The sequence below is a fragment of the Streptomyces olivaceus genome (assembly GCF_000721235.1).
In the GTDB taxonomy this organism is placed as follows: Bacteria; Actinomycetota; Actinomycetes; order Streptomycetales; family Streptomycetaceae; genus Streptomyces; species Streptomyces olivaceus.
In genome coordinates this window covers 1-57,671 of sequence record NZ_JOFH01000036.1, presented here as the reverse complement: position 1 = coordinate 57,671, position 57,671 = coordinate 1, and the positions used below count along the sequence as shown (strand labels likewise).

At 72.2% G+C, this 57,671-nt stretch carries 51 protein-coding genes and 2 pseudogenes (1 of these 53 running past the window's edge); 35 read left to right on the top strand and 18 right to left on the bottom strand.

All coding sequences use genetic code 11. The features are described from left to right. The 10 genes in view from IG94_RS0131635 to IG94_RS0131590 are tightly spaced (at most 7 nt apart) and all read left to right on the top strand, a layout consistent with a single transcriptional unit that may run on beyond the window. Positions 1-878, top strand: the 3' portion of a protein-coding gene (locus IG94_RS0131635; protein ID WP_031045160.1) for a class I SAM-dependent methyltransferase. Its footprint begins 358 nt before the window's first position; 878 of the gene's 1,236 nt are visible here — the last part of the coding sequence; its start codon lies beyond the left edge, outside the window; the stop codon is at positions 876-878. After that, positions 875-1,684: a sugar phosphate nucleotidyltransferase gene (locus tag IG94_RS0131630; protein ID WP_031045157.1), complete on the top strand. Its 810-nt coding sequence runs from the start codon at positions 875-877 to the stop codon at positions 1,682-1,684. Before IG94_RS0131635 ends, IG94_RS0131630 begins: the two co-directional genes overlap by 4 nt. Next, a complete protein-coding gene (locus tag IG94_RS0131625) occupies positions 1,681-2,328 on the top strand; it encodes a PIG-L deacetylase family protein (RefSeq protein ID WP_031045155.1) in 648 nt (215 codons plus the stop codon). Before IG94_RS0131630 ends, IG94_RS0131625 begins: the two co-directional genes overlap by 4 nt. A gap of 3 nt (positions 2,329-2,331) precedes the next feature. Next, complete coding sequence (locus tag IG94_RS0131620; RefSeq protein WP_031045150.1) at positions 2,332-3,357, top strand: NAD-dependent epimerase/dehydratase family protein; 1,026 nt, start codon at positions 2,332-2,334, stop codon at positions 3,355-3,357. Then, positions 3,345-4,628 (top strand): DUF4910 domain-containing protein, encoded by a 1,284-nt coding sequence (locus IG94_RS0131615; RefSeq protein ID WP_031045146.1) that lies wholly within the window; start codon positions 3,345-3,347, stop codon positions 4,626-4,628. The genes IG94_RS0131620 and IG94_RS0131615 overlap by 13 nt, the downstream gene beginning before the upstream one ends. Positions 4,629-4,633: 5 nt before the next feature. Beyond that, a complete protein-coding gene (locus IG94_RS0131610) occupies positions 4,634-5,971 on the top strand; it encodes an MATE family efflux transporter (protein ID WP_372459474.1) in 1,338 nt (445 codons plus the stop codon). Next, positions 5,968-6,915, top strand: a complete 948-nt coding sequence (locus tag IG94_RS0131605; protein ID WP_031045139.1) for a glycosyltransferase family 2 protein — start codon at positions 5,968-5,970, stop codon at positions 6,913-6,915. Before IG94_RS0131610 ends, IG94_RS0131605 begins: the two co-directional genes overlap by 4 nt. Further along, positions 6,912-8,156, top strand: coding sequence for a polysaccharide pyruvyl transferase family protein (locus tag IG94_RS0131600; protein ID WP_031045136.1), 1,245 nt, complete (start codon positions 6,912-6,914; stop codon positions 8,154-8,156). Before IG94_RS0131605 ends, IG94_RS0131600 begins: the two co-directional genes overlap by 4 nt. Beyond that, entirely contained in the window at positions 8,153-8,704 is a 552-nt protein-coding gene (locus tag IG94_RS0131595; protein WP_031045133.1) for a dTDP-4-dehydrorhamnose 3,5-epimerase family protein, read from the top strand. Before IG94_RS0131600 ends, IG94_RS0131595 begins: the two co-directional genes overlap by 4 nt. A 7-nt stretch (positions 8,705-8,711) precedes the next feature. After that, entirely contained in the window at positions 8,712-10,037 is a 1,326-nt protein-coding gene (locus IG94_RS0131590; protein ID WP_031045131.1) for a glutamate-1-semialdehyde 2,1-aminomutase, read from the top strand. Positions 10,038-10,083: 46 nt separating this feature from the next. Here IG94_RS0131590 and IG94_RS0131585 read toward each other — a convergent pair whose 3' ends face one another. Both IG94_RS0131585 and IG94_RS0131580 read right to left on the bottom strand, forming a co-directional pair. Then, complete coding sequence (locus IG94_RS0131585) at positions 10,084-10,764, bottom strand: phosphatase PAP2 family protein (RefSeq protein ID WP_031045125.1); 681 nt, start codon at positions 10,762-10,764, stop codon at positions 10,084-10,086. 175 nt (positions 10,765-10,939) lie between these two features. Further along, complete coding sequence (locus tag IG94_RS0131580; RefSeq protein WP_031045123.1) at positions 10,940-11,521, bottom strand: TetR/AcrR family transcriptional regulator; 582 nt, start codon at positions 11,519-11,521, stop codon at positions 10,940-10,942. Positions 11,522-11,608: 87 nt separating this feature from the next. Between IG94_RS0131580 and IG94_RS0131575 the strand changes: the two genes are divergently transcribed. The 3 genes from IG94_RS0131575 (at position 11,609) to IG94_RS0131560 (ending at position 15,255) form a co-directional block, all read left to right on the top strand. Next, on the top strand, positions 11,609-12,841 hold the full coding sequence (locus tag IG94_RS0131575) for an MFS transporter (protein ID WP_031045121.1): 1,233 nt from the start codon (positions 11,609-11,611) through the stop codon (positions 12,839-12,841). A gap of 251 nt (positions 12,842-13,092) precedes the next feature. After that, positions 13,093-14,529 carry a methyltransferase domain-containing protein gene (locus IG94_RS43735; protein WP_224326431.1) on the top strand — a complete coding sequence of 479 codons (1,437 nt, stop codon included), beginning with the start codon at positions 13,093-13,095 and terminating at the stop codon, positions 14,527-14,529. Positions 14,530-14,559: 30 nt separating this feature from the next. Further along, complete coding sequence (locus IG94_RS0131560; protein WP_031045116.1) at positions 14,560-15,255, top strand: class I SAM-dependent methyltransferase; 696 nt, start codon at positions 14,560-14,562, stop codon at positions 15,253-15,255. Positions 15,256-15,434: 179 nt separating this feature from the next. Here the strand turns inward: IG94_RS0131560 and IG94_RS0131555 are convergent, their stop codons facing one another. Then, positions 15,435-17,363, bottom strand: coding sequence for an ABC transporter ATP-binding protein (locus tag IG94_RS0131555; protein ID WP_031045113.1), 1,929 nt, complete (start codon positions 17,361-17,363; stop codon positions 15,435-15,437). A gap of 278 nt (positions 17,364-17,641) precedes the next feature. On the opposite strand from IG94_RS0131555, the gene IG94_RS0131550 reads away from it, so the two are divergent. The 4 genes from IG94_RS0131550 (at position 17,642) to IG94_RS0131535 (ending at position 21,019) form a co-directional block, all read left to right on the top strand. Beyond that, positions 17,642-18,499: a TetR/AcrR family transcriptional regulator gene (locus IG94_RS0131550; protein ID WP_031045110.1), complete on the top strand. Its 858-nt coding sequence runs from the start codon at positions 17,642-17,644 to the stop codon at positions 18,497-18,499. Positions 18,500-18,665: 166 nt separating this feature from the next. Next, positions 18,666-19,559 carry a beta-keto acid cleavage family enzyme gene (locus tag IG94_RS0131545; protein WP_031045105.1) on the top strand — a complete coding sequence of 298 codons (894 nt, stop codon included), beginning with the start codon at positions 18,666-18,668 and terminating at the stop codon, positions 19,557-19,559. 27 nt (positions 19,560-19,586) lie between these two features. Beyond that, a complete protein-coding gene (locus IG94_RS0131540; protein WP_031045103.1) occupies positions 19,587-20,543 on the top strand; it encodes a 3-hydroxyacyl-CoA dehydrogenase NAD-binding domain-containing protein in 957 nt (318 codons plus the stop codon). Beyond that, positions 20,540-21,019: a thioesterase family protein gene (locus IG94_RS0131535; RefSeq protein WP_031045101.1), complete on the top strand. Its 480-nt coding sequence runs from the start codon at positions 20,540-20,542 to the stop codon at positions 21,017-21,019. Before IG94_RS0131540 ends, IG94_RS0131535 begins: the two co-directional genes overlap by 4 nt. A 105-nt stretch (positions 21,020-21,124) precedes the next feature. Here IG94_RS0131535 and IG94_RS0131530 read toward each other — a convergent pair whose 3' ends face one another. The 4 genes from IG94_RS0131530 to IG94_RS0131515 form a co-directional block, all read right to left on the bottom strand. Next, entirely contained in the window at positions 21,125-21,508 is a 384-nt protein-coding gene (locus tag IG94_RS0131530) for a YwqG family protein (RefSeq protein WP_031045099.1), read from the bottom strand. 91 nt (positions 21,509-21,599) lie between these two features. Beyond that, positions 21,600-22,175 (bottom strand): HAAS signaling domain-containing protein, encoded by a 576-nt coding sequence (locus IG94_RS39775; RefSeq protein WP_052410950.1) that lies wholly within the window; start codon positions 22,173-22,175, stop codon positions 21,600-21,602. Further along, a complete protein-coding gene (locus IG94_RS0131520; RefSeq protein WP_031045092.1) occupies positions 22,172-22,537 on the bottom strand; it encodes a PadR family transcriptional regulator in 366 nt (121 codons plus the stop codon). Before IG94_RS0131520 ends, IG94_RS39775 begins: the two co-directional genes overlap by 4 nt. A 129-nt stretch (positions 22,538-22,666) precedes the next feature. Then, positions 22,667-23,278, bottom strand: coding sequence for a TetR/AcrR family transcriptional regulator (locus IG94_RS0131515; protein WP_031045089.1), 612 nt, complete (start codon positions 23,276-23,278; stop codon positions 22,667-22,669). A gap of 140 nt (positions 23,279-23,418) precedes the next feature. Here IG94_RS0131515 and IG94_RS0131510 point away from each other — a divergent pair, with 140 nt between their 5' ends. Further along, entirely contained in the window at positions 23,419-24,354 is a 936-nt protein-coding gene (locus tag IG94_RS0131510) for an alpha/beta fold hydrolase (protein ID WP_031045086.1), read from the top strand. Between the two features lie 50 nt (positions 24,355-24,404). Here IG94_RS0131510 and IG94_RS0131505 read toward each other — a convergent pair whose 3' ends face one another. From IG94_RS0131505 to IG94_RS0131495, 3 genes are read right to left on the bottom strand one after another with little or no spacing between them, the layout of a single operon-like run. Next, on the bottom strand, positions 24,405-25,433 hold the full coding sequence (locus IG94_RS0131505) for an alpha/beta hydrolase family protein (RefSeq protein ID WP_031045084.1): 1,029 nt from the start codon (positions 25,431-25,433) through the stop codon (positions 24,405-24,407). Between the two features lie 14 nt (positions 25,434-25,447). Beyond that, positions 25,448-25,798: a hypothetical protein gene (locus IG94_RS0131500; protein WP_031045082.1), complete on the bottom strand. Its 351-nt coding sequence runs from the start codon at positions 25,796-25,798 to the stop codon at positions 25,448-25,450. Positions 25,799-25,811: 13 nt separating this feature from the next. Then, positions 25,812-26,312, bottom strand: coding sequence for a TetR/AcrR family transcriptional regulator (locus IG94_RS0131495; protein ID WP_031045077.1), 501 nt, complete (start codon positions 26,310-26,312; stop codon positions 25,812-25,814). A 306-nt stretch (positions 26,313-26,618) separates the two neighbouring features. Here IG94_RS0131495 and IG94_RS0131490 point away from each other — a divergent pair, with 306 nt between their 5' ends. Further along, positions 26,619-27,422, top strand: coding sequence for an SDR family oxidoreductase (locus tag IG94_RS0131490; RefSeq protein WP_031045073.1), 804 nt, complete (start codon positions 26,619-26,621; stop codon positions 27,420-27,422). 83 nt (positions 27,423-27,505) lie between these two features. Continuing rightward, positions 27,506-28,387, top strand: coding sequence for a helix-turn-helix transcriptional regulator (locus tag IG94_RS0131485; protein WP_211269704.1), 882 nt, complete (start codon positions 27,506-27,508; stop codon positions 28,385-28,387). 106 nt (positions 28,388-28,493) lie between these two features. On the opposite strand, the gene IG94_RS0131480 is transcribed toward IG94_RS0131485, so the two are convergent. After that, entirely contained in the window at positions 28,494-29,408 is a 915-nt protein-coding gene (locus IG94_RS0131480) for an alpha/beta hydrolase (RefSeq protein WP_031045067.1), read from the bottom strand. A gap of 106 nt (positions 29,409-29,514) precedes the next feature. Here IG94_RS0131480 and IG94_RS0131475 point away from each other — a divergent pair, with 106 nt between their 5' ends. Continuing rightward, positions 29,515-29,931, top strand: a complete 417-nt coding sequence (locus IG94_RS0131475; RefSeq protein ID WP_031045065.1) for a MarR family winged helix-turn-helix transcriptional regulator — start codon at positions 29,515-29,517, stop codon at positions 29,929-29,931. A gap of 22 nt (positions 29,932-29,953) precedes the next feature. Here the strand turns inward: IG94_RS0131475 and IG94_RS0131470 are convergent, their stop codons facing one another. From IG94_RS0131470 to IG94_RS0131460, 3 genes are read right to left on the bottom strand one after another with little or no spacing between them, the layout of a single operon-like run. Then, a complete protein-coding gene (locus IG94_RS0131470) occupies positions 29,954-30,907 on the bottom strand; it encodes an ABC transporter (RefSeq protein ID WP_031045063.1) in 954 nt (317 codons plus the stop codon). Then, on the bottom strand, positions 30,904-31,839 hold the full coding sequence (locus IG94_RS0131465) for an ABC transporter ATP-binding protein (RefSeq protein WP_031045060.1): 936 nt from the start codon (positions 31,837-31,839) through the stop codon (positions 30,904-30,906). Before IG94_RS0131465 ends, IG94_RS0131470 begins: the two co-directional genes overlap by 4 nt. Further along, complete coding sequence (locus IG94_RS0131460; protein ID WP_031045058.1) at positions 31,832-32,269, bottom strand: GntR family transcriptional regulator; 438 nt, start codon at positions 32,267-32,269, stop codon at positions 31,832-31,834. Before IG94_RS0131460 ends, IG94_RS0131465 begins: the two co-directional genes overlap by 8 nt. A gap of 215 nt (positions 32,270-32,484) precedes the next feature. Here IG94_RS0131460 and IG94_RS0131455 point away from each other — a divergent pair, with 215 nt between their 5' ends. Further along, the gene (locus IG94_RS0131455; protein ID WP_043485111.1) at positions 32,485-35,658 is read left to right on the top strand and encodes a discoidin domain-containing protein; all 3,174 of its coding nucleotides are present in this window, start codon (positions 32,485-32,487) and stop codon (positions 35,656-35,658) included. Next, positions 35,655-36,113 carry a GntT/GntP/DsdX family permease gene (locus IG94_RS44405; protein ID WP_397936398.1) on the top strand — a complete coding sequence of 153 codons (459 nt, stop codon included), beginning with the start codon at positions 35,655-35,657 and terminating at the stop codon, positions 36,111-36,113. The genes IG94_RS0131455 and IG94_RS44405 overlap by 4 nt, the downstream gene beginning before the upstream one ends. Here IG94_RS44405 and IG94_RS0131450 read toward each other — a convergent pair. The 3 genes from IG94_RS0131450 to IG94_RS0131440 all read right to left on the bottom strand — a co-directional run bounded on the left by IG94_RS0131450 (position 36,012) and on the right by IG94_RS0131440 (position 38,212). Continuing rightward, positions 36,012-37,379, bottom strand: a complete 1,368-nt coding sequence (locus tag IG94_RS0131450) for a GAF domain-containing SpoIIE family protein phosphatase (RefSeq protein WP_078892496.1) — start codon at positions 37,377-37,379, stop codon at positions 36,012-36,014. The two genes, IG94_RS44405 and IG94_RS0131450, sit on opposite strands and share 102 nt — an antisense overlap. A gap of 243 nt (positions 37,380-37,622) precedes the next feature. Beyond that, positions 37,623-37,823 (bottom strand): DUF6126 family protein, encoded by a 201-nt coding sequence (locus IG94_RS44250; RefSeq protein WP_031045050.1) that lies wholly within the window; start codon positions 37,821-37,823, stop codon positions 37,623-37,625. A gap of 50 nt (positions 37,824-37,873) precedes the next feature. Then, a complete protein-coding gene (locus IG94_RS0131440; RefSeq protein WP_031045047.1) occupies positions 37,874-38,212 on the bottom strand; it encodes an ArsR/SmtB family transcription factor in 339 nt (112 codons plus the stop codon). A 378-nt stretch (positions 38,213-38,590) separates the two neighbouring features. Here IG94_RS0131440 and IG94_RS0131430 point away from each other — a divergent pair, with 378 nt between their 5' ends. The 12 genes and pseudogenes from IG94_RS0131430 to IG94_RS0131370 all read left to right on the top strand — a co-directional run bounded on the left by IG94_RS0131430 (position 38,591) and on the right by IG94_RS0131370 (position 57,122). Then, entirely contained in the window at positions 38,591-40,345 is a 1,755-nt protein-coding gene (locus tag IG94_RS0131430; protein ID WP_052410949.1) for a SulP family inorganic anion transporter, read from the top strand. 87 nt (positions 40,346-40,432) lie between these two features. Next, positions 40,433-40,858: an ATP-binding protein gene (locus IG94_RS0131425; protein WP_031045041.1), complete on the top strand. Its 426-nt coding sequence runs from the start codon at positions 40,433-40,435 to the stop codon at positions 40,856-40,858. Between the two features lie 127 nt (positions 40,859-40,985). Continuing rightward, on the top strand, positions 40,986-41,339 hold the full coding sequence (locus tag IG94_RS0131420; protein WP_031045038.1) for an ArsR/SmtB family transcription factor: 354 nt from the start codon (positions 40,986-40,988) through the stop codon (positions 41,337-41,339). A gap of 278 nt (positions 41,340-41,617) precedes the next feature. Further along, positions 41,618-42,295 (top strand): GntR family transcriptional regulator, encoded by a 678-nt coding sequence (locus tag IG94_RS0131415; RefSeq protein WP_224286143.1) that lies wholly within the window; start codon positions 41,618-41,620, stop codon positions 42,293-42,295. A gap of 97 nt (positions 42,296-42,392) precedes the next feature. Further along, positions 42,393-44,042, top strand: a complete 1,650-nt coding sequence (locus tag IG94_RS0131410; protein WP_031045032.1) for an allantoin permease — start codon at positions 42,393-42,395, stop codon at positions 44,040-44,042. Positions 44,043-44,071: 29 nt separating this feature from the next. Then, positions 44,072-47,653 (top strand): urea carboxylase, encoded by a 3,582-nt coding sequence (gene uca / locus IG94_RS0131405; protein ID WP_031045029.1) that lies wholly within the window; start codon positions 44,072-44,074, stop codon positions 47,651-47,653. Then, the gene (gene atzF / locus IG94_RS0131400) at positions 47,650-49,353 is read left to right on the top strand and encodes an allophanate hydrolase (protein WP_031045027.1); all 1,704 of its coding nucleotides are present in this window, start codon (positions 47,650-47,652) and stop codon (positions 49,351-49,353) included. Before uca ends, atzF begins: the two co-directional genes overlap by 4 nt. Positions 49,354-49,464: 111 nt before the next feature. Continuing rightward, complete coding sequence (locus tag IG94_RS0131395; protein WP_372459475.1) at positions 49,465-51,186, top strand: SpoIIE family protein phosphatase; 1,722 nt, start codon at positions 49,465-49,467, stop codon at positions 51,184-51,186. An 85-nt stretch (positions 51,187-51,271) separates the two neighbouring features. Next, entirely contained in the window at positions 51,272-52,081 is an 810-nt protein-coding gene (locus IG94_RS0131390) for an SAM-dependent methyltransferase (RefSeq protein WP_031045021.1), read from the top strand. A gap of 76 nt (positions 52,082-52,157) precedes the next feature. Continuing rightward, positions 52,158-54,614: a SpoIIE family protein phosphatase gene (locus IG94_RS0131385; RefSeq protein WP_031045018.1), complete on the top strand. Its 2,457-nt coding sequence runs from the start codon at positions 52,158-52,160 to the stop codon at positions 54,612-54,614. Between the two features lie 233 nt (positions 54,615-54,847). Then, a pseudogene (locus IG94_RS40960) lies at positions 54,848-55,144 on the top strand (TerD family protein); the annotation flags it as partial. Positions 55,145-55,556: 412 nt separating this feature from the next. Continuing rightward, complete coding sequence (locus IG94_RS0131370) at positions 55,557-57,122, top strand: alpha/beta hydrolase (protein WP_031045016.1); 1,566 nt, start codon at positions 55,557-55,559, stop codon at positions 57,120-57,122. A gap of 176 nt (positions 57,123-57,298) precedes the next feature. Here IG94_RS0131370 and IG94_RS40955 read toward each other — a convergent pair. Beyond that, positions 57,299-57,469 (bottom strand): annotated as a pseudogene (locus IG94_RS40955) (pirin family protein); the annotation flags it as partial. Positions 57,470-57,671 lie beyond the last annotated feature (202 nt).

Genomic DNA, 57,671 nt, shown 5'->3' with positions numbered 1-57,671 from the left:
TCCGCTGCCTCGGCATCGAGCCGTCGGTGAACGTCGGCGCCGCGGCGCGCGAGGCGGGGGTGCCCACGCTCACCGAGTTCCTGGACCCGGCCACCGGCACCGCCGTCCGCGAGGAGCACGGGCCGGCGGATCTGGTCGTGGCCAACAACGTGTACGCGCACATCCCCGACGTGGTCGGCTTCACCGAGGGCCTGCGCGCCCTGGTCGCCGACGACGGCTGGGTCTCGATCGAGGTGCAGCACCTGCTGACCCTGATCGAGGAGAACCAGTACGACACGATCTACCACGAGCACTTCCAGTACTACACGGTCGCCTCCGCGATCCGGGCGCTGGCGAGCGGCGGACTCACGCTGGTGGACGTCGAGCTGCTGCCCACGCACGGCGGTTCCGTCCGGCTGTGGGCCCGGCCGGCCGAAGTGGCCGGGGAACCGAGCGCGCGGGTGTCCGACGTGCTGGAGAGGGAGAAGGCGGCCGGGCTGCGGGAGTTGACCGGGTACGCCGAGTTCTCCGCCCGGGTGGCCAAGGTCCGCCGGGACCTGCTGCGGTTCCTGATCGAGGCGGCCGAGCGCGGCGAGACGGTGGTCGGCTACGGCGCCCCGGGCAAGGGCAACACGCTGCTCAACCACTGCGGTGTCCGCCCGGACCTGCTCGCCTACACGGTCGACCGCAACCCGTACAAGCACGGCCGGTTCACGCCGGGCGCCCGCATCCCGGTCCTGCCGCCCGAGCAGATCGAGGCGGACCGGCCGGACTGGGTGCTGGTCCTGCCCTGGAACCTGCGGGACGAGCTGGTCGAGCAGCTGTCCTTCGTGCACGAGTGGGGCGGCCGGCTGGTCTTCCCCATCCCGGAACTGAGCATTGTCGAGGTCGAGCGATGAAGGTCGTACTGTTCTGCGGCGGTTACGGGATGCGGATGCGCGAGGGGACGTCCGACGACGTGCCCAAGCCGATGGCGATGGTCGGGCCGCGGCCGCTCATCTGGCACGTCATGCGCTACTACGCGCACTACGGGCACACGGAGTTCGTCCTGTGCCTGGGCTACGGGGCCCATCACATCAAGGAGTTCTTCCTCACCTACGAGGAGACGGCGTCCAACGACTTCGTGCTGCGCGGCGGGCGGACCGAGCTGCTGTCCACCGACATGTCCGACTGGACGATCACGTTCGCGCAGACCGGCATCGAGTCGCCGATCGGCGAGCGGCTGCGCCGGGTGCGGCACCACCTGGACGGCGACGAGATGTTCCTCGCCAACTACGCCGACGTGCTCACCGACGCCCCGCTGCCGGAGATGATCGACCGGTTCGCCCGGCGGGACGCCGGCGCCTCGATGATGGTCGTGCCGCCGCAGTCCTCGTTCCACTGCGTGGACCTGGGCGAGGACGGACTGGTGGGCGGGATCACGCCGGTGAGTGAGCTGCCGCTGTGGGAGAACGGCGGCTACTTCGTGCTCCGCCAGGAGGTCTTCGACCACATCCCCCGGGACGGGGACCTGGTCGCCGACGGTTGCGCGGGACTGGCCAAGCGAGGACGGCTGGTGGCGCACCGGCACCGCGGCTTCTGGAAGCCGACCGACACCGTGAAGGAGCGGGCCGCGCTGGACGCCGCCTACACCCGGGGCGAGCGCCCGTGGGCCGTGTGGGAGCGGGACGGCGCGGCCGCGCACGCCGGTGCGGGGTCCGCGTGATCCGGCTCGGTGCCGGGCGCCTGGGCCGGGTCGTCGCGATGGGCGCGCACTGCGACGACATCGCCATCGGCGCGGGCGGCACACTGCTGACGCTCTGCCGGGCGCGGCCGGGGGTCCGGGTCGACGCGCTGGTCCTTACGGGCGGTGGCGGCGAGCGGGAGCAGGAGGAGAGGGCCGCGCTCGCCGCCTTCTGCCCGGGCGCCGACCTGCGGCTGACCGTCCTCAAGCTGCCGGACGGCCGCATGCCGGCGCACTGGGAGGAGGCCAAGGCCGCGGTCGAGGAACTGCGCGGGCGCAGCGAGCCGGAGCTGGTCCTGGCGCCGCGCACCGACGACGCGCACCAGGACCACCGCGCCCTGGCGAAGCTGACGACCACCGCGTTCCGCGACCATCTCGTCCTCGGCTACGAGATCGTCAAGTGGGACGGCGACCTGGGCCGTCCGGCGGCCTACCAGCCGCTGTCGCCGGAGACGGCCGAACTGAAGGCAGGGCTGCTTCAGGAGCACTACCCCTCGCAGCGGCACCGGCCCTGGTACGACCGGGAGGCCTTCCTCGGTCTGGCCCGGATCCGCGGCATCGAATGCCACGCGCGCTACGCCGAGGCGTTCGCCGTCACCAAACTCACTCTCGACCTGGGGGATTGAACCTTGCGCGTACTGCTGACCGGGCACCAGGGCTATCTGGGCACCGTGATGGCCCCGGTGCTCACCGCGGCCGGGCACGAGGTCGTGGGGCTCGACGCGGGCCTGTTCGCGGACTGCGTCCTCGGCCCGGCGCCCGCCGACCCGCCGGGCCGGCGGGTGGACCTGCGCGACGTCACGGCCGAGCACGTGGCCGGGGTGGACGCCGTGATCCATCTGGCCGCGCTCTCCAACGACCCCCTGGGCTCACTGGCGCCGGAACTCACCTACGACATCAACCACCACGCCTCGGTGCGCCTGGCCCGGCTGGCCCGCGACGCCGGGGTGCAGCGCTTCCTGTACGCCTCGACCTGCTCGGTCTACGGCGCCGCGGGCGGTGACGGCCTGGTGGCCGAGGACGCCCCGCTGCGCCCGGTGACGCCGTACGCGGAGTCCAAGGTGCGGGTGGAGGACGACCTGCACGCGCTGTGCGACGGCGACTTCAGTCCGGTGTACATGCGCAACGCCACCGCCTTCGGCCACTCGCCCCGGCTGCGCGCGGACATCGTGCTGAACAACCTCGTGGGCCACGCTCTGCTGTCCGGCGAGGTCCTGGTGCTCTCCGACGGCACCCCCTGGCGTCCGCTGGTGCACGCAGCGGACATCGCCCGGGCCTTCACGGCCGCGCTGGACGCGCCGCGGGAGGCGGTGCACGACCGGGCGTTCAACATCGGCAGCGAGGCCAACAACGTCACGGTGGCCGAGATCGCCGAGCAGGTCGCGGCGGCGGTGGCCGGCTCGAAGGTCGTGATCACCGGGGAGACCGGGGCCGACCCGCGCTCGTACCGGGTGGACTTCTCCCGCTTCCGCGCCGCGGTCCCCGGCTTCGACTGCGCGTGGACGGTGAAGCAGGGGGCGGTCGAACTCGCCGACGCCTACCGCGACTTCGGCCTCACCCGGGAGGACTTCGAGGGCCGGTTCACCCGGCTGGCGGTGCTGCGGGCGGCGTCGGAGACGGGTGCCGTCGACGACACCCTGCGGTGGCGCCGATGACCGGGTACGGGGAGGAGATGTACGGGCTGGTGGAGCGGCTCTACCCGCTGTGCCGGAGCATCACGGGCGACGGCGTGCGCGCCACCCTGCGGATCGTCGACGAGTACCTCCCCCTGCGCGTGCACGAGGTGCCGACCGGGACGCGGGTGCTGGACTGGACGGTGCCGCAGGAGTGGAACATCCGGGACGCGTACGTCGCCGACGCGGCCGGCCGCCGGGTCGTCGACTTCGCCGAGTCCAGCCTGCACGTGCTCGGCTACAGCGTGCCGGTGTCGGCGACAATGCCGCTGGCCGACCTGCGCCCGCACCTGCACACCCTGCCGGACCACCCGGGCTGGGTGCCGTACCGCACCAGCTACTACGAGCCGGCGTGGGGATTCTGCCTGGCCCAGGAGACCCTGGACGCGCTGCCGGACGGCGAGTACGAGGTCCGGGTCGACTCCACCCTGGCGGACGGCCACCTCACCTACGCCGAGCACGTGGTGCCCGGGCAGGTGTCCGACGAGGTGCTCGTCTCCTGCCACGTCTGCCACCCGTCGCTGGCCAACGACAACCTGGCCGGCATCGCCGTGGCGACGTTCCTGGCCCGCGCGCTGGCGGAGCGGACGCCGTACTACACCTACCGGTTCGTCTTCGCGCCCGGCACCATCGGGGCGATCACCTGGCTGGCCCGCAACCGGGAGCGGGTGGAGCGGGTCAAGCACGGTCTGGTGCTGGCCTGCGCGGGCGACCCGGGGCAACTGACGTACAAGCAGAGCAGGCGGGGCGACGCGGAGATCGACCGGGTGCTGCGGCACGTGCTGACCGCCTCCCAACGCCCGCACCGCATCGCCGGGTTCACGCCGTACGGCTACGACGAGCGGCAGTACTGCTCGCCCGGGTTCGACCTGGGCGTGGGATCTCTCACCCGCACCCCGTACGCCGGCTACCCCGAGTACCACACCTCGGCGGACGACCTGGACTTCGTCTCCCCGGCGGCGATGGCGGACACGCTCGCCGTGTGCCGCGAGGCGTTCGCCGTCCTGGACCGCAACCGGCGCTACGTCAACCTCAGCCCCTACGGCGAACCGCAGCTGGGCCGGCGCGGGTTGTACGACTCGCTCGGCGGCCGCAGCGACGCGAAGCAGGCGCAGCTGGCCATGCTCTGGGTGCTCAGCCTCTCCGACGGCGAGCACGCGCTGCTGGACGTCGCCGACCGGTCGGGCCTGCCGTTCGACACCGTCGCCGGCGCGGCGGACGCCCTGCACGGCGCCGGGCTGATCAAGGCATGACGCCCATGACCACCGGGGAGGAGAAGCGGACGCCCGCGGCGGAGCGGGCCGGGCCCGTCCGGCGGACCGGCACCCGGGGCATGGTCGGCCGGCTCTCGTGGGGACTGGCCGACCAGGCGGCGTCCAGCCTGTCCAACTTCGTGGTCGGCGTCTACGTGGCCCGCGAGCTCGGGCTGACCGCGTTCGGCGTGTTCAGCCTGGCCTGGGTGACCTACGGCGTGGTGCTCAACGTCTCCCGCGGGCTGGCCACCGACCCGCTCGTGGTGCGTTTCAGCGGCGTGCCGGAGACGGCCTGGCGCGAGGCGGTGGCCCGCTCCTCGGGCACCGCCCTCGGCGTCGCCGCTGCCATCGGCGTGCCGTGCCTCGTGCTCGGCCTACTGATCGGCGGCCGGGTGGGGCCCGCGTTCGCCTGCCTGGGCGTCGTACTGCCGGGGCTGCTGCTGCAGGACGCCTGGCGGTACGCGTTCTTCGCCGCCGGGGCCGGCCGCAAGGCGTTCGTCAACGACGTCGTGTGGGGCGTCGCGCTCGTCCCGGCGATGGTGGTGGCGGCCCAGGTGGGCAGCGTGTCCGCCTTCGTGCTCGCCTGGGGCGGATCGGCGGCGGCGGCCGCGGTCTACGGCTGCTTCCAGTCCGGCATCCGGCCGAGGCCGGCGCGGGCACGCGCGTGGCTGCGCGAGCAGCGCGACCTGGGCTACCGGTACCTGGTCGAGAACGTCGGCGTCAGCGGCGCGAGCCAGCTGCGCGCCTACGGGCTCGGCGCCATAGTCGGCGTCGGCGCGGTCGGTGTGGTGCGGGGCGCCGAGCTGCTGATGGGCCCGTTCCTCGCCGTGCTGATGGGCCTCTCCCTGGTCACCGTCGCGGAATCGGCGCGGGTGCTGCGCCAGGCCCCGCACCGGCTCGGCCGGTTCTGCCTCCTGCTCGGCGGCGGCCAGGCCGTCGCCGCCCTGCTGTGGGGCGGAACGCTGCTGCTCCTGCCGGACCGGCTGGGCGAACTGGTGATCGGCGACGTCTGGAGCGGTGCGTCGGAGCTGATCGTGCCGGTCACGCTGAGCGTCGCGGGCGCCGGCATCGGCACCGGCGCGGCGGCCGGGCTGCGCGCCCTCGCCGCGGCCCGGCGCAGCCTGCGCTGCCAGCTCTTCGCCTCCGCCTGCTACGTCGGCGGCGGGCTCGGCGGCGCCGTCGCGGGCGGCACGGTCGGCTCCGCCTGGGGCGCCGCGGCCGCGTCCCTGTGCGGCTCGGCCGCGTGGTGGCTGCACCTGCGGGCCGCCCTGCGCGAGCGCCACCCCGATCCCGTCCCCGAAGTCCCCGAAGTCCCCGAAGTCCCCGAGACGAGGAACCCATGACCGCACGCCCCCGGCTGAGTATCGGCCTGCCCGTGTACAACGGCGAGGAGTACCTGGCCGAGGCGTTCGACGCCCTGCTCGGCCAGACCTACGAGGACTTCGAACTGGTCGTCTCCGACAACGCCTCGACGGACGCGACCCGCGACATCTGCCGCCGCTACGCCGCGCGGGACTCGCGCGTGAGGTACATCAGGCTGTCCCGGAACATCGGCGCCGCGCCCAACCACAACCACGTCTTCACCGAGTGCCGCGGCGAGCTGTTCAAGTGGGCCTCGCACGACGACCTGTACGCCCGCGACCTGCTGCGGCGCTGCGTCGAGGCGCTGGACGAGCGTCCCGAGGCGGTCCTCGCCCACTCCGGCCAGGCCGTCGTCGACGGCGACGGCAAGGTCAAGGTCCCCTACGAGTACGGGCTCGCCACCGACTCGCCGCACGCGCCGGAGCGCTTCCGCAGCCTGCTGTTCGAACCGGGGGGCGACGACTTCTACGGGGTGATGCGGGCCGACATGCTGCGCCGGGTGAAGCCGCACGACAGCTACCACCACGCCGACCGCACGTTCGTCGCCGAGATCACCCTGCACGGGCCCTTCCACCAGGTGCCGGAGCTGCTGTACTTCCGCCGGGACCACCCGACCCGCGCCGAGCGGGCCAACCCCTCCAAACGCTCCCGGTGCGTCAACCTCGACCCGCGCCGGGCGGGCCCGCTGCACCCGACGCCCCGGCTGCTCGCCGAGTACGTATGGGGCTTCGTCTCGGCGGTCCGGCGGGCGCCGCTGTCCGCGGCCGACCGGCGCGCGTGCTACGGCCACCTGGCCGCGTGGCTGACCAGCCGGGCCCGTCCGGGCGCCGGCGAGCGGGTCGAGGACCGCACCCCGGTCGATCCCGACCGGCTCACCGTCTCCGTCGACGACCTCGTCGCCGGCCGCGAAGGGAAGAACGCATGACGCCGGAGCACACGTCCCCTTTACGTGTGGGGGTGTTCGGCCTGTTCGGCGCCGGGAACACCGGCAACGACGGGTCACTGGAAGCCGTGCTCGACCACCTCCGCGCCGCGCACCCCGAGGCGGTCGTGGACGCGATGTGCGGCGGACCGGAGATCGTCGCGACCCGGTACGGGATCCCCACGACACGGCTGAACTGGTACCGCGGCGAGTACCGGACGGCGTCCCGGGCGGGCGCCGTCGCGGGCAAGGGCCTGGGCAAGATCGTCGACGCGGTCCGCACCGCCGCCTGGGTGCGCCGGCACGACGCGGTGATCGTGCCGGGCACGGGCGTCCTGGAGACCACGCTGCCGCTGCGGCCGTGGGGGTTCCCGTACTCGCTCTTCCTGCTCTGTGCGAGCGGCCGGCTGCTGCGCACCCGGGTCGCGCTCGTCAGCGTCGGCGCGGGCCCGATCGGCAACCGGCCGACACGGGCCCTGACGCGGTGGTCGACACGGCTGGCCTCGTACCGGTCGTACCGGGACACCCAGTCGCGCGACGCGATGCGGGCGATGGGCGTGGACACCGCGCGGGACGAGGTCTACGCGGACCTCGTGTTCGCGCTGCCCGCACCGTCGGCGAACGAGCCCGCGGACACGCCCGGACCGGTCTGCGTCGGCGTCATGGACTTCCACGGGAGCAACGACGAACGCGACCGCGCCGAGGAGATCCACCGGCGCTACCTGGACGGGACGACCCGGTTCGTGCGCGCGCTGGCGGCGGAGGGCAGGCCGGTCCGGCTGCTCACCGGCGACGAGCTGGACCGGCCGGTGGCCGACGCGATCGTCGACGCGGTGGGCTCGCCGCTGGTCACCGTCGCCGAGGCGGCCTCGCTGGCCGACCTGATGAAGGAAACGGCGGGTGCCGACGCCGTCGTGGCGACCCGGTACCACAACCTGGTCTGCGCGCTGAAGGTCGGCACTCCGACGCTCGCCCTCAGCTACTCGGCGAAGAGCGACTCGCTCATGGCCGAGATGGGACTGGGCGAATACTGCCACTCGGCGCGCGAGATCGACGCCGAACGGCTGCTGGAGCGGTTCCGGGCGCTGGAGCGGCGGTCGGCCGAGCTGCGGCGGACGCTCGCCGAGCGGAACCGGGCCGTCGCCCGGCGCGTCGAGCACCAGTTCGCCGCCCTGACCGCGGTCCTGGCGCCGGGACCGGACCCCACCGACCCGCGCGCCCGCGCCCGGCAGGAGGCACCGTGAAAGTGACCGAAGTCCCGGAGGTCGCCGGCGCGTACCTCTTCGAGCCGACGCCCCACGCCGACGAACGCGGCTTCTTCTGCCGCACCTTCGACGCCGACGTGATCCGCTCGGTGGGCCTCGACCCGGCCGCCTTCGTCCAGGACAGCCTCTCCCACTCGGTCCGGGGCGTCCTGCGCGGCCTGCACCTGCGCTCCGGCGCGGGCGAGGCCAAGCTGGTGCGCTGCTCGTACGGGAAGGTCTTCGACGTGGTCGTGGACCTGCGTCCGCACTCGCCGACGTACCTGGGCCGCGGCTTCTTCGAGCTGTCCGGCGAGACCCAGACGACCCTGTACATCCCGGCGGGCTGCGCGCACGGCTTCCAGGCGCTGACCGAGACCGCCGACACCTCGTACCGCATCGACCGCCCGCACGACCCGGCCGAGGACGTGACGATCGCCTACGACGACCCGGACCTCGCCATCCCCTGGCCGCTGCCGGTCACTTCGGTGTCCCGGCGGGACCGGGAGGCACCGGGCCTGGCCGAGATCCTCCGGCACGAGAGGGGTTGAAACGGTCGTGACCGGCGAGGACTTCACCCTGCCCCGCTCCCGGGCGGCGAACGAGCGGCTGCACGCCCTGGTCCCCGGCGGCGCGCACACCTACGCCAAGGGGGACGACCAGTACCCCGAGGGCCTGGCGCCCGTCATCAGCCACGGCCGCGGCGCCCACGTGTGGGACGTCGACGGCAACCGCTATGTCGAGTACGGCTCGGGACTGCGGTCGGTCAGCCTCGGCCACGCCCACCCCCGCGTGATCGAGGCGGTGCGGCGCGAACTCGACCGCGGCAGCAACTTCGTGCGGCCCTCCGTCGTCGAACTGGAGGCGGCGGAACGCTTCCTGGCCACGGTGCCGACCGCGGAAATGGTCAAGTTCGCGAAGAACGGCTCCGACGCCACCACGGCCGCGGTACGCCTCGCCCGCGCCGCCACCGGACGCCCCCGGGTGGCCGTCTGCGCCGACCACCCGTTCTTCTCCGTCGACGACTGGTTCATCGGCACCACACCGATGTCCGCCGGTGTTCCGGCGGCGACCACCGAACTGACCCTCTCCTTCCCGTACGGCGACCTGGCGGCGGCGGAGGAGCTGCTCACCCGGTACGAGGACGAGGTCGCGTGCCTGATCCTCGAACCGGCCGCACACACGGAGCCGCCGCCCGGGTACCTCCAGGGCCTGCGCGAACTGGCCGACCGGCACGGCTGCGTCCTGGTCTTCGACGAGATGATCACCGGGTTCCGCTGGTCGGAGGCGGGCGCGCAGGGCCTGTACGGCGTCGTCCCCGACCTGTCCACCTTCGGCAAGGCGCTGGGCAACGGCTTCGCCGTCGCCGCGCTGGCCGGGCGCCGCGCCCTGATGGAGCGGGGCGGGCTGCGGCACCCCGGCGACCGGGTGTTCCTGCTGTCCACCACGCACGGGGCGGAGACGCACGCGCTGGCCGCGGCCATGGCGGTGCAGACCGTCTACGTCGAGGAGGGCGTCACCGCACGGCTGCACGCGCTGGGCGAGCGGCTGGCCTCCGGTGTCCGCGAGGCCGCGGCCGGCATGGGTGTCGGCGACCACGTCGTCGTCCGGGGTCGGGCCAGCAATCTGGTGTTCGCCACCCTCGACGGCGACGGGCGGCCTTCGCAGGCGTACCGCACCCTGTTCCTGCGCCGGCTGCTCGCGGGTGGGGTGCTGGCGCCGTCGTTCGTGGTGAGCGGCGCGCTCGACGACGCCGACATCGAGCACACCGTCGAGGTGGTGGCCGAGGCGTGCGCGGTGTACCGCAAGGCGCTGGACGCCGGCGACCCCACCCCGTGGCTGGGCGGGCGGCCGGTGCAGCCGGTCTTCCGCCGCCTGGTGTGACCGGACGGGCCGCCGCGTGAGGTGCGACGCGTGAGGTGACGCCCCGTCAGGGACGGTACGGGTGACCGGCGTCGGCCATCGGGGCGGCTGTCCGGCCTGCGGCCCGGTCGACCAGCCAGGCGGCCGCCGGAACGACGGCCAGGGCGGTGCACCAGCCGCCCAGGGCGTCGGTCGCGTAGTGCGCGCCGAGGGCGACCTGCGCCCAGCCCATCGCGGCACCGGCCGCCGGGGCCGCTCCGAGCACGACGAGGACGCCCGTCGTCCTGCCGAGGCCGAGGCGGCCGGCGGCGAGCAGCGCCAGCACGAGGGCGAAGGCGGTGAGGAAGGCGGTGTGGCCGCTCGGGTAGGACAGGTGCCCGCCGTTGATGGTGCGTCCCACGACGCGCTTGAGCAGCGTCGTCGTCGCCACGCTCGCGCCGGTCCCGGCCAGGACGAGCACCGCCGCGCGCGGGCTCCGCAGCAGCAGGCAGCCCGTCAGCGCCGCCCCGACCAGCAGCACCGCGCCCGCGGGCTCGCCCAGGAAGTCCGTGGCCGTCGCCACGTGCCGCCAGGGTGCTCCCGGTCCGTACACCGCCGCCGAGATCCGCGCGTCCACCGTGCCGGGGTCGCCGTCGTCGGCGTATCGGATTCCGAGCACGAGGAGCACCAGCGCGGCGAGCGCCGCGACCGGGGCGAGCCACCCGCGCAGCGAAGGGGGCAGCAGCGCGGGCGCCGGTCCCCCGGTCACCGGCGGACCGCTCCGCGCGGCAGGGCGCCTCCGAGGCCGTCACGGGCGGCGCGGCCGTCACGGGCGGCGCGGGGGCCGGGGCCGGGGAGCCTGCGCGGGGGCCGGCTTCGGGACACGGCTCCGGGACCCGCGAAGTATGCGCGCATTGGCGCAGTTTACCGGCGACCGGGAGGTGTCAGGGCGGGGCGTCGGGGAGGCGGGGAGCGGCGCCGACGACGGCGTGCACGACGCCCGCGACCAGCCGGCGGTCGAGCGGGGCCGCGTCGAAGCGGCGGTGCATGGGCCAGCCCTCGACCAGGGCGTCGAGGGCGCGGGCCACCGCGGGGGTGAAGTGGAGCGAGAGGCTGTCCCGGCTGCGCGCGACCCAGGTGCGGGTGATGTCGCGTACCGCGGGGCTGTGGTTGGCGTAGGCGTACATCTCGAAGATGAGCGTCATGTCGCGGTCGTTGGCGTAGTCCGGCCCGCAGATCAGCTCGACGACGGCCGCCTCGGCCTCCGCCGTCGAGGCGGCGTCGCGGACGCTGCGGCGGTAGAACCGGGACATCGTGTCGGCGAGGCGGGCGAAGGCCTGCGCCAGCAGGTCGTCCATGCCGTCGAAGTAGTACGTGAGCGAACCGAGCGGGACACCGGCCCGTGCGGCGATCTTGCGATGGGTCGTCCCGAAGACGCCGCTGCCGGCGACGACGTCGAGTGCGGCGTCCAGGATGCGGTCCCTGCGCCCGGGATCGTTGGGGACCTCACGCCGTGTGCCGCTCACGGCCCCAATGTGCCACAGGGGCGCTCCCGCGAAGTGTGTACGCTCGTACAGATTCTGTGGTGAACGTCCTACTGGAGGCATGTACCCGTGACCGTCAGCCCCGTTCGGCGCCGGTTCGCCGTGTTCGCCCTGTTCTTCCTGCCCGGCCTCGCCATGGCGTCCTGGGTGACCCGCACGCCAGACGTGCGCGACCTGCTCGGTGCCTCGACCGGCCGGATGGGTCTGGTGCTCTTCGGCCTGTCGGTCGGATCGATGGTGGGCATCCTGTGTTCGGGCCCCCTTGTGGCCCGCTGGGGCGCCCGGCCCGTCATCGCCGCCGGAACCCTGGCCACCGCCGCGGGCTCGGGCGTGATCGGTCTGGGAGCGGGTGCGGGTTCGGACGCCGCCGTCGCCCTCGGACTCGCGCTGATCGGTTTGGGCATGGGCGGTGGCGAGGTGGCCCTCAACATCGAGGGTGCCGAGGTCGAGCGGCTGCTCGGCCGGTCCACCCTGCCCGCGATGCACGGCTTCTACAGCCTGGGCACGGTGGTCGGAGCGGTCGCCGGCATGCTGCTGACCGCCGTCTCCTTTCCCGTTCTGTGGCACCTCGTCGTCGTCACCGCCGTCGTCCTGGCGGTGCTGGTGCCGGTGATCCGGTACGTGCCCGCGGGCGTCGGACGCAGGACGGGCACCGGGCCGAAGGAGCGGGACGCGGCACGGCCCGCGGTGTGGCGGGAGCCGAAGCTGCTGCTCATCGGGGGCATCATCCTCGCCCTCGCCATGGCGGAGGGGACGGCGAACGACTGGCTGCCCCTGGTCATGGTCGACGGCCACGGCTTCGACGCCGCGCTCGGTTCGGCCGTCTACGCCGTCTTCGCCGCCGCCATGACCGTCGGCCGGTTCGCCGGCGGCCCGTTCGTCGACCGGTACGGCCGCGCCGCCGCCCTCTGCGCCAGCGCGGTGGTCGGCGCCCTCGGCATCGCCCTCGTGATCCTCGTCGACCACCAGGGCGTCGCGGCGGCGGCCGCCGTCCTGTGGGGCATCGGCGCGTCGCTGGGTTTCCCCGTCGCCCTCTCGGCGGCCGGCGACTCCGGCGACGACTCCGCCGCGCGGGTCTCCCTCGCCGCGACCGTCGGCTACGTCGCCTTCCTCGTGGGTCCGCCCTCGCTCGGCCAGCTCGGCGAGCACTTCGGGCTCCGCAACGCCCTGTTCTTGGTCCTCGCCCTCGTGGTGGCCGCGGCCTTCGCCACCCCGGCCGCCCGCAGCGCGCGGACGGGGGTGCGGGCCGTCCGGCCGGGCGACGCGCCGGCCGAGGCGCTGCCGGAGCGCCACGGCCACTGAATTCCCACGCGCCCCAGGCGTATCGAGTGTCGGCAATTCGGCCAGTCCCGCGTGCCGGTGGACCGGCCCGGGCAGCGGGCCGCTCCGCCCGGCCCCGTACGCGGCAAGGGGTGCGGCTCGTCCGAATCGAGCGCGTTCGATTCCTGGTCGGCGTCGTTGTGCCGGGTGACGCCGCTGCTGATGCCCGAGGCGGGTGCGGCCCCGGTCGCCGCCCGCACCCGCCTCACGCGCCCACGGAAGGAAGGTCGCCCGTGTCCACCACACGGCAGGAATGGAACGCCGGTTACGTCGACGGCCGCCGCTACCGGCGGCTCAGCGCCCCGGAACGCTCGCTGCTCTCGGAGCACGTACCCGCCCCGGCCGGCGGGCGCGCCCTCGACGTCGGATGCGGCGTCGGTGAGCTGGCCGCGCACCTGTCCTCGCTCGGCTATCGCGTCGACGCCGTCGACTGGTCCGAACACGCCCTCGCCGCAGCGGCAGCCGGCCACGCGGCGGCCGCCCGGTGGCTGCACCTGGACATCGAGGCGGACGACTGGGCCGCGCTGGACGCCGACGGCTACGACCTCATCACCCTGCGGCTCGTGTACCCCTTCCTGAGGCACCGCGACGGCACGCTGCGCGCCCTCGGCCGCCGTCTGCGCCCGGGCGGCGCGCTCGTGGTCATCGTCCCGAAGGCCGCCGACACCCCGTCACCGCGGCGCGGCATCGCGCTCGACGAGGAGGAACTGGCCCGTCTGCGGGCCGGCTGGCCCTCGGCCGACCGGCACGACACCGACGGCCTCTCCGTCGTCGTCCTGCGCGGCCCCCACTCCGGGGACACCGCCGGGGACGGCGTCCCGGGCAGCCCCCGCGAGCACCACATGCACCTGCGGCCCCGCTCCTACGCCCAGGTGGAGTCGGGGCGCAAGACGATCGAGGTACGCGTGGCGACCCCGGCGCTGCGGACGGTCGCGGAGGGCGACACGATCGTCTTCCACGACCGGGCCACCGACCGGCAACTGGACGTCCTCGTCCGGCGGTCCACCACGCACGCGTCCTTCGACGCACTGCTCGCCGCGCACGATTTCCGACGCGTGGACCCGGACGCACGGCACGCGGAGCTCCTCGGCGCGCTGCGCGGCACGCATCCGCCGGCCGAGGAGGAACTGGGCGTCCTCGCCTTCGAGTTCGACCACCGGCCGGCCCGTCCGGGGCAGCCGCTGCCCATGGCACCCGCCGACTACCTGACGACGATTCCCCACTACACGATGTACAGCTGCCTGTACGTCCGGGACGCCGACGACCGGCCCGTTCAGCTGCGCTCGGTCTACGGCAAGCGGCTCTGGCAGTTCCCGGGCGGGATCAGCGACGCGGGCGAGGACCCCCTGGGGACCGCGCGCCGCGAGGCGGTGGAGGAGACCGGACTCGCACTCGGCCCCGGTCAGCCCCGCCTGCTGCTCACGCACTATCTCCACCCCGGTCCGCGGTGGCCCATGGGGAAGATCGGCTTCGTCTTCGACGGCGGCAACCTCACGCCCGGACAACTGCGCCGCATCCGCCTCGATCCGCAGGAGCACGACCTGTGGGCCGTCCACGGCCTCGACGAGTGGCGCCGCCTCATGGGCGAGGCCCCCTACGCCCGCCTGGCAGCCGTCGAACGGGCCCGCACCGACCAGGGCCCCCACTACCTCGTCACCGACTCCGTCTGAGGACCACCCCCGAGCAGCCCAGGAGCGCCCGTGTCCGTCGAAGACCTCAACGCCCAAGCCTGGACCGTCTACGGGCAGCGCCAGCTGACCCACGGATACCTGCCGCCCATCCCTCAGCGTATGAACTGGTCCCCGTGGAACGACGTCGGCCCGGGTACGGAGATCCTGGGCGACCTCGCCGGCCGAAGGATCCTGGACATCGGTTCCGGGCCTGGGCACCACGCCGTCCACCTCGCTCAGGACCACGGCGCTCTGGTGACCGGCGTCGAGCTGTCGCCGACCCAGTACGAGCGCGCCGTTTCGGCCCATGCCGACGTCACGGGCGTGAAGTTCGTCCACGGAGACGTAGTCGGCTTCCTGCAGAGAGCCGAGCCGTTCGACGCCGCGTACGCCGTCGGGACCCTGGCCTTCATCGACCCCTACCGCGTTCTGCCCGCGCTCAGCGACGGTCTGCGCCCCGGAGCTCCGCTGATCCTGTCTCTCCTCCACACCGACCTGCACGGCCGTGGCCCGACCTCGACGGTGGAGCCGCGCGAGCAGATGGTCCGGTTGCGGGACGACCCGCCCCTGCCGACCAGGATGTGGGTCCTGGCGCCGCACGTGTGGGAGGACCTGCTCACCGCACACGGCTTTCGGATCGGGTCCATCGACCTCCTGCGCAGCCCCACCGAGGGGGTCTTGAACGTGCAGCAGCTGATCCGAGCCACCCGGAGCGACGCCGATTAGGTCCAGTGATGTGCCATCTCGGGGACCGTACCCGGCAGTTCGTCACCGCAGACGAGCTGGGCCACCGACACGAAGCGGTGTCGCCGGAGGCGGCGTACGCCGGGGGCCGTCGCGCTGCACGCCCCCGACGACGTCGTCGCCCTCGGGGGCCTCCGTGCCGAGTTGGAGAAGGACTTGGGCTAGGCGGTCTCGGAACCGGCGCTCGTGCGGGCGGGCGCGGGCGTGCCGTGGTGTCCGTCCGGTCCGGGACCGGACGGGCCGGGCAGGTCGCCCGGGACGGATTCCGGGGCCAGGGACCCCGCGGGGGACGGCTCGGCGCTCTCGCCGAGGAAGCCGCCCGACTGGTGCCGCCACAGCTTGGCGTAGGCGCCGCCCGCTCCGAGCAGCTCTTCGTGGCTGCCGTGCTCGACGACGGTTCCGCGGTCGAGGACGACGAGGCGGTCCATGCCGGCGACGGTGCTCAGGCGGTGGGCGACCACCAGGGCCGTGCGTCCGTCCATCAGCCGCCACAGGGCGTCCTGGACGAGGAGTTCGCTCTCCGAGTCCAGCGCGCTGGTCGCCTCGTCGAGCAGCAGGATCGGGGCGTCGCGCAGGATGGCGCGGGCGAGGGCGACCCGCTGGCGCTGACCACCCGAGAGTTTCACCCCGCGCTCCCCCACCAGGGTGGCGAAACCGTCGGGGAGCTGCCCGGCGAACTCCGTGACGTGCGCGGCCTCGGCCGCCGCGTGGACCTCCTCGTCGGTGGCGCCGGGGCGGGCGAAGGCGATGTTGTCCCGCAGGCTGCGGTGGAACATCGCGGGCTCCTGCGGAACGTAGGCGATCAGGGAGCGCAGGTCGTTCTGGCGCAGCCGGCTGATGTCCTGACCCCCGATCAGGATGCGTCCCCGGTCGATGTCCGACATCCGCAGCAGGAGCCGGGTGAGCGTGGTCTTGCCGCCCCCGGACCTGCCGACCAGACCGATGCGGGCGCCGGCGGGCACGTCCAGGTCGAGTTTCCGGAAGATCGGCCGGGCTCCCCCGTGGGCGAAGGTCACCCCCTCGAACGTGACGCCGGTGTCCCGTGGGGCGAGCGGCACGGGATCCACCGGGTCGAGCACGGTGGGCGGGTCGAGGAGCAGCTCGGTGAACTGTGCGGCCTCGGTCATCGAGCTCTCCAGCCGCCGGTAGATCTGGTTGAACTCGAACATGATCTGGGTGGCGTTGGCGTAGTAGGTGAAGGCGACGACGATCTCCTCCACTCCCTGTCCCGGGCCGCCGAGGGCGAGGGCGACCACCAGGCCGAGCACGTTGGTCAGCACGGACATCGGGGCGATCAGGACGTCGACGCGCAGGTTGCCGTAGTCCCACGAATCGAGCGTCAGCCGCCGGGACTCCGCGACCCGGCTGCGGTGCTCCCCGGCCTCCCGCCGCTCGGCCGCGAACGCCCGGACGGTCTCCATGTTCGTGAGGCTGTCGGCGACGTGGCCGGCGACCCTGGCGATCGCCTCCTCCCGGTGTTTGACGAGCCGCTGCCGACGGCGGATCAGCGGCGTGGCGGCCACCACGGTCAGCGCCATCATCGCCAGCAGACCGACGACGAGCATCGGTTCGTAGCTCCACAGCACCACGGCGCCGAAGACCAGGGGGACGAGACTGCCCACGATCCGGAACGTCATCGTGTCGACGAAGTCCTCGAAGCGCTTGCCGTAGCTGAGCACCCGTTTGGTCAGGGAGCCGGCGAAGTTGTCGTGGAAGAACGCCGCGTCCTTGGCGAGGAGTTCGTCCATGCCGCGTACGTACAGGTGTTCCATGCCCAGGGCGTCCACGCGGTTCAGGCAGTGCTGCCCGACCCGCCACAGGGCCTCGGCCAGCAGCAGCGTCACCCCGAAACCCAGCACGTACGGCAGGGCCGAGCCCAGGGTGAGACCGCCGTCGTCGGCAGCCTGGCCGGCCAGTTTGGCGATCAGCAGCGGGCCGATGTAGCGGATGCCGATGTTGCCCACGGCCGGCAGCAGCATCGCGGGCACGGCCAGTCGTCGTAGTCGCAGCAGTTCCCGGCCGTAGTGGCGCAGCGCCAGGACGACCGCGCCCCTGCCCGGCGCCGGTCCTCGCGTATCTGTGGTCCCCATCACACTCCCGGTGGTTCGGAAGCAGGAAGTTTCCCGAAGGGCGACGCGTTCGGTCCAGGCATTTAACGCGGACCGGCGATAACCGGACACCTTGCTTCCGGAGCACGGTGCGACCTCGGAAGGCGACAGGGGAAGGGCTACTCCAGAGTGACGAGGGTGGTTGAGCTGCTGACTGGCGTGACAGTCAGCAGCTCAATCACCCGTTCTACCTGCATCTTCTTCCTCAATCGCTTCGTCAGTGTTGAGTTTTTCGCAACACGCGCCTAGGGTCGTGGCCCGTGGAAACCGACGACGCCCTCGACGGCGCACCGACCGCCGACACCGCCGCCCGCGTCCGCGAGGTGATCGCGGCCGCGGGCGTCAGTCAGCGCGAGTTCGCGCGCCGGGTCGTCATGGATCCGTCCAAGCTCTCGCGTTCCCTGAGCGGCACCCGCCGTTTCACGGCCGCCGAGTTGGCGCGGATCGCCGACGAGGGCCGGGTCGACGTGGGCCGGCTGCTCGGCGGCCGGACCCGTGAGCAGGCCGCGGCGCCGACCGCCGGCCTGGAGGGCGGTCGGCCGCTGCAGATCGTCCGGGAGACGGTCCGGCTGATCGCGGAGCACGGCTTCCACGCGGTGCGGGTCGCCGACATCGCCCGCGCCTGCGCCACCAGCAGCGCCGCGATCCACTACCACTTCCCGGGTCGCGCCGAACTCCTGGAGGCGGCCGTGCGCTGGTGCATGGACGAGGACACCGCGCGCCGCGCCGCCCGTCTCGCCGAGGCGGACGACGCGGCGGCGGAGCTGCACCAGCTCATCGCACTGCAGACGCCGCGCACCGCGCAGCAGCGCCGCCAGTGGGCGGTGTGGCTCGACCTGTGGGCCGAGGCCGCGCGCTCCACTGCGGTGGGCCGGCTGCACTCCGAGTACTACCGGCAGTGGCGGGAGACCGTCGCCGACGTCGTACGCAGGGGTGTCGAACAGGGCGTGTTCCGCGCCGGGTCGGATCCGCGGGCGGCGGCACTGACGCTGACCGCGCTGATCGACGGCCTGGCGACGCACGTCCTCTCGGTGAGCGGGCCGGAGTCCGCCACTGCCGCGGACGCGATGCACGCGGCGCTGACCACCCACGTCACCCACACCATCCTGGCCCCCTGACCCCGAACACCCCCGGCTGCCGCACGAGCCGGCGCCCGACCGCCGTACCCGTCGGCGCCCGACCGCCACAGCACTCGGCCCGACCGCCACAGAAGTACCGCACCCGCCCGCACCGCACCCGCACCCCCACCACGGTGGGAGCGGCCAGACTCCGGGAGGCCCCCGCATGCCCCTGACCGAGAACGTCATCATCACCTGCGCGCTCACCGGCGCCGGCGACACCGTCCGCAAGAGCCCCCACGTCCCCGTCACCCCGGAGCAGATCGCGAAGAGCGCCGTGGAGGCGGCCGGCGCCGGAGCGGCCGTCGTCCACATCCACGTACGCGACCCGGAGACCGGAGCCCCGTCCCGCGACCCGAAGCTGTACCGGGAGGTCGTCGAGCGCGTCAAGGAGACCGGCACCGACGTCGTCATCAACCTCACCGCCGGCATGGGCGGCGACCTGGTCATCGACCCGGACGACCCGCTCACCCACCTGCCCGGCACGGACCTCGTCAGCGGTCTGGAGCGCCTTCCGCACGTCGAGGACCTGCTGCCCGACATCTGCACGCTGGACTGCGGCTCGCTCAACTTCGGCGACGGCTCGAACCTCTACGTCTCGACGCCCGACATGCTGCGCACGGGCGCCCGGCGCATCCAGGAGCTGGGCGTGCGGCCCGAGTTGGAGATCTTCGACACGGGCCAGCTCTGGTTCGCCAAGCAGTTGCTCGCGGAGGGCCTGCTCGACGACCCGACCGTGTTCCAGCTGTGCATGGGCATCCCGTGGGGCGCGCCCGCCGACCCCGGAGTGCTCCAGTCGATGGTCAACATGCTGCCGGACGGCGCCCGTTGGGCGAGCTTCGCGCTCGGCCGGATGCAGATGCCGTGGGTCGCGCAGTCGATCCTGCTCGGCGGCCACGTCCGCGTGGGCCTGGAGGACAACCTGTATCTCGGCAAGGGCAACAAGGCGACCAACGCCCAGCTCGTCGAGCGGGCCGTGGCCATCACCGAGTCGATCGGCGCCCGCGTCGCGACCCCGGACGAGGCCCGCGCCACCCTCGGTCTCAAGCCCCGCCAGTAGCCCCCTCGACGACGAAGGATCCCTCTCATGACCTCACCCGAGAACGTCCGCCGCGTCGCCTGCGTCGGCGCCGGAGTCATCGGCGGCGGCTGGGTCGCCCACTTCCTGGCGCGCGGCTATGACGTGACGGCCTGGGACCCGGCGCCCGACGCCGGGCGGAAAGTGCGCCGCCTGGTCGACGCCGCGTGGCCGACGCTCATCTCGCTCGGCCTGGCCGACGGCGCGTCGCCCGACCGGCTCACCGTGACCGACACCCTGGAACAGGCGGTGTCCGAGGCGGATTTCGTTCAGGAGAGCGCGCCCGAGAAGCTCGATCTGAAGCGTGAGCTGCTGGCCCGCCTGGACGCCGCGACACCCGCCGGCGTCGTCATCGCCTCCTCGACTTCCGGCTATCCCATGACCGACATGCAGACGGCGGCCGCCGACCCGTCGCGCCTGGTCGTCGGCCATCCGTTCAACCCGCCCTACCTCGTCCCGCTGGTCGAGGTCGTCGGCGGCGAGCACACCGACGCGTCGGCGGTCGCCTGGGCCTCCCGCTTCTACGAGATCGCGGGCAAGTCCGTCATCGCGATGGACAACGAGGTTCCGGGCTTCATCGCGAACCGCCTCCAGGAGGCCCTGTGGCGCGAGGCGCTGCACATGGTCGCGAACGGCGAGGCGACGGTCCGGGACATCGACCTGTCCATCACCGAGGGTCCCGGGCTGCGCTGGGCGGTGATGGGGCCGATGCTGACGTTCGCGCTCGCGGGCGGCGAGGGCGGCATGGCGCACATGCTGGACCACTTCGGCCCGTCCCTGAAGTCGCCGTGGACGCGCCTCGAAGCGCCGGAGCTGGACAAGCAGTTGTACGACGCGGTGGTGGCGGGCTGCGACGAGGCGGCGGACGGCCGCTCCATCGCCGACCTGGTGGCCGAACGCGACCGGGGCGTCGTGGAGGTGCTGCGCGCCACCGGCCGCCTGGACCGCGAGGGGGACTCCCGATGAAGCGGCTCCCGCTGTTCCGCGGCACGGTCCGCCCTGAGTGGATCGACTACAACGGCCACATGAGCGAGGCCTTCTACGTCCTCGTCTTCGGCCACGCCACGGACGCGCTGATGATCGAGACGGGCCTGGACTCCGGCTACCGCGAGTCCACGGGCTGCTCCCTCTACACGGTCGAGTCCCACCTCCGCTACCTCCAGGACGTGCCCGAGGGCGCCCACCTGGTCATCCGCACGCGCGTGTGGGGAGCGGCGGCGCGCAAGGCGCGCTTCGCGCACGAGATGTACGTGGTGCCCGACCCGGAGTCGGAGCCGGCGCCCGAGGCGGCGCCGGTCGCGACGACGGAACTGCTCGCGGTCCATGTCGACCAGCGGGTGGGCCGGGCGACCGGGTTCCCCGACGCGGTCCGGGACCGCTTCACGGAGCTGACCGAACCGGCTCCGGACTGGGCGGGCCGCTCGATCACCGCAGTGACCTGACCCGCCCCGGGGGCCCGGACGACGTGCCGGGTCCCCGAGCCGAGGCCGGGTGTCCGCGCCGCACGCCCGGCCACTGCCCCTGAAGCCGGCGGACGCCCGCCGGGTTCAGGGGTTGGCGTGCATCTGGACTTCGACCCGGTCGAAGCGGCGTTCCGCGAGATCCTGGCGCCTGATGGTCCAGAACACGATCCCCCCGGGAAACCCGCACCACTGCGCGAGCAGCGCCCAGCCGTCGGGGTGCGAGTCGCGGTCGTGGTCGTCGTCCTCCGGGTGGGCGGAGCCGGCCACCGGGTCGCCGTAGTCGTCGAAGTTCGCGTCGTGCCCGCCGAGTTGCCAGTCTCCGCCGCCGTCGGTCTGGTCGGACCAGACGTCCCGCAGTGTCTCCGCGTGGGGGTGCCGGTCGAGCATCTCGTCGTCGGGCGGTGTGGACGGCAGGGACACACCGGGCACGAGCCGGAGGTCGCCGATTCCGCGCAACTCGGCGTCCAACTCCCCGGGACTGTCGTAGTCGTAGATCGCGTAGTCGGGGGACGACTTTCGAGCCGCGGGAGAGACGGACCGAGGTGAACGCCCCGTCCTCTCAGGCTGCTTGAGGCCGCAGGCGGGCGGCGCCGCGTCCCAGTCGGACGGCTCCGGCCAGCGGGGCCACCGCTGCGATCAGGAAGGCGCCGTAGATTTCGTAGGCCCCGAGACGGCCGCCGGCGCCGAGCAGCGCGGCGACCGCGGGCGTCACCACCAGGGGCGAGAGCGTGCAGATGATGCCCAGCCGCTTGTCCTGCCCGGCCCATGCCGTGGAGCGCCAGATCCGCACGGCGGCGAGGACGGCCACGACGACGCCGACGCCGACGACCCAGAACGGTGCGGACAGCACCATCATGGCCAGGGTCACCGCGGTGCGCACCCGGCTCTCCGGCTGCAGCGGGCGCACGCCGGGCTCGTCCGCGATCGCGGCGGCGGCGATCTCCCGGGGCGTGCCGAGCCGGTCCAGCTCCTCCTGGACCGCGGCGTCGCCGGAGCCCGGCGGCAGCACGGACTCGATGTGCTCGCGCAGGTCCGCCAGCAGATCACGACGCCGGTCGTCGGACAGCACCGCCGCCTCCGCCTCGACCGAGGACAGGTAGGCGCGCACCAGCGGGTGGGTGAGGGCGTTGCTCATGATTCAGCTCCAGGAACAAGGAATCGGTCGACGGCATCGCGAAAGCCGGGCCAGTGCCCGGCGAACTCCTCAAGGGCCTGCCGCCCCTGGTCGGTCAACTGGTAGTACCGGCGAGACGGACCGCTGGCGGACTCCATCAGGAACGTGTCCGCCAGACCGGACCTGCGCAGGCGGGACAGCAGCGGGTACAGCGTCCCCTGGCTGGTCGCCATGACCGGCGAACCGGCGAGGACGTCCAGCAGCTCCACTCCGTAGCGGGGCCCGTCCCGCAGCAGGGCCAGAACGCAGTACTCCAGTACTCCCTTGCGCAGCTGGCTCACGCTGCGGGCTTCCTGCTCGTTACTTGCTTTGCCAGCTACCATGCAATGCATAGTACACACCCGACCGCTGCCGGTCACCAGGCCGGCGCACCCGTACACGGAAAGCCATGGGGACCGCGTCCGACCCGGACGCTGGAGCGCTCAGGCCCCGCCGAAGGCGCCCTCTCGGGGTCATCGAGGGCCGCGTGCGGCCCCGTTGCCCATCTCGAGAGCCCGCGCAAGCGCGTCGAGGGTGACGTCCACGACGGCGTGCAGTTGCTCCGCGTCCGCCCCGGCCCTGCTCATGACGGCGAGGGACTGGTTCACGGCCGCGACGTGGACGGCGTAGGTCCCGGCCGTCTCCTCGTGCAGCCCGCCGGCCTTCAGCGCGGCGTGCAGTCGGGCCCGCTGGAAGCCGACCGCCTCTCGCGCGCGCGTGGCGACGCTCGGACTGAGCACCGGTGCCGCCATGGCGGACTGGGCCACCAGGCATCCGTCGGGCAGACCGGGGTCCGCGACGCGCTCCAGGGTGACCGCGAAGAAGGCCCGCACCGCTGCGAGGGGGCGTTCGCCGGCACAGGAGAGCGCGGCCTCGTACTCGGCTCCGTAACGCGTCGCGTAGCGCTCCAGACAGCGGGTGAAGAGCGCGTCCTTGTCGCCGAAGGAGGAGTAGATCGAACTGCGGTTGAGCCCGGTCACCCGGGAGAGGTCGTCCACCGACGTGTCGGCGTAGCCGGCCCGCCAGAACTGGATCATCGCGGCATCGAGTGCCGTATCGGTGTCGAACTGCTTCCTGCCCGCCATGGCGAACCTCCGTACCGCTCCGGCGCGTGTCTGCGGTCACCTTATCTTGAACTGAATGGTTCAAGATGCCTAGGCTCCACGCATGGCCGCACTCGGGTGCCCGTCCTGCTCACCGTTCTCGTAGTCCACGGAGGAAGACCATGCCTGACCCCGCGATCACCGCCCGCCTCTCCGGCAACCCGGTCCCGGACCTGCCCCTGCACGACCTGGCCGGCTTCGCCCACCGCTGGGTCGACGCGGGCGGCACGCGGCTGCATGCCGTGGAGGGCGGCCGGTCGAACGGCGGGCCTGCGGTCGTTCTGCTCGCCGGGTTCCCACAGACCTGGTGGGCGTGGCGGAAGGTCATGCCCACCCTGGCCGACCGGTACCACGTCGTCGCGATCGACCTGCCGGGCCAGGGCCACTCGGAACGCCCGGACGGCAGTTACGACACGCACACGGTCGCCGCGTACGTCCACGCCGCGGTGAGGGCACTCGGAGTCCCGTCGTACTGGCTGGCCGCCCACGACATCGGTGCCTGGGTCGCCTTCTCCCTCGCCCTGGAGTACGAGAGTCAACTGCACGGCGTCGCACTGGTCGACGCGGGCATCCCGGGCATCACACTCCCCGACGCCGTCCCACTCGATCCCGAACGGGCGTGGAAGACCTGGCACTTCGCGTTCCACCTCGTGCCCGGCCTGCCCGAGACACTGCTCACCGGCCGCGAACACGAGTACGTCGGCTGGTTCCTGAAGGCCAAGGCCCTCTCCCCCGCCGCCTTCGACGACGCCGAGATCGAGCAGTACGCCGCCGCCCTCGCCGCCGACGGCGGACTTCGCGCATCCTTGGCCTACTACCGGGACGCCGCCGCATCGGCACGCGGGAACCACGCGGCCCTGGACCGACAGCACCTGACACTGCCGGTCCTCGGCATCTCCAGCAGCCACGGCTCCATCCCCGACATGGCGTCGTCCCTCAGGCCGTGGGCCGGCAACGCCGCAGGGGTCGTCGTGCCGGACGCGGGACACTTCGTCCCGGACGAACAGCCCGGCGCCCTCGCTGCCGCCCTGGTCGACTTCATCGCTCGGGGCGACTGAGACGGCCGGCCCGTCCAGCGGTCCGGCGGCCGCGGAGTCCTCGGCCGGCGTCAGTGCCGGGTCAACCGGCGCAAGGCGTCGAGTACGGACGGAGCGAGCGTGTCCGGGTGGTCGGGGTCGTGCATCAGATGGTCCACTGCCGGCAGCGTCACCCGGCCCGGCCGGCCTGCCTGCGCGCGCCGCAGGGCGTTCGTCAGGGCGTTCGTCGTGGCACAAGGGACCTGGGCGTCGTTCGTGCCGCAGGTCAGAAGCACCTTGGTTCCGGGTCGGAGTGCGGCGGCGGTGTCCGGTGGGTAGACGGCGTCGTCGCTTTCCACGAACCGGGCGTTGGTTCCTTGGAACGCCTCGAAGAGCTGGGCGATCGCGGTGGGCAGGTCGGTGGTGTCGACCGGCCGGCGTTCACGCAGGGAGGTGACGGCGGCATCGATGGCCGCGTTGACGGTGCGTTGCTGCTCCGGGGTGAGCCGGCCCTGCCGGGTCGCTTCGGCCACCTGGGCCTTGAGTTGGAGCGTGACCAGGTCCAGCATGCGGATCGCCTGGGGCTGCAGCAGCGCCAGTCCGACGGGGCGCGGGCGGACGGTGCCGCCGAGCACCAGGCCCGTCATCGCGCCCTCGCTGTGCCCGACGAGCAGCAGTCGGTGCGGGTCGGTCTCGGGTTGATCGCGCAACGACGCGTAGGCGGCCCGCGCCTGGCGGACGAATGCCGGGTAGTCGAGTTCTTCCGGGCGGTCCCGGTAGGCGCCGAGTCCGGTGCGGCCGGTGCCGTACTTGTCGAACCGCAGCGTGGCGACTGCCTCCCCGTCGAGCGCGTCGGCCAACTGCGCCAGGGTGTCCGGCGAGGACGCGGGCGGTTGGTTGCCGTCGCGGTCGGTGGGGCCGCTGCCCGGCAGCAGTAGTGCCGCCCGCAGCCGTTGCCCGGCACGGTGTTCGGGGACGTGCAAGGTGCCGTACACGGTCGTGCCGTCGGCCGTGAAGACGACCTCGCGGTCGGCGGCGGGCACGAGGCCGGGTGCCGCCTCGGCCGGGGCGGCGGTGACGGCGGCCAGGGCCACCACAGCTGCTGCCAGGTGTCGGAACATCGGCTTGCCTCTCTTCATGCGAGGGCCTTTTCGACCAGGGCCACAGCCGCGCGGGGGTCGTCGACCTGGAGCACCAGGCGTGCGTACCGCTCGTCGGCGAGTTCGATCACGACCGCCTTCGACGCGTCCCTGACATCCCAGAAGACCTTTTCGCCATCCTGGTGGAACGTGCCGGCGGTGATCACGCCGGGGACGTGGGAGCCCGGCGCGCGGATCCCCTTGGGGTCGGTGGCGATACCGGGGTCGGCGGTCACGCCGCGGACGTTGGCCAGCGGGATGGTCAGGCTGCCCTTGAATGCCCAGAGCTTGTCGAAACCCTCCATCACGACGACGAGGTCGTCGCCGTCGATGCGTATCAGTGCCATGTCGGTTTCCTTTTCAGGGAAGTGGGTCGAGGTGCCGGGTCAGCGCGGTGGCGACGTTGTCGGTGTTGCCGCGCAGCAGAATGCCCAGCGCGGTGGCGGTGAGGGCCGCGGCCAGGTCGGCGGGGACGCCGAGCGCGTCGGCGATCGCCCGGTCGACGGCGGCCAAAGCGGCCGTCACCTCGGAGGCGACCTCCTCGTCGACCGGTGCGCGTTCGACCGTCGCGAGCAGGAGCAGGCGGAGGTCGGCCGCGGTGACGAGTCGCAGCGCGGCCTCGGCATCCGGTGCGCCGCCGAGGGCGTCGAGCAAGGGGCGGACGTCGTCGGCGAGGTGACGGCGCAGAGCGATCAGGTAGAGGCCGCGCTTGCTGCCGAACGTCTTGTACAAGCTGTTGCGGTGCACGCCGAGGTGACTGACGAGGTCGTCGACGGACACACCGTCATAGGCGCGTCCACCGAACAGCTCCACAGCGGCACGCACCGCTTCGTCCTCTTCGAATGCTCTTGGCCTGCCCATGGCCACCAGAGTAGACAGTTGAGGAACGATCAGTCAAGAACGATCGTTCCTTAATTTGCGGTCCGGCAGCATCGTCGCGCGCCGACAGTGCACCGAGCGGGTGTGCAGCGCCGGTGCACAGCGCCCGTGGGCCAGGCAAGGGGGGTCTCGGAGTACCTGTAGAGCCAGGGTCTCCCAGGCCTTCGGGACGGCTGCCAGCCTGTGCGGGTCGGCTCGCGGAGACGCAGGGGAAGTAGAGCGCCCTGGACGCAAGCGACGACAACACTCCACGGACCCGTGCGTTCACGGCAGAAGAAACGAGAACCAATGGCGGACAGCCAATTCACCACTCACGCGGACCTTTTCGACCTGAGGGGGAAGAACGCGCTTGTCACCGGCGGCACCAGGGGCATCGGGATGATGATCGCGCGCGGCCTTCTGCAGGCGGGCGCCCGCGTCGTCATCAGCTCACGCAAGGCAGACGCGTGCGCGGAGGCACAGCGTCAACTGTCCGAATTCGGCGACGTTCAGGCATTCCCCGCCGACCTGTCCAAGTACGACGAGTGCCGGCGCCTCGCCGATCTCGTCAAGGCCGACTCGGAACGCCTGGACATCCTCGTCAACAACGCGGGAGCGATGTGGCGCGAGCCGCTGGAGACGTTCCCGGACGAGGCCTGGGGCTCAGTGCTCGACCTCAACCTCAAGTCGCCGTTCTGGCTGGTGCAGGCGCTGCTCCCCGCACTGCGCAGGGCGGGCACCGCCGATGATCCCGCGCGGGTCATCAACATCGGCAGTATCGCCGCCCTCCACGTCGCCGACTCGCCCAACTACTCGTACGCCAGCAGCAAGGCGGGACTCCACCAGCTCACCAGAGTGCTCGCCAGGGAGCGGGGCCCCCAGCACGTGACGGTGAACGCGGTAGCACCAGGACCGTTCCCTTCGCAGATGATGGCGTCCACGCTCGACGCCATCGGTGACACGATCGCGGCGAAGGCCCCCTTGCGCCGGCTCGGCCGCGACGATGACATGGCAGGTGTCGCCGTGTTCCTCGCCGGCCGGGCCGGGGCCTACCTCACGGGCACCGTGATCCCGGTCGACGGCGGCATCGCCACGACCGCGTCGGGCACCTAGGGGGTGTCGGCACGAGCCGTGGCGGCGGCCGACGGGCCCTCCCTCCGCATGCGGGCAGGGCCTAGGGTGAAGGGGTGGTGATGATGGATCTGCGTACCGAGATCAAGGAGTTCCTGAGCTCGCGTCGCGCGCGGATCGCGCCCGACCGGGCCGGACTGCCCTCGTACGGCGGCAACCGCCGGGTGAAGGGTCTGCGCCGCGAAGAGGTGGCCCTACTGGCAGGTGTGTCGGTCGACTACTACGTGCGTATGGAGCGCGGCAGCCTCGGCGGCGCCTCCGACGGGGTGCTCGACGCGTTGGCCTCCGCCCTGCAGCTCGACGAGGCCGAACGCGATCACCTCTTCCACCTCGCGCGGCGGACCGGGGGGCCCGGCGGTCCACGCCGCCGGCGACCCGCCGTGACGGTGCGTCCGGCGCTGCAGCGGGTGCTCGACGCCCTCACCGATGCGCCGGCCTGGATCTGCAACGGCCGTTACGACGTCCTGGCCGTGAACCGACTCGCCCGCGCACTCTTTTCGCCGGTGCTGGCCGACACGCGACGGCCGGCGAACACCGCGCGGTTCGTGTATCTGGAGCCCGATGCGGCAGCGGAATTCTTCGTCGACTACGACCGGATCGCCCGTGACGTGGCCGCGAAGCTGCGCATGGAAGCCGGCCGCAATCCGCACGACGAGGAACTGATCGCCCTGGTCGGTGAATTGTCCACACGCAGTCACCTGTTCCGGCAGCGGTGGGCGTCTCGGGACGTTCGACTCCACCGGTCCGGACGCAAGCGTGTCGACCATCCGGTGGCGGGCCGGCTCGACCTGGACGTCGAGTCCATGGAGATGCCCGCCGAACCCGGCCTGCTCCTGAACGTCTACACCGCGCCCGCCGGCACGGCGACCGCGGACGGTCTGGCCCTCCTGGCGTCGTGGGCGGTCGGCCGGGAGAGGCCGGCGACCGGGATCCGGGCACTCGGCTGACACACCGTCGAGCTGGCTCCCGGGCTGTGGAGGCGCGGGTACCGGAGGCGCGGTGGCGGCAGCCCTCCGGCGCCGCCGGCCGGGAACCGGTGCCCGGCCGGGACCTTCACAGGTTGTCGGCGTAGAAGTCAACCAGTCGGGCGACGGCGGCGTCCACGTACTCCGGTACGTCGTACATCTCGTAGTGGCCGGCTCCGTCGATCACCATCAGGTCGGCGGGGTTGGGTGCCATCTTCCACAGGCGCATGCCCATGTCGTAGGAGCCGGTGTTGCCGATTCGGCCGGCGAGGACGACCTGGAGCGGCTGCGTCATGAGCTGGTCGACGAGGTGGAAGGCGTCGTAGCCCAGCAGGAGGGAGTCGCTGCGGGACAGGCGGCGGTTGGTGGAGTGTTCACTGCCTCCGCGCGGGGTGCGGTAGTAGGTGACGGCCTCGGTGGTGTCGATGTCGGTGAGACCCGCCGCGGCGGCGTCCTCCAGCGTGTCGGGCAGCCAGTTCACCCGGCCCGTCTCGCCGGTGCGGGCCTCCTCGATCCGCGCATCGGCGAGAGCGTCGAGCGCGGCGGCAGGGCTGCCGGACTGGAAGCCGCGGAACGAGATGCCCATGTTGCCCGGGACGACGGTGCCCACGGCCTTGATGCGGTGATCGGTGCGCGCGGTGTGGACGGCGTAGCCCCCGCCGGCACAGATGCCGAGGACGCCGATGCGGTGCGGGTCGATGCCGGGGAGCGTGGTGAGCGCGTCGATGGCGTAGGAGATGTCCTCGCCGCGCCGGTAGGGGTCCTCCAGATCCCGCGGCTCACCGCCGCTGCGGCCCTGGTGGGCGGGGTCGAAGACGAGAGCGGCGATGCCGCGTGCGGCGAGGCGGGAGCCGTACTCGGCCCCGATCTGCTCCTTGACGCTGCTGCCGGGGGTGGAGAGCACCACCGCTCGCAGCGCGGTGGAAGCGTCACTGGCGTCAGGGAGGTGGAGATGGGCTGCAAGCTCGATCGGGCCGCGCGGGATCGTGAGGTGCTGGAGCACGGGGTTCCCTTCGTGGGATCGTCGCCGCGTACAGTCAGTACGAAAAGCAACTGGTACGGTTTGGAACTAATACGAAACGGTACCATCAGGTGAGGAGAGGCGCGGCATGTCGGTCGACGGAGCACGGCTGTGGAAGCTGAACCAGCGGCTGCTCGGCGTCGTGATGGACGCGTGCACCGCCGAGCTGACCGCACTCGGCCTGGAGACGAAGGAGTTCTTCGTCCTGGCCGAAGTGGAGAACTCTCCGTACCCGGCGCAGATCGCGTCGGCGCTCCTGCTGCCGCGGGCGAGCGTGACGGTCTACGTGCGCAACCTCGTCGCCAAGGGCCTGGTCGAACGGGAGATCGACGAGGCCGACCTGCGTCGTCACCGGCTCGTCCTGAGCGATGCCGGTGTGACGGCGCGGGACCGGGCTCTCGCGACGCTCGCCGCCGAGTACGACCGCCGGCTGGCCAGGATCACCGAGCAGGACCGTGTCGACCTGCAACGCATCCTCGGGCAGATGCTCGACCTGCCCGAGTGACGCGCGAAGCGGGAGGCGGGTCTCAGACAGGGCGCTTGCCGCCCCAGAGGAAGAGGAACGCCGTGACGGCTGCCGTCAGGGCCAGCAGGATCGACGCGCCGAACCACTGCATGCCGGTCATCTGCGACATCGGCAGGTAGTCGATCGACCAGCCCACGACATCGGCCTTCCTCAGGCACAGCTCGGTCGCCCGCTCCGTCTGCGCGTCGGCACAGGTGCCGATGCCGAGGAGTTTCCCGTCGCCGGTGATGTACGACGCCCCGCCCGTCCGGTACGCGCCCGTGGGCAGGACCTGGGCCGGGTACTCGGCCGTGACGCCCTTGCTCGTGGTGAGCGTGAGGACGTTGCCGAGCGACAGCAGCAAGTGGGACCAGACGAGTTGGACGGCGACGGTGAACGCGAGGGTGACCGCCATGGCCGCCAGTGTGCGGCGCAGCACCAGGCCGATCGCCGCCCCGCCGAGGACGGAGAGGAGGGCGAGGGCCACGGGCACGGGTCCCGTGGTGTTGAAGTTGTACTCGAAGATCCACTCGGCGGCCGTGACCTCGGACTGGTAGAGGTCGAACCACCAGCCGAACGCGGCCGACAGCGCGACCGTGCTCACCACGACCACCACTGAGGTCAGCGCCAGCTTCGTGGTCAGCCAGCGGGTCCGGCTCACGGACTGGGCGGCGACCAGCCTGGCGGTGCCGTTCTCCAGGTCGCCGGCGAACAGCGGGGCACCGAGGAAGACACCGAGCAGGATGGGGACCAGCCGCAGTCCTGTGGACGTGGTGCTGTAGCCGCCGATGTACACCTGGGACCGCTGGAAGACGATGTACGCCACGGCGAGCGCGGAGGCGCCGAGAACGGTCCAGAAGGCCGCCCGGTGCTGCCGCCAGACGAGCCAGGCCATGCCCTTGAACAGCTGGGGAAGTCGGCCGGTGCCTGCGGCCCGGGCCCCGGTCGTCGTCGAGGTGCTGGTGAGAGAGCTCATGCTGCCACCGTCCGGGTGTCGTACGCGCGGGCCTGAGCGGTGGGGGTGATCAGGGGTGCCGCGCCGGGTGAGCGAAGATAGGCGATCAGGAGTTCTTCCAGGTTCGGGCTGTCCGTCTCCCAGCGGCCGGCGGCCGGGCCTTCCGAGCGGATCAGGGCGGTGAACTGCCGTCCGCTGACACGGGATTCGACGAGGGAATGCTGCGCGAGGGAGGCCGGCAGGTCCTCGCCCTCCTTGGCGCCGGTGACGACGGTGTGCACGGACAGCAGCTCCTCCACGTCACCGGCGAGGCGTACTTCGCCGCCGGAGAGGACGACGAGGTAGTCGCAGACGTTCTCCAGTTCGGCCAGGACGTGGGTGGACATCAGGAGGGTGGTGCCGCGCTCGGCGGTGTCGGCGAGGAGGGTGCCCATCACCTCCTGGCGCGCGACCGGGTCGAGGTCCGCCATCGGTTCGTCGAGCAGCAGCAGGTCGGGGCGCTTGCCGAGGGCGAGGGCAAGGGCGACGCGGCTGCGCAGGCCGCCGGAGAGGCTGCCGATCCTCGCGTCGAGGGGCACGTCGCCCGCGCGGACGACGTCCTCGGCGGTGCGCTGGTCCCAACCGGGGTTCAGTTCCCTCCCCAGCCTCAGGGTCTCCGCCACGGTGAACCGGCGGAACAGCGGCTTGTCCTGGGCGAGGAAGGCGGTGCGCCCCGAGTCCGCCGAACCCGGTGCCGCACCGAACACGCTGAGCGTGCCCTGCGTCGGCTCCAGGACGCGGGCCGCGATGCTCAGCAGCGTGGTCTTGCCCGCCCCGTTGGGACCGACCAGCCCGCAGATCCGTCCCGCCGGGAGCCGGAAGGAACAGTCCTTCAGTGCCCACCCCCGCCGGTAGCGCATCCCCAGTGCGTGCGCCTCGATCGCCGACTCCCCTGCGTGCATACCGTCACTCACCAGCGCTCCCAGTCGTCGTGGCCGCCGTCTTCGGGCCGGCGGCGTACTGCTTGTCCATGGCCGACGCGACCAGCGCGGCCACGTCCTCCCTCTCCAGGCCCGCCTCGGCCGCCCGGGACACCCACGCCGCCAACTCCCCGTACAGCGGTGAGTCGGTGCCCGCCGAGGGGCGGGCCAGCGTGCGGCGTACGAACGTGCCCTGGCCCGGCCGCGGTTCGACCAGGCCCTCACGCTCCAGCTCGCGGTACGCCTTGAGAGTGGTGTTCGGGTTGACCGCGCTGACCTCGGCGACGCTCTTGGCGGTCGGCAGCCGGTCGCCGGGCACCAGGACGCCCAGCCGCAGAGCCTGCTTGGTCTGCTGCACGATCTGCTGGAAGGCAGGTACTCCGCTCCGCCTGTCGATACGGAACTCCACGATCATCACCACCATTCCACTACTTGATTAGTGGAATCATGAAGGCAGGCGAGAGCGAATGTCAACGAGTTCCGGGAGGGCGCCGACCAACCGTCCGTCACGAGCCGTGCCACGGGTGACGGCGCGACCGCACCCGGTAGTGCCTCGTGCACCCTCATTGACAGGGTTCGCCGGAGGATCCAAGAATGACCGCGCGCTGACAACGTTGTCTCATCCGAAGGAGGACCACCGTGGGGTCCCCGTCCCTCCCGTTCCTCCCGTCACCGGCCGCCCTCCGGCTGGGCCGCCGCCGGCTGTTGCAGCTCATCGGCGCGACCGGCACCGCGGCCGTCCTCCCGTCGGCGGCCGGGCTCACCACGGCCACGGCAGCCGTCCCTGCCGCTCCCCGGGCCGCGGACGGGGTTGCGGCGACGTACCACCGCGTGCTCCTGCGACACACCCGCTGGTCGGAGAGCCAGTGGGACGAGGCCAAGGGCATCTACACCGACAAGGACTTCGGCTTCGCCGTCGTCCTCGGCCACGCCGTCCTGCTGACCCACGGCGACTTCGACGCGGACGAGGCGGGCATCGACCGCGCCACGCTCCGCTCCCGGACCCTGGCGACCCTGCGCCACTACGCCGCGTCCAACCGGCTGACCGGCGGTTCCCAGTGGGGCCGCAAGCTGTTCTTCGACACCACCTTCCAGTCGTACTTCATCCTCGCCGCGCGCCTCCTCTGGGACGAGTTGGACGACGCCACGCGTACCGCGGTCGACACCATCACCCGCGAACAGGCGGCCTACACCCACTCCCTGGGCACGGGCGACGATCCCGACTCGGGCGACTGGACGCCCAACGGCCTCAAGGGCGGGTACGTCGGCGACACCAAGCTGGAGGAGATGGGCCTGTACGCGCAGACCCTGGCCCCCGCGCTGGCCTGGGCGCCGGACGACCGGCGGCACGCCGACTGGGCCGCCGGGTACGGAACCTGGTCGCGCAACGAGGCGGGGCTGCCGCCCGCCGACCTGGCCAACCCGGCGCGGGTGGACGGGGTTCCGGTGTCCCGCAACACCGCGCACAACACGTACGACACCTTCATCGTGGAGAACCACGGCTCGTTCGGCCCGCACTACCAGGAGGAGCTGTGGCGCACCTCGGGCCGCAACGCGGCACACTTCCTGGCGGCGGGGCGACCGCTGCCCGAGGTGCTGACGGCGCAGCCGAACGCGGGACCGCTGTGGCGGACGCTGCTGGGGGTGATGTCCGACGCGGGCGAGCCGCTGATGCCGATGGTCGACGACCGGGAGCACCTCTACGGCAGGGACGTGATCCCGCTGGCCTTCCTCTCCCGGGTGGCCGGTGACCGGGCCGCGGCCCGCGCCGAGCTGGAACTGGCCGCCCGCCTCGAGGCGTATCAGAAGTATCCGCCGGAGTACCGGCTCGCGAAGTTCTCGGGCGAACCCAAGTACGAGCCGGAGGCGCGCGCCGAACTGGCCATCAGCTACCTGCTGCACGTGTGGCCGGGCGCCGGCACCCCGGTGACACCGCTGACCGGCGCGGAGCTGTTCGCTCACGCCTCCGGGGTCACCGACTTCGGTGCCGGTCCCGGGCTCGTCTCCCACCAGTCGCCCGCGGGCTGGGCGGGGGCGGTGTCCAAGCCGGGCTACGTGAAGTTCGCCTGGCAACCGGGCCACGACGACTGGCTGTTCAAGCTCGGCGGCGGCACGCCGATGTTCCTGCCGTCGACCGCCGCGAAGCTCACCGGCCGGACGGTACGTGTGCACACGTCGCTGCGGGACGGCTTCGACGGCAGCGCGACTCTGCTGCGGCTCGACGGTGGCGACGGCTCCACGGGGTTCGCCGGCTTCGTGACGCTCCCCTCGGGTGCGGTGGTCCACGCCGCCGACTCCCGGGTCGCCGGCGACGGTCCGCGCCTTGAGGTGCACAACCTCACCATGCCCGGGGTGGCGGGCCTGACCGGCAGCCGCACGTACCGGTTCGCGGAGGGCACGGCGACGGTCCGCGCCCGGGACGCCGCCGAGTCGCCGTCCACCGGCCGCACGGACGAGCTGACCTTCCCGCGGGTGACCGTGCGTCACCTGCGCATGCTGGGAGTGTGGCCGGACGCGGAGTACGGCTACTCGCTCTTCGCCGTCGAGGCGCGAGACGGAGCCGGCGGAGCCGACGCGGCGCGCGGCGGCTCGGCGACGGCGTCCTCGCACACGCCGGGCAGGGAGCCCGGCCTCGCGGTGGACGGCGACGGGACGACCCGCTGGGCCGTGTCAAAGGAGGAGCGCGGGCGGGCGGACAGCTGGTGGGCGGTGGATCTGGGCGCGGCGAAGCCGGTCGACCGGGTGACGCTGCGCTGGGAGGAGGCGGCCGGACGCCGCTACCGCGTACAGGGTTCGGCGGACGGCGAGAGCTGGGACGACCTGGTGACCGGCCCCGCTCCGGCAGTGAGCAGCACGGGCGGCTGGCTGGACGTCGACGGCCGCGCCGGACTGGTCGTGCGCGGCGGCACCCGCCCGCTCGCGGTGTACGGCGACACGATCGTCCTGGCGGCGGACGGAGCGGAGGAACCGCTGGTCGTCGAGGGCCACTGCGGCGTCTCCCCCGCCGAGTTGCGCGCGCTGGCGTCCCGTCCGGCTCCCGCGGCCGAGGACGACCGGATCGGCGCGGCGCTCACGGACGGCTACCTGAGCCTGTTCAACCTTTCGGCGGCCAGGGTCACCACCAAGGTGACCGTGCCGCGCGCAGCGGCACACCTGCCGGTCTACGAAGGCGAGCAGACGACCACGGCGGACGCCTCGGCCTACACGGCACACCTGGACGCCGCCTCGGCCCGCGTCCTCCCCCCGCGGTTCACCCTCACGCCGCTCTCCCCCGCGACGCTCCCGCCGGGTCTGCGGATCCGGGTGACCGACGGGGCACACCTGCACCTGACGGGCCCGGCCTGCCGAGTACGGATCGAGGCGCAGGGCCACCGCACCGAGGCGACGGTGCGCGCGGGCCGGGAGACCCACGTCACGCTGGACGGCGCGGCCGCCTACCCGCACGACGATCTCGCCCTGGACCGCGTCACCTTCCCCACCTCTCCGCTGCCGTCCGGGATGACCAGCCCGGAGAACGCCGTGGACGGCAGCCGGGACACCGCGTGGCAGCCCGGCCGCGACGGCCGCATGGTGGTGGACCTCGGCGCCCGGCGCACCGTCGAGGAGGTGGAGGCCGAGTGGACGCACCCGGACGCCCCCGCCGCGCACGTGGAGTTCAGCCGGGACGGCATCCGGTACCAGCGCGCGGGCGCCCTGACCGGCAAGGGCCGCGTCCGCCGCCTCACCCACTCGGGTTCCCCGCGCTATGTCGCCCTGGCGGTGCACGGGACGCCGCCGGAGGGGGCGGGGGTCGTCCGTTTCTCCGTCCGCTGACGCCGCTGCCGGTCGTCCTGATGCCGGTCCGCGCGGTCGCCGAGGTGGTCCTGCCCGAGGACAGCGGCGTCCGGCACGCCTGCGACGTCGTCGGGGAGCCGAGCGTGGCCCTGCTCGCCGGGTGCGTGCCGGCCGTGTTCACCCTCGGCGGCCGGGGCAGCGGCGTGTCCCGTCGTCTCCACCACCCGGCCGCGAACGGCTCGGACCTGGAGGCGGACCTGCGGGCGGACCTGGCGGCCCGGCCGAGGGCCTCGGCCCGTCGGTCACCGACCGCCCCGGCGGCCACGCGTCAGCCGTACGCGACAACGCCGACCGGAGTGGCGGCGTGGTGCATGGGGCCGGGTCAGGTGTGGCTAGTCGGTCAGGCGCGGAGTGCGCAGGGCGATGACGGCCTTGTCGTCGTGGCCGTCGCCCGGGCGGTGTGTGATCAGGGCCCGGCAGAGTTCGTCGGGTGACAGCCCGGCGAACCGCGAAACGGTGACGGCCAGGGAGTCCAGCCCCCGGTCCAGTGGCTGGCCGGGGATCTCCACCAGGCCGTCGGTGAACAGGACGACGGTGCTGTCCGTGGGAAGCACGTCGCAGTGGTCGGGCCGGTGGAGGTCGGGGGCCACTCCGAGCGGGATTCCGGGTTCGTGGTCCAGGTAGCGGACCCGTCCGTCGGGCAGGAGCACGAGCGGGGGCGGGTGCCCGGCGCTGGACCAGCGCAACCGCCAGGCTTGATCGACGGGCTCCAGTCGGGCAAGCAGGGCGGTGGCGATGGGCGCCTCGTCCAGGGCGGCGTTCATGATGCGGTCGAGCCGGGCGAGGGAGACGCCGGGCGGAGCGTGTCGGTCGAAGTAGAGGGCCCGCAGCATGTTGCGGATCTGCGACATGTCGGCGGCGGCCCGCAGGTCGTGCCCCACGACGTCGCCGATCACCGCTGCGCACGCACCGCCGGGCAGCACCATGGCGTCGTACCAGTCACCGCCCACGGCGGCCGGGGCGCTTGCCGGTCGGTAGGCCGCGCCGGCGGTGAAAGGCCGCAGGTCGGGCAGGCGGGGCAGGAGCAGCCGTTGGAACTGCTCGCTGCTGTTGCGGACCTGCTGGTAGAGGCGGGCGTTCTCGATCGCCACGCCGGCGGTACCGGCGAGGGCGCGGATCACGCCTTCGTCGTGGCGGTCGAAGGGCTGCCCGTCCTTGCGTTCGGAGAGATAGAGGTTGCCGTAGACCCGTCCCCGTACGCTGATGGCGACGCCGAGCAGGGTGCGCATGGGCGGGTGCCCGGGCGGGAAGCCCGCCGACTCCTGGTGGCGCGAGATGTCCTTGACCCGCAGCGGTTCGGGATGGTGGATCAGATGTCCCAGCAGACCTCTGCCTCTGGGCAGCTCCACCCCCTCCAGTCCGGCGAGTTCCTTGGAGGTGAGTCCAAGGGGAATGAATTCCTCCAGGAGCCGGCCTTCCTGGTCGAGTACTCCCATGGCGCCGTAGCGGGCTCCCACCAGGTCCATCGCCGTACGGACGATGCGGCGCAGCACTGTGGGCAGCTCCAGTTCGCCGGTGATGCTCATCACCGCTTGGAGCAGCTCCTGCAGCGTGCTCTGGGCACGGGCCAGAGCGTGCAGTTGCTCGCCGATCCGGTTCAGGTCCGAGCTGAGAGGCAGGTCGAGCAGCGAGGTGTAGGGCTCGTCGGGCCCGTGTCCGGTCGAGTCGTCGTCGGGTGGGCTCTGCCGGTCCACCGCCATCGCGCCCGCCTCACTTCCGCTGTCCGCCCAGGTGCCGCGCGATACCCGGACCGGGTCCGTCGCGTCTGCCTGTGCCGTCCCGGACCGCGTACCCGCAGAGGGCCGGACCCGCCGGCCGAACCGGCCTCTCGCCACACTCTCACTCGGCGGGCGGAAGTGTGCCGTTCGTGGGCCGCCGGTCGGCGTAACGCCTCACCGCCGCGGCGGGACCGCTCCGCGATCACCCGGGCGACCCGGGCATCCTCACTTGTGCGCGTGCTCGCCCAGGTAGAAGAGCAGCCAGATGAAACCGGCGAACAGGTGCGTACCGAAGATGTAGAAACCGGCCCGGAGGGCGACGCCCCGTTCGAACCATCCCTCCTCGTCCTTCCTGTCCTTCCTGGCCTTCCTGTTCTTCTTCTCCGCCGGCCTGCCGGGCTGTGCGGCGCTGGTCTCGTGGCTCATCGGGGCGTCCTCCTGTATGCCGGCCTCCACCGGCGCCGTCGTGCGGGCGCTCATGGCCCCGGCGCGGTGGTCTGCAGCTCTTCGAGCAGCTGCTGCTGTCCCGTGATCAGGACGGACAGGATCCGCCTGGCGGCCGCAAGCAGGTCGGCCACGTCTCCGCCGGCCAGTTCGTACACGACGGTGGAGCCGGTACGGGTCGCACGGACGAGGCCGGAGCGGCGCAACACCGCGAGCTGCTGCGACAGGTTCGACGGCTCGACCCCGATGTCCGCGAGCAGTTCGCGCACCGGCCGCGGCCCGTCCTGCAGCAGTTCCAGGACCCGGATGCGCACCGGGTGCCCGAGCATCTTGAAGAAGTCGGCCTTCGCCTCGTACAGGGGGACAGGCACCCGGTTCACCTCTCGTCCACTTCCACGGCCGGGGTGGCGGACCCATGTCCCCGGGCCACGCGTACCGCGTCGTCCACGTCGGCCTCCTCCACAACGAGACACCTTGCGAGTCGAGGCAATTATCTGATTGAAGAACTCTTCAAGTCAATCGAGGCGGCCGCACACCCCGGCACCGGGACATCCCACACCCTGACGTCCCGGGAGTCGGACCCGCCGGCCCCGAACACCTCTCAGGTGCAGGATTGCGAAACTTTGCAATTCATTAGATGCTTACGTACCTGCTCTCGGCAGGCGAGTGCGGGGGCCTGTGCCGCTGAGGCAGGGGCCAACACCTCCGGGCTGCCGGGCGGTTTCGGGACAGGGAGGGGGTGCAGCGTGATGCGAACGGCGATCGGTTCGCTGGGTGACCGCCTCACCGGGCTGCTGCCGGGGCGGAGGGATGTGGCGCACATGCGCCGCAATCCGCGCCGGGATCTGCTGGCCGGGCTGACGGTGGCTGTCGTCGCGCTGCCGCTCGCGCTGGGATTCGGCGTCTCGTCCGGTCTCGGCGCCGAAGCGGGGCTGGCGACCGCCGTGGTCGCGGGAGCGCTGGCCGCGGTGTTCGGGGGATCCGACCTCCAGGTCTCCGGTCCGACGGGTGCGATGACGGTGGTACTGGTGCCGATCGTCGCCGAGCACGGCCCGTCAGGCGTGCTCATGGTCGGGCTGATGGCGGGCTTGATGCTCGTGGTCCTCGCTGTCCTGCGGGCCGGAAAGTACATGCGGTACGTACCCGCGCCCGTGGTCGAGGGCTTCACACTCGGTATCGCCTGTGTGATCGCCCTGCAGCAGATTCCCAACGCGCTGGGCGTGGACAAGCCCGAGGGCGAACGAGTGCTGGTGGTCGCTTGGCGCGCCCTGTCGGATTTCGCGCAGCACCCGAACTGGACCGCGGCCGGGCTCGCCCTGGCGGTCGCCGCCGTCATGCTGCTCGGAGCCCGCCGGTGGCCCATGGTGCCCTTCTCGATCCTCGCCGTGGCCGGGGCCACCGTGCTTGTGCAACTCGCCGGTCTGGACGCGGTTCCGCCGATCGGCGACCTTCCGGCCGGGCTGCCCGCGCCCTCACTGGCCTTCCTCGACCCTGCCGTGCTCGGCTCATTGCTCGCTCCGGCTGTTGCCGTGGCGGCGCTGGCCGCCCTGGAGTCCCTGCTGTCGGCCTCGGTCGCCGACGGAATGACGGCCGGTCAAAGACACGATCCCGATCGGGAGCTGTTCGGACAGGGACTGGCGAACATCGCCGCTCCCGTGTTCGGTGGTGTGCCCGCGACCGGGGCGATCGCCCGTACCGCCGTCAACGTGCGGACGGGCGCAAGCTCCCGGCTGGCCTCCCTCGTCCACGCCGCCGTGCTGGCCGGCATCGTCTTCACCCTCGCCCCCCTCGTGTCCAGGATTCCGCTGGCCGCGCTCGCGGGCGTCCTCCTGGCCACGGCCGTCCGCATGGTCGAGGTCGGATCGCTCCGTGCCATGGCCGGGGCCACTCGCTCCGATGCGCTGGTGCTGGTCCTCACCGCCGTGACCACCCTGGCGCTGGACCTCGTCTACGCGGTGGTCATCGGCCTCGCGGTAGCGGGTGTGCTGGCCCTTCGGGCAGTGGCCCGGCAGGCCCGCCTGGACGAGGTGCCTCTGGACCGGGGTGAGCACAGTGCCGAGGAACACACGCTGCTGGCCGAACACATCGTGGCCTACCGCCTCGACGGGCCGCTGTTCTTCGCGGCCGCCCACCAGCTCCTGCCGGAACTCGCAGCCGCCGCCGACGTCCGGGTCGTCATCCTGCGCATGTCGAGGGTGACGACCGTCGACGCCACCGGTGCACTGGCGTTGAAGGACGCGGTGGAGAAGCTGAACCGGCGCGGCATCGTCGTGACCGCCTCCGGCATCCGCCCCGCTCACCGCCGGCCCCTGGCCGCGATCGGGGTACTGGCACTGCTGCGGCTCGGGGAGGGCGAGTACGCCACGACACCGGAGGCCGTCCGGGCTGCGCGGGCCCACCTGGAGCGGGCCGGCGTACTCGCCCGGGCTTCCCGGACAGCCCACGAGGAAGCAGAAGAACCCGCCCTCGCCAAGCGGATCCTGCCCGAGGAAGCTCATGGCTGAGATGCCCGGAGACTCTGTGGCCGCCCAGGGCAGCGCACCGGGCCGGCCGGTGTGTGGGCAGCCCGCCGACGTCCCTCTGGAGACATGATGAACGCCCTGCTCAGCCCGCTCCCGCGTCGGCATGTGCTCACTCTGCCGGCAGCCCCCTCGGCGATCCGGCTCGCCCGGGAAACCGCCGAGCAGGCGTTCGCCGAGTGGGGAGTGCGGCCGCAGCATCCCACCGTGGGGCCCGCCCTGCTCATCCTCAGCGAGTTGGTCACCAACAGCATCCGCCATGCCGCGCCGCCTTCCGCACACGTGACCGTCGTCTATTCGGTGGGCCCGGACTGTCTTGCCTTCGCGGTGCACGACCGCCATCCGTACCGTCCGGTCCTGCGCACCGCGACGGCGGAGAACCCGACCGGAGGGCTGGCGACCGTCATGGAACTCACCACTGACCTGGGCGGCACCGCGGTCGTCCGCGGCGACTGCGACGAGCAGGGCAAGAGCATCTGGATCACCCTGCCCCTGTGAGCGGCGCCAGGGGTTGGGCCGGGCAAGTCCCCCGGACCAGGATGGGTGACGGGACGGTGGGAACATCACACGTCCCGGAGCGGTCATCAGGACCGCGTCATCCCGGTGCGAGAAGGGCGATGAACCGATGAGCACGCCGCTGTACCAGTTGAAGGCCGAGTTCTTCAAGACACTCGGCCACCCGGCCCGCATCCGCGTACTGGAACTGCTCAGCGAGCGGGAGCACGCGGTGGCGGAGATGCTGCCCAAAGTGGGGGTCGAACCGGCGCATCTGTCCCAGCAACTCGCCGTGCTGCGCCGGGCGAATCTTGTCGCGTCCCGCAAAGAAGGATCGACGGTGCACTACTCCTTGACCAGCCCGCACATCTCCGAGCTGCTCGGAGTCGCCCGCGAGATCCTCTCCGGCGTGCTCGCCGGGCAGGCGGAACTGCTCGTGGGTCTCCAGGCCGACCGGTCCGAGGCGGAGCCCCCGCCGGCCTGAAGGGTGGTGCAGCAGTCCGCCGAAGGGGCCGGCGAGGGTCTGCACATTCATCCGGCGTCCTTCATGTTCGCCGGAGTACTCCGGCCGGTCCGCGGCGATGCGGTGCGGTCGGCGGGCAGCAGGGTGCCGTCCGGAATCTCGTAGTGAGTGAGCGCCCGGAAACAACTTGTTCACCGCACCCGGCCATGCCGGGAAACAGGCCGTTCCTAGCGTGTCCGTTCATGGATTCGATGCCGTATACGCACGCGGACACCGCTACGGGCGGGAGCGTACAGCCGGTGCGCTCCTTGCGCGAGGCGGTCTACCGGGACCTGCGCGCGGCCGTACTCGACGGGGAGTTCGGCGTCCGTGAACGCCTGGCCGAGATTCGCCTGGCCGACCGGTTCGGGGTGTCACGGACACCCGTGCGCGAAGCGCTGGCCCGGCTGGCCTCGGACGCCCTGATCGAGCGGGGCTTCGGCGGCTACTACGTGACGGTGCCCAAGCTCGCCGAGCTCAAGGACTTCTACGAGCTCCGGATCACTCTCGAACTGCGCGGGATCTCCCGCGCGATCGAGGACCCGTCCTGTCGCCACGACCCCGCCGTCATCACGACGGAGCTGGACCGCTGGTACGCGATGCGCGAGCGGCCCCCGGCCGCGGACCCGCGGTTCGTCGTCCAGGACGAGCGGTTCCACGCCGAGCTCTCACGCGCATCGGGCAACTCCGCCCTCACCGACGCCCTCGTGTCGGTGAGCGAACGCATCCGCCGCGTGCGGATGTACGACTTCCTCACCGAGGACCGCGTGCGGACGACCGTCACCGAACACATCGAGATCATGGAGCTGGTCCGCGACGGGCGGCTCGACGAGGGCTACCGCGCCCTGCACGCCCACGTCGGTGACTCGATGGCCGTGGTCCTGGAGCGCGCCGAACGCGCCATGACGCAGATGGCCCTGCACTCCGACCGCCTCTGAGCACGTCGCCCCCCCCCGCCGCCCCCGCACCCCCAGCTCTGCTCCGCCGATCTCCCGCTCTCCCCTCACCCAGCGTCCGGCCCCTGGAGGGATGATCATGAGCACCACCGAATCACCTCTGACCGCATCGGCCCCCGCGACGGACCGCGCGGCCAAAGAGACCCTTGAGGACTACACCCTCCGCTTCGCTCCCCGCGGTTACCGCCGCTGGAGCCCCGCGGTCGTGGCCACCACCGCCCTCGGCGGCATCGCGTACCTGGCCGACTTCTCCATCGGCGCGGGCATCGGCCTGGCCCACGGCACCGGGAACGCGCTCATCGCGATCGCCGTCGCCGCCGTCGTCATCTTCGTCACCGGCTTCCCGCTCGCGTACTACGGCGCCCGGTACAACATCGACCTCGACCTGATCACCCGCGGCTCCGGCTTCGGCTACTACGGCTCGGTCCTCACCAGCGTCATCTTCGCCAGCTTCACCTTCATCTTCTTCGCCCTCGAAGGCTCGATCATGGCCCAGGGCCTCGAACTCGGCCTCGGGCTGCCGCTCTGGCTGGGCTACCTGGTCTCCACCCTCATGGTCATCCCCCTGGTGATCTACGGCATGAAGGCGCTCAGCAAGCTCCAGGTGTGGACCACCCCGATCTGGCTGGTCCTCATGATCGCTCCCCTGGCCCACCTCGTCGCCCGCGACCCCGGCACGGTCGACCGTTTCCTCTCCTACGCCGGCACCGACGGCGACGGCGGCGTCAACACGGCCTCCGTGCTGCTGGGAGCGGGCGTGTGCCTCTCGCTGATCGCGCAGATCGGGGAGCAGGTCGACTACCTGCGCTTCATGCCGCCCAAGACCCCGGAGAACAGGCGCGGTTGGTGGACGGCCGTGGTGATGGCCGGGCCGGGCTGGGTGGTGCTCGGCGCGCTGAAGCAGGCCATCGGCGTCTTCCTCGCCGTGTACATCCTCGCCGAGGTGGGGCCGGACGCCGCTCCCGAGCCGATTCAGCAGTTCCGCAGCGCCTTCGACGCGATGCTGCCCTCCTGGGTGGTCGTCCCCCTGGCCGTCGTCCTGGTCGTCATCAGCCAGATCAAGATCAACGTGACGAACGCGTACTCCGGTTCGCTGGCGTGGACGAACTCCTTCACCCGGGTCACCCGGCACTACCCCGGCCGCCTGGTCTTCGTCCTGGTCAACCTGGGCTTCGCGCTCGCGCTGATGGAGGCCGACATGTTCAGCTTCCTCAACGGCATCCTCGGCTTCTACTCGAACTGCGCCATCGCCTGGGTCGTCACCGTCGCCACCGACATCGGCGTCAACAAGTACGTCCTGAAGCTCTCGCCGCTCCGGCCCGAGTTCCGCCGCGGGATGCTCCACGCCGTCAACCCGGTGGGCGTCGTGGCCTTCGTCGCGGCCTCGGGGATCTCCATCGCCCTGTACTTCCACGCCCTGGGCGACACCCTTCAGCCCTACTCCCCCGTCGCCGCCGCGGTCATCGCCTTCGTCCTCACCCCGCTCATGGCGATCGTCACCAGGGGCAGGTACTACCTGCGCCGGCCCGACGACGGCATCGGCGAACCGCTCCTGGACCGCGACGGGAACCCCAGCGCGTCCGTGCTCGTCTGCCACGTCTGCCACGAGCACTACGAACGCCCCGACCTCGCGGCCTGCCAGACCCACGACGCGGTCGTCTGCTCCCTCTGCCTGAGCACCGACAGGGCCGGCGACCACGTCCTGCCCGCCCGGCCGACGGACACCTGAACCAACCGATCCCCCGAGGAGTCGTCGCCGTGTTCGACACCCTGCTCGTCGCCAATCGCGGAGAGATCGCCTGCCGCGTCGTCCGCAGCGCCCACGCCCTCGGCCTGCGTACGGTCGCGGTGTACTCCGACGCCGACCGGACCGCCCCGCACGTCCGGCTGGCCGACGCCGCCGTACGGATCGGCCCGGCGCCCGCAGCCGACAGCTACCTGCGCGCCGACCTGCTCCTGGAGGCGGCGCGGGCCACCGGGGCCGGAGCCGTCCATCCCGGCTACGGCTTCCTCTCCGAGAACGCCGCCTTCGCCGCCGCCGTGGAGGAGGCCGGCCTGGCCTTCGTCGGGCCCACCCCAGCCCAGCTGGACGTCTTCGGTGCCAAGCACACCGCGCGGGCTGCGGCGCTCGCCGCGGACGTGCCCCTGCTGCCCGGCAGCGGACTGCTGGCCGACGAGGAGGAGGCGCTGCGCGCGGCGGCGGAGACCGGTTACCCGGTGATGCTCAAGGCGACCGGCGGCGGAGGCGGCATCGGCATGCAGGCCTGTGCCGGACCCGACGAGCTGCGGGAGGCGTTCGCGCGGGTGACCCGGCTGGCCTCGGGGAGCTTCGGCGACGGCGGGGTCTTTTTGGAGCGGTACGTCGAACGAGCCCGCCACGTCGAGGTGCAGGTCTTCGGCGACGGCCACGGCGGGATCGCCGTCCTCGGCGACCGTGACTGCTCCCTCCAGCGCCGCAACCAGAAGGTCCTGGAGGAGGCACCGGCGCCCGACCTCCCCGCGCACATACGCACCATGCTGCACACGTCCGCGCGACGGCTGTGTGCCTCGGTGGACTACCGCTCGGCGGGCACGGTCGAGTTCGTGTACGACCCGGTGCGGGAGGAGGCGTACTTCCTGGAGGTCAACACCCGTCTCCAGGTGGAGCACCCGGTGACCGAAGAGGTCCACGGCGTGGACCTGGTCGCCTGGATGCTGCGACTGGCGCGCGGCGAGCGCGGCTTCCTGCACGAACCGCCCGCGCGTGGCCACTGCGTCGAGGCGCGTGTCTACGCCGAGGACCCGGCTCTTGACCACCGGCCCAGTTCCGGCCTGCTGACCCGGGTCTCCTTCCCGGACTCGGTGCGGGTGGACGGCTGGGCAGAGACCGGACAGCACGTCTCCACCGCGTACGACCCGCTGCTCGCCAAGGTCGTCGCCACCGGCCGGGACCGCGCGGAGGCTTTCGCACGGCTGGCCCGGGCCCTGGAGGAGAGCCGGGTGGACGGGGTGGAGACGAACCTCGGGCTGCTGCGGGCGGCCTGCGACGCACCGGTCGTGCGCGACGCCGGTCACACCACCGCCACCCTCGCCCACCTCGCCGACCCGCGCCCCCGCATCGACGTGCTGCGCGGCGGCGCGCAGACGACGGTGCAGGACTGGCCCGGCCGCACCGGCTACTGGGAGGTCGGCGTCCCGCCCGGCGGCCCCATGGACGACCTGTCCTTCCGGCTCGGCAACACCGCGGTCGGCAACCCCGAGGGCGCCCCCGGTCTGGAGTGCACCCTGGACGGCACGGCCCTTCGCTTCTCGCGGCCCGCCGTCGTCTGCGTCACCGGCGCCCCCTGCGAGGTCACCGTCGACGGCCGCCCCGTCGCCCAGTGGGAGCCGCTGGAGCTGGCGGCCGGGCAGGTGCTGGAGGTCGGCACGGCGCACGGCCCCGGCATGCGCACCTACGTCCTGGCCCGCGGCGGTCTCGACGTCCCCCGCTACCTGGGCAGCACCGCCACCTTCACCCTCGGCGGCTTCGGCGGACACGCCGGTCGGGCCCTGCGCACCGGTGACGTACTGCGCCCCGCCGCCCCCGCGGCCGACGCGCCCCCTCCCGCCGGGGTGCCGGACGACAGGCGTCCCCGGTTCACCGCGCACTGGCGCGTGGCGGTCAGTGAAGGCCCCCACCCGGCGCCGGACTTCCTCACCCGCGACGGCATGCGCACCCTCTGCACGGCGCGGTGGAAGGTCTCCGCCCAGTCCGCCCGCACGGGCGTGCGGCTCGTCGGCCCCCGCCCGGAGTGGGCCCGTCCGGACGGCGGCGAGGCCGGCCTGCACCCCTCCAACGTCCACGACACCGCGTACTCCGTGGGCGCCGTCAACCTCACCGGCGACACCCCGGCCATCCTCGGCCCGGACGGCCCGAGCCTGGGCGGATTCGCCTGCCCGGTCACCGTCGTGCGGGGCGAGCGGTGGAAGACCGGGCAGCTGCGGCCCGGGGACACCGTGCGCTTCGTACCGGTCACCGAGGAGACGGCCGACGCCCTGCGCCGCACTCCGGCCCCGGTCCTCCTCCCCGCGCCGGGCGTCCCCGACGGCGACGACGGTGTCCTCGCCCGCCGCCCGCCCACCGCGACCGCACCGGAGGTCACCTACCGGCGCGGTGCCGAGGACAACCTCCTCGTCGAGTACGGTCCGATGACCCTCGACCTCGCCCTGCGCATGCGGGTCCACGCCCTGGCCGAGCACCTGCGTGCCCTCGCCCCGCGCGGCCTCGTCGACGCCACGCCGGGCGTGCGCTCCCTGCACCTGCACACCGACCCCGACGTCCTGCCCGTACGGGTCCTCCTCGGCCTGCTCCAGGAGGCGGAGGAGCAGCTGCCCGCGACCGGTGACCTGACCGTCCACAGCCGTGAGGTGCACCTGCCGCTCTCCTGGGACGACCCCACCGTCGACGAGGCCATCGCCCGGTACAGCGCTTCCGTCCGCGACGACGCACCGTGGAACCCCTCCAACATCGAGTTCATCCGCCGCGTCAACGGCCTCGACAGCACGGAGGCCGTGCGCCGCACCGTCTTCGACGCCCAGTACCTGGTCCTCGGCCTGGGCGACGTCTACCTCGGCGCCCCCGCCGCCACACCCGTCGACCCGCGTCACCGGCTGGTCACCACCAAGTACAACCCAGCCCGCACCTGGACCGCCGAGGCCGGTGTCGGCATCGGCGGCTCCTATCTCTGCGTCTACGGCATGGAGAGCCCCGGCGGCTACCAGCTCGTCGGCCGCACCGTCCCCGTCTGGGGCGGCCTGCGCCCGCCCCGCTCGTTCGCCGACGGGACCCCATGGCTGCTGCGGTTCTTCGACCGCATCGTCTGGCACCCGGTGTCCGCGGCCGAACTCCTGGACGTACGGGCCGACCTGGCCTCCGGGCGGACGGAGCTGGACATCCGTCCGGGCACCTTCTCGCTCGCCGAGCACGAGGCCTTCCTGCGCGCGAACGCCGAGGACATCTCCGCCTTCCGCACCCGCCAGGCCGCCGCCTTCGAAGCGGAGCGCCGGGCGTGGGAGGCCGCCGGCGAGTTCGCCGACCGGGCGGAGCCGGAGCCCGCCGCGGGCGCCGCGCCGCCCCTCGCGCTGCCGCCGGGCGCCCGGGTGGTCGAGGCCCCGCTCAGCTCCACCGTGTGGAAGGTCGAGGTGGAGCCCGGCACGCGGATCGAGCCGGACCACCCCCTGCTGGTCCTGGAAGCCATGAAGATGGAGGTCGTGGTCAAGGCCCCCGCCCGCGGCGTCGTCGCCGACGTGCTCGTCACCCCCGGGCAGCAGGTCGACGCAGGCACCCCGCTGGCCGTCGTCGTACGAGAGGAAGCAGCGTGACCCAGAGCTGCGCGGCCCGCGTCGCCGCCGCCCACCGCCGTATCAGCGAGTGCGACCGGCCGGAGGTGTGGATCACCCTCAGATCCGAGGCGGAGACCCGCGCGGACGCCGAGACGGTGGACGCCAGGGCGGCGGCCGGCGAGGAGCTGCCGCTGGCGGGTCTCGTGGTCGCCGTCAAGGACAACATCGACGTCGCCGGCCTGCCCACCACGGCGGGCTGCCCCGCGTACGCGTACACACCGGCGGTCTCCGCCCCTGCCGTGCGGCGGTTGACCGACGCGGGCGCGATCGTGCTCGGCAAGACGAACATGGACCAGTTCGCCACCGGCCTGGTCGGCACCCGCAGCCCCTACGGCGCGGTCCGGGGCGCGCTGCGCCCGGAGAAGATCTCCGGAGGCTCCAGTTCCGGCTCCGCGGTCGCGGTCGCCCTCGGCATCGCCGACATCGCGCTCGGGACCGACACCGCCGGCTCGGGCCGCGTCCCGGCCGCCCTCAACGGCATCGTCGGCGTGAAACCCACCCTGGGCCTGGTCCCCACCACCGGCGTCGTCCCGGCCGCCCGCTCCTACGACGCGGTCACCGTCTTCGCCCGCACCCTCGCCTGCGCCCAGCGGGCCCTGGCCGTCATGACCGGCCCGGACGACGGCGACCCCCGCGGGCGCACCTGGCCCGAGGACGTACGCCTGTCGGCCCCGCCCCGGCCCCGGATCGCCCTCCCCCGCGACGAGGACCTCGCGCCGCTCTCCCCCGACGCACGGGCCGCGTTCGCCGCCGCCGTCAAGCGGCTGGAGGCGGCGGGCGCCACCAGCACCGTCCTCGACGTCTCCCCCTTGCTCCGGGCGGCCCGGCTGCTCTACGACGGCGCCCTGGTGGCCGAACGCTACGCCGCCGTCGGCGAGTTCGTCGCCCGGGATCCGTCGGCCGCGGACCCCACGGTGGCCGGCATCATCCTGGCGGCCGCCGAACTCCCCGCCCACGCCCTCGTCGCCGACCAGGAACTCCTCGACCGGTACAAGGCCCTCGCCCACCGCGCCCTGTCCGGCTACGACGCGCTCGTCCTGCCCACCACCACCGGGCACCCCGACATCGCCACCGTGCGGGCCGACCCGGTGGCCGTCAACTCACGCCTGGGCACCTACACCAACTTCGTGAACCTGCTGGACATGGCCGCGGTCGCCGTTCCCGCGGGCGAGGCGGACGGCAGCCCGTTCGGCGTCAGCGTGGTCACGCGGGCCTTCGAGGACCAGCCGGCCCTCGACATCGCCGCCCTGCTCACCGGCGAACAGGAGCCGGTGCCCCTGCCTCGCACGGGAGTCGACCTCGCGGTCTTCGGCGCCCACCTGCGCGGCCAGCCGCTCAACCACCAGCTCACCGAGTCCGGCGCACGGTACGCGGGCGAGGTCGCCACCTCCACCGCCTACCGCCTCACCGCGCTGGACACCGTCCCCGCCAAACCCGGACTGACCCGGGTCGGGCCGTCGGCGGGAGCGCGGATCACCGGAGAGCGCTGGACCCTGTCCCCCGCCGCCCTCGGCCGCCTCCTCGCCGCCCTGCCCGCCCCCATGTCCCTCGGCCGCGTCGAACTCGCCGACGGCACCTGGGTCCTGGGCTTCCAGTGCGACCCGCACAGCGCGGCCGGCGGCACCGACATCACCCACCTCGGCGACTGGCGCGCGTACCTGCGAACAGCGGCGTCCTGACCCTGGGCACGATGATCACGGACGGCGGCGGCCCCACCTTCACGGGCGACGTGGAACCGTACATCATGACACCAGATGCCATTTCCACGCATAGGGCACATCATGTGCGTGATGGCTTGCACATCGTGTTCGAGGTCGGTCCCACAGGGCGGAGGCGATGCGGGAGAGGAGGCTTCGGTGAACGAGGACGACAGCCTCCTCAGGCGGTATCAGGCACTGTTGGGGGCTGTCCCGCAGTCGGTGTGGGTGATGTCGCCCGCCGGCGTCGTCACCCTGTTGGACGGCGGCGGCATCGCCGGGGGACTGTGGCGTCCCGACGGCGGTGCCTCATGGATGGACGCCGTGCACCCGAAGGACAGGGAGTGGTTCGAGAGGGCCTGGCTCCGGGCGACCCGCCGACGCTCCGCCCTCGACGCGACAGTGCGGGTACGGCTCGACGGATCTCCTGACCGATTCCGGTACGTCAAGATCATTGCCGCGCCCGTTCAGGACCGGAACGGGGAAGTGGAGTGGGTCGGAACCACCACCGACGCCGAGGACCACTGGCGGACCCGTATGCGGGAGAGACTGCTGGCCCGCATGGCGGCGGTACCCGCGGCACACGATCTGTCCGAAGCCTTCCTGACGACGGCGGCAGCCGTCGTGCCGGAACTCGCCGATGCCGTGGCCATCTTCCGTGTACGGAACAGCGTCGAGGCCGACGTAGCCTCCTCCGGCGGCCTTGCGACCGCGGCATCGCCCGAGCGGGTGGAACTCGCCCCCGGGCTGCCTCCCCTGCCGCCCCTCGACGACGACCTTCTGCTGGGGCCGGTCGCCCGGGAGGCCGTCGACAGCCAACAGGCGCGGCTCCTGGTCCTCTCTCGACAGGGAGCGCCGCCGGAGGGGCTGTCGGACGCCTCCCTCCAGTGGTTGAGGAAGGCCCGCGCGACCGGCGTCGCGCTGATTCCCGTACTGGTCGACGGCCAGGCCGTCGCGCTGGCGACCATCGCGACCTGCCGGGGCAACCCGCCCCCGGACGAGGCCGACCTCTCCCTGCTGCAGGATGTCTTCCAGCAGATGAGCGGGCCGTTGCGCCGGACCATGGAACTGCAGAACATCCGCGACAAGGCCCTCGCGCTGCAGCAGTCGTTCCTGGCGGCCCCTCCTGCCACCGACGGGCTCGCCATCACCGCGCTCTACCGGCCGGCGGACTCGGCGGCTGAGGTCGGCGGAGACTGGTACGACGCCGTGCGCCTCTCGACCGGATCCCTCGCCGTCTCCATCGGCGACATCGCGGGCCACGACCTGGACGCTGCCACCGCGATGGGACGGGTCAACAGCATCCTGAGGGGGCTTGCCTACGACAGCGGCCCTGCCGCCAGCCCTGCGGTCACCCTGAGACGGCTGGACCGCATCGTGCAGGCGCTCGACAGCCCCTCGATGGTCACGGCGGTGCATGCGATCATGCGCCGGCAGACGGACGGCGGCTGGCGCGTCGCTCTGTCCAATGCCGGCCACCCGCCGCCCCTGCTGATCCCCCGCGACGCTCCGTCCCGCTACGTGCACGGCCTCACGGCTCCCGACCCGCCTCTGTGCGTCGCCGACACCCTCGTCCGCACCACCCTTCACACGGTCCTGCGAGAGGGAGACGCCCTGGTGCTCTACACCGACGGGCTCGTGGAGAGACCGGACACCGACATCGGGGACAGCCTCCGTCGCCTGCGCGAACAGACTGACGCACTGGTTCGCCAGGGCCTTCCGCTCCCGGCCCTGATCAGCAGACTCCTGCCGTCCGTCCAGAACCGCCGCGACGACATCGCCGTCATCGCTCTGCAGGCCCGGCCGGACGGGTGACAGCGCACACCGGGACTTTCCCGTCCCCGCCCCGCATCGCGTTCACGGCGTCGAACAAGCCGTACCCGACCGAAGGAGGCCCAGCATGAGCACCCCGCGCGGCCGGCAGAGCCGACTTACCACTTCCCGCGCCCATTCCGCCCGGGTCTACGACTACATTCTCGGCGGCAAGGACCACTATCCGGCAGACGCCGAAGCCGGCGACGCGATGTGCCGCCACTGGCCCGCCCTGCCCGTCCACATGACGGAGAACCGCAGGTTCATGCACCGCGCCGGCCGCTTCCTCGCCGAGGAATGCGGCATCCGGCAGTTCCTCGACATCGGTACGGGGCTGCCGACCTCGCCCAACCTGCACGAGGTCGTGCAGGCGGCGGCACCCGAGTCCCACGTGGTGTACGTGGACAACGACCCCATTGTGCTCGCCCACGCGCGCGCCCTGCTGCAGAGTTCACCCGAGGGCGCCACCGCGTACGTCGACGCCGACATGCACAACCCCGACGCCATCCTCGGCAGCCAGGAGTTCCAGGATCTGATCGACCTGGAGCAGCCCGTCGGTCTGATGGTGATCGGCATCATGCACTTCATCCTGCCGCCCGACGACCATCGGCTGATCGGGCAACTGCTGGATCCGCTGCCGCCCGGCAGCTGTCTGGCCATGACCATCGGCACCGCGGACTTCGCACCCGAGGAGGTCAACCGGGTGGCTCAGGAATACCGCCGGCAGGGCATGCCCTTCGTCCTGCGCGATCTGGCCTCCGCCACTTCGTTCTTCGACGGCCTGGAGCTGCAGGAACCGGGAGTCACGCAGGCCCACGCCTGGCGCCCCGGACCGGAACAGGACGGCGTCGACGGCCGGGACGTCGCCATGTACGGCGCTGTGGCCAGGAAACCCTGAACGGCTCCGGCGCCGGGAGTCCCCGTCTGGCGTTCTCTGATTGTCGGCCCACTCGCCGATGCCCCAGGCTGGGGACGTGAGCACTGTCGGTTACGGACAACCCTCCCGGAGCGGCGGCGACCCCTGGGGCCTGGTTCCGGACGAGGCGGCCACTGCCCGTGTCCTCCTGGACGGCTCCGGCCGGATCACGCACTGGAACGACGGTGCCCGGCGGCTGCTGGGTCACACCGCGGCGCAGATGCTGGGCCGCCCGGCCGCCGAGCTGCTCGCCGATCCCGTCGCCGCCACCGCCCCGGCCCGCGACGAGCGGTGGACGGGCACCGTGGATCTGCGGCACCGCGACGGCCGGCGGCTGACCGTACGGCTGCTGGTCCACCGGCTCGGGCCGCACGAAGGTCACCCCGACGGATGGCTGCTCGTCAGCCCGCTGGCCGGCACCGAGCGCACGGAGAAGGACGACCAGCTGCCCCGCCTGGCTTTCCTCTACGCGCCCAACGCCCTCGCCCTGTACGACACCGACATCCGGCTGCGGCGCGCCAACCGTGCGATGGAGGAGGTCATCGGGCTCTCCGAGGACGAGGCCCGAGGGCTGCGGCTGTCGGAAATCGGCGGCAAGCCGCAGAGCATCGAGCTGGAGGAGCAGCTGCGCCAGGTGGTGGAGAGCGGCCGGCCCAGGGACGTCCGAACCCGGCTGCGTACCGGGGGCGAGTCGCGAGAGCACGCCTGGCTGGGACGGATCGCCCCGGTGTGGGACGCACGGGTCGGACTGGTGGCGGTCGTGCTGTCCGCCGTCGACGTCACCGGCGAGGATCGGGCGCAGGTCCGGCTCCAGCTGGTCAACGACGCCTCCCGGCGGATCGGCAGTACGCTGGAGACCGCCCGCACCGCCCAGGAGCTGGTCGACGTGTGCGTGCCCCGACTGGCCGACTTCGGCAGCGTGGACCTACTCGCCACCCCGTACCTGCACGGCGACGCCCCGCCGTCTCTGCAGAACGGCGTGCTGACCCTGCAACGGGTCGCGCACCGCTCCCTCCGGGAGGCCACCCCCGAGGCATTGGTGGAGACCGGGCAGGAGTGGGACCACGCCGTCGCGTCCTCAATGGTGCGGGCCGTGCTCGCGGGTGAGTCGGTGGTGCTGTACAAGGACGATCCGGCCTTCCACGCATGGGCGGAGCAGGAACCGCTGCGGGCACGGTACGCCAGGGAACTGGGGGTGCACTCCATCCTGTCCGTGCCCCTGTCGGCGCGCGGAGTGACGCTGGGGGTCGCGCAGTTCCTGCGGTACCGGCGCCCGGATCCGTTCGCACCGGACGACGTACTGGTGGCGCGGGAGATCGTGGCACGGGCGGCGGTGTGCCTGGACAACGCGCAAAGGTTCACCCGGGAGCGGGAGACCGCGCTTGCGCTCCAGCACAACCTGCTGCCGCAGAGGCTGCCGCAGCGCAGCGCCGTGCAGGTCGCCTCCCGCTATCTGGCGGCGTCCGGGCGGACCGGGGTGGGCGGCGACTGGTTCGACGTGATCCCGCTGTCCGGCGCACGGGTGGGCCTGATCGTGGGCGACGTGGTGGGGCACGGGGTACAGGCGTCGGCGACCATGGGGCGGCTGCGTACCGCCGTACGCACGCTCGCAGACGTCGATCTGCCGCCGGAGGAGCTCCTCACCCACCTGGACGATCTGGTGCTTCGCCTCTCCGAGGAGACCGGGGGCGATGAGACGGACGGGGACGTCGGGACCACCTGTCTGTACGCGGTCTACGACCCGGTCACCGGCACCTGCACGGTGGCCAGGGCCGGGCATCCGCCCCCCGTCCTGATCGACCCCGCAACGGGCGGGGCCGTCACCATGGAGCTGCCCGCCGGGCCGCCCCTGGGCCTGGGCGGGCTGCCGTTCGAATCGGCGGAGTTCTCACTGCCCGAGGGCTCGGTGCTGGCGCTGTTCACCGACGGCCTGGTCGAGCGCCGCGACCGGGACATGGACGAGGGCTACCGCCTGCTGCACGAGGCGCTGGCCGCACCGGCCGTCTCGCTCGACGCCCGGTGCGGGGCGGTCGTCGAGGCGCTGCTGCCGAGCGGGGCGCCGGGCGATGACGTGGCCCTGCTGATGGCGCGGACCCGGGTCCTTGACGCGGCGCACGTGGTGACGTGGGACATCCCCGACGACCCGGCGAGCTGCGGGACCGCCCGCAAGGACGTCGACGGGCAACTGACGCGGTGGGAGCTCCAGGAAGCGGTGTTCACCACTGAGCTGGTGGTCACCGAGCTGATCTCCAACGCCATCCGGCATTCGTCCGGCCCCATCCGGCTGCGGCTGATCCTGGACCGCACGCTCATCGTCGAGGTCTCCGACACCAGCAGCACCGCCCCCCATCTGCGCCGGGCGGCCCTGTTCGACGAGGGCGGACGCGGGCTGATGCTGGTGGCCCAGCTGGCCCAGCGCTGGGGCACCCGGCACTCGGCCGACGGCAAGACCATCTGGGCGGAACTCCAACTGCCGGACGACTATGTGAAGTTCGCCGGGCCGGCTGCTCGCTGAACAGATCCGGCGCCCTACCGCAGGTCAGCGTACCCTCCCCCGCGGTTTCAGCGGCACCTTCGGCAAAATCAGCATCGAAACACTCAGCGCAGGCGAGATCGCGAAGGCTTCGTACGCTCCAAGACTCGGCTGCAGGGGGCCTGCCATCCCGAAGCTCGAGGACCGCTGGTCGCGTGCCCCCAATCGTCTGAAATCGGTGCGAGATTCACTCGCCCACTTCAATCGTCATACAGATCGCCCTCAACCTGGCTTCCCTGCCGCCCGCGACGCGCAAGGTCGTCATCGCAGCGGCCATAGACGGCGCCGCCACCTTCGGGGCGGTCGGTGCAATCCAGATCGGTGCCGCCCTCGGCAGTAGCGGGGCAGCGCGCGCCCGGGCCACTTTGGACGGCGCCACCACCGAACGCACCATGCTGCTCGCGGAGATCTACCGCAGAGGCCCGGACTGGCGCCTACGCGCCGTCGGCCAGGGCTACGACCACGGCCTCGACGCCCTCGCACGCGGGTACGGCGTCGACATCACCGACTGAACGCCGGTGCCGGAAGCAGAGATCTGTCTGTCCGTACTGCCGGGTAAAGCCCGACGACGCGGTGCGAGCGTGGATCCAAGCCGGGGCACCGGCATGCTCATGGCCGACCCGGCGGGCAGGCGCCAGGGACCTGCGATGCGCTGCTGGAGTTCGGCGAGCCGGTAGGCGATCTCCGCGTCCGAGTCCGCCAGTTCTGCTCCCTTGGGTGCACCGTCTGCCGGTAACTGCTCCCTCTCTGTGTAGCTCAGCGAGTCGTGCGCGCTGTCATCGCTTCCCCATTACATCCGTCACTCGCACCGCTGACGGACGTCACTCGTCACGGCCCCGGCTCCTGGGAATCATGGATTTCTAGGTCACCCCCCCCTTGGCGAGCGGGAGGCCGTTCTCGCGCACTCGCCTTTTAAGGAGAAGCATGCGTACCCGTGCCCGCGTCCATCGAACAGCAACGGTCGGTGTGACACTGCTGCTAGTGGGGATGCTCGGCGCCTGCACGTCGTCGAGCGCGGACAAGTCGTCGCAGGAGACCTCGCAGGAGCTGCGGCGTTTCTACGAACAGGAGCTGGCCTTCGAGCCGTGCGAGCCCTATGCGAGCAACGAGACCGATGCGGAGCTGTTCGCGAACGACCAGTTCGAGTGCGCCCGCATGGAGGCGCCAATGGACTATGAGGACCCGGGTGGCGAGACGGTGTCGATCGCGCTGCTGCGGGTGCCGGCGAAGGGCGGGGAGCCGGTCGGGTCGTTGATGACCAATCCGGGCGGCCCGGGATACGCGGGCATGAGCTTCGCCCCGCTGATCGCTGCGATGGCACCCGACAGCCCGGTCCTGGAGCAGTTCGACCTGATCGGCATCGACCCGCGCGGCGTCGGCGCATCCACCCCCACGCTGGACTGCTACACCGACGCCGAACGCGAGAGCGACGAGATGTCGGAGAAGACGACCAACGTCGCGAGCTGGACAGAGGAGGAGACTCGGCAGTGGATGCAGCAGTGCGCCGAGCGCACCGGGAGTAGGGAGTTCCTTTCCCACGTAGGCACTCGCGACGCCGCGCGTGACATGGACGTGCTGCGGGCGGTGCTGGGCGACGACAAACTGAGCTACTTCGGGGCGAGTTACGGCACGCGGCTGGGAGCGGTCTACGCCGAGATGTTCCCCGAGAACGTCCGCGCGCTCGTTCTCGACGGGCCGATGGACCCCTACGCGGGTACCGTGGAGCGGCGTAAGCAGCAGTACACCGGCGTGCAGCGGTCGTTCGAGCTGATGGGCGCTTCGTGCACGGAAATGCCGGACTGCCCGCTCGGTTCCGACCCCGAGGCGGTGACCGAACGGTTCCAGGAGATCGTCCAGCCCCTGATCGACGAGCCGGTCCCGGCCGGGGACGGGCGAGTCCTCAGCTTCTCCGACGCGATCGACGGGGTCGTCGCAGGGCTGTACTCGGAGGCGAGCTGGCCCACGATCATCAAGGGCATCCGCGAGGTGCAGAACGGACGCGGCGACGCCCTGATCGGACTGCACGACGCCTATTACCAGCGGTATGCCGACGGCACCTACAGCAATGCCCTCGAAGCCACCGAGGTCATCAACTGCCTGGACGAGGAACGGCACACCCCGGAACAGGAGTCGAAGCTCAGGCGCACGATGACCAGGATCGCCCCGTTCCTCGACACCGGCCGACCGCTGGACGACACCCGGAACATGTGCGAGGCGTGGCCCGTGGAGCCGACCCTGGGCTACCCCTACGCCACGGAGATCAAGGGCCTGCCCGACACGTTGACCGTCGCCGTCACGGGCGACCCCGTGGCCCCGTACAAGGAAGGCACCCACCTGGCCGAGGCGCTGGAAGGCAGCCTGCTCACCGTCGAGGGCGAGCAGCACGGCGCCGCCCTGATCGCCGGCAATACCTGCGTCGACGACGCCGTCGCCGACTACCTCGTGAACCTCACCTCCCCGCCCGCGAGCGCCCGCTGCACCTTCGAATGACCCGTGAAAAAGCTTCCGACCCGTAGTTTCGGGATGGCGAGTTCCGGGTCACCGGCCTTCATACGGATGCAGCCTTGCACTGCACCGAGTCGCCCTTCTGCCAGCGTGGAAACCGGGTGGAACGACTCCCGAGCGTGTACCACTCGCCGGCAACCGACCTCAGGCATTGCCGCAGGTCAACGGGTTCTCCCGCGAGGCTTCAGTGGCACAGCCGGTAGCTCGGGGGCGGGGAGTGGGGCGCCGTCGTACCCCTTGACCTCGCCGAACCGGGAGCCTTCCATCCAGTCGCGGCGGGCCTGTTCGATCTCCTCCTGGGAGCGTCCGATCCAGTTCCAGAACATATCGAGCCCTGCACTCATAACCGCAGGTCAGCGGCATGCCACACCTCTGACTCCCAGCAAACCGTCAGCATCGGTCATGGAGGAGTCAGCAACATGGGTTCTGCTGCCCTGGTTCGTGGGATGGGGTCGTTTTTCAAGGGGTGTGAGCATCCGCGGTCGCGGTGGTCGAAGTGCCCGCACCCGTACAGGGTCCGCTATCGGTCGGCAG

Bases quoted from the DNA above. Each gene is read 5' to 3' on its own strand.
- IG94_RS0131630 (WP_031045157.1), top strand. From the start codon at position 875: ATGAAGGTCGTACTGTTCTGCGGCGGTTACGGGATGCGGATGCGCGAG.
- IG94_RS0131610 (WP_372459474.1), top strand. From the start codon at position 4,634: ATGACCACCGGGGAGGAGAAGCGGACGCCCGCGGCGGAGCGGGCCGGG.
- IG94_RS0131605 (WP_031045139.1), top strand. From the start codon at position 5,968: ATGACCGCACGCCCCCGGCTGAGTATCGGCCTGCCCGTGTACAACGGC.
- IG94_RS0131600 (WP_031045136.1), top strand. From the start codon at position 6,912: ATGACGCCGGAGCACACGTCCCCTTTACGTGTGGGGGTGTTCGGCCTG.
- IG94_RS0131555 (WP_031045113.1), bottom strand. From the start codon at position 17,363: ATGGGGACCACAGATACGCGAGGACCGGCGCCGGGCAGGGGCGCGGTC.
- IG94_RS0131545 (WP_031045105.1), top strand. From the start codon at position 18,666: ATGCCCCTGACCGAGAACGTCATCATCACCTGCGCGCTCACCGGCGCC.
- IG94_RS0131540 (WP_031045103.1), top strand. From the start codon at position 19,587: ATGACCTCACCCGAGAACGTCCGCCGCGTCGCCTGCGTCGGCGCCGGA.
- IG94_RS0131535 (WP_031045101.1), top strand. From the start codon at position 20,540: ATGAAGCGGCTCCCGCTGTTCCGCGGCACGGTCCGCCCTGAGTGGATC.
- IG94_RS39775 (WP_052410950.1), bottom strand. From the start codon at position 22,175: ATGAGCAACGCCCTCACCCACCCGCTGGTGCGCGCCTACCTGTCCTCG.
- IG94_RS0131520 (WP_031045092.1), bottom strand. From the start codon at position 22,537: ATGGTAGCTGGCAAAGCAAGTAACGAGCAGGAAGCCCGCAGCGTGAGC.
- IG94_RS0131515 (WP_031045089.1), bottom strand. From the start codon at position 23,278: ATGGCGGGCAGGAAGCAGTTCGACACCGATACGGCACTCGATGCCGCG.
- IG94_RS0131510 (WP_031045086.1), top strand. From the start codon at position 23,419: ATGCCTGACCCCGCGATCACCGCCCGCCTCTCCGGCAACCCGGTCCCG.
- IG94_RS0131505 (WP_031045084.1), bottom strand. From the start codon at position 25,433: ATGTTCCGACACCTGGCAGCAGCTGTGGTGGCCCTGGCCGCCGTCACC.
- IG94_RS0131500 (WP_031045082.1), bottom strand. From the start codon at position 25,798: ATGGCACTGATACGCATCGACGGCGACGACCTCGTCGTCGTGATGGAG.
- IG94_RS0131495 (WP_031045077.1), bottom strand. From the start codon at position 26,312: ATGGGCAGGCCAAGAGCATTCGAAGAGGACGAAGCGGTGCGTGCCGCT.
- IG94_RS0131490 (WP_031045073.1), top strand. From the start codon at position 26,619: ATGGCGGACAGCCAATTCACCACTCACGCGGACCTTTTCGACCTGAGG.
- IG94_RS0131485 (WP_211269704.1), top strand. From the start codon at position 27,506: ATGGATCTGCGTACCGAGATCAAGGAGTTCCTGAGCTCGCGTCGCGCG.
- IG94_RS0131475 (WP_031045065.1), top strand. From the start codon at position 29,515: ATGTCGGTCGACGGAGCACGGCTGTGGAAGCTGAACCAGCGGCTGCTC.
- IG94_RS0131470 (WP_031045063.1), bottom strand. From the start codon at position 30,907: ATGAGCTCTCTCACCAGCACCTCGACGACGACCGGGGCCCGGGCCGCA.
- IG94_RS0131460 (WP_031045058.1), bottom strand. From the start codon at position 32,269: ATGGTGGTGATGATCGTGGAGTTCCGTATCGACAGGCGGAGCGGAGTA.
- IG94_RS0131450 (WP_078892496.1), bottom strand. From the start codon at position 37,379: ATGGCGGTGGACCGGCAGAGCCCACCCGACGACGACTCGACCGGACAC.
- IG94_RS44250 (WP_031045050.1), bottom strand. From the start codon at position 37,823: ATGAGCCACGAGACCAGCGCCGCACAGCCCGGCAGGCCGGCGGAGAAG.
- IG94_RS0131430 (WP_052410949.1), top strand. From the start codon at position 38,591: ATGCGAACGGCGATCGGTTCGCTGGGTGACCGCCTCACCGGGCTGCTG.
- IG94_RS0131425 (WP_031045041.1), top strand. From the start codon at position 40,433: ATGAACGCCCTGCTCAGCCCGCTCCCGCGTCGGCATGTGCTCACTCTG.
- IG94_RS0131420 (WP_031045038.1), top strand. From the start codon at position 40,986: ATGAGCACGCCGCTGTACCAGTTGAAGGCCGAGTTCTTCAAGACACTC.
- IG94_RS0131410 (WP_031045032.1), top strand. From the start codon at position 42,393: ATGAGCACCACCGAATCACCTCTGACCGCATCGGCCCCCGCGACGGAC.
- IG94_RS0131395 (WP_372459475.1), top strand. From the start codon at position 49,465: ATGGCTTGCACATCGTGTTCGAGGTCGGTCCCACAGGGCGGAGGCGAT.
- IG94_RS0131390 (WP_031045021.1), top strand. From the start codon at position 51,272: ATGAGCACCCCGCGCGGCCGGCAGAGCCGACTTACCACTTCCCGCGCC.
- IG94_RS0131370 (WP_031045016.1), top strand. From the start codon at position 55,557: ATGCGTACCCGTGCCCGCGTCCATCGAACAGCAACGGTCGGTGTGACA.